Below are 57,671 nucleotides of genomic sequence, written 5' to 3'. Positions count from 1 at the left end.
CTTAAAAACACTTGATAGTGTTTTCTCACAAACTTATCCTGATTATGAAGTTATTGTAGTTGACAATTGCTCAACGGATACTACTGCTGAAATATTAAAACCCCTGCATGATTCAGGAAAAATAATATTTATTCAACATGATAAAAATTATGAACGCGCTGTTTCACGAAATACCGGAATCAAAAATGCAAAAGGCGCGTTTCTTACTTTTCTTGATTCGGATGATACCATGCATCCAGACCATTTAAGCACCTTGTTTTCTATTATAAAAACTAATCCTGAAATAAATTTTCTTGCCACAAAATATAACATTAAAAGAAATAATAAAATATTTTATCCCTCATCGCTTGCAGGAGTTAAAGAAGGATGGCATGGAATAGAACTGCTTTTAAAGGGGAATCCGCTTGCCATATCCTTTTGCATCAAAAAAAACAATTCAGAACTTCATCTTTTTAACGAGGATAGCAAATATACTGTGGTAGAAGATTGGATGTTTCTCATGCAAAATCTTATGAAAGAAAAGATTTATATTGCTGATAAAATAACCATCACACTCAATGATCACGATGAAAGAACCATGAGGGGAAATAACCAGGATATTATTTCAAAAAAACTTTTGGCTGTAGAATGGATCAAACAAAACCTGCCATTAAGCAACAAACAGATTAGGATAGTGGAGGGCTATTCATTCTACTTTTGCGCTATTCATAATTATATAGATGAAAATAGAATTTATGCAATTAAATACCTTATTAAAACAACTGCTAAAATTGGTATTAATATTAATTTGATTATTTTATTTTTCAAAATATTAATTGGAAACAACATTATCAGGAAGTTAAAATAAAAAAAATGTAGTGCAGTTCTATAAAATATGAGAAACATTATTTTTAAAATTTTATATTATACAGGATTGGGGTACTTATTAATGCATTATCATAGAATGAATTTAAGAATTCCAATTTTAATTTTTCACAGAATTAGTCCTTATCCCGATGGATTCTGGTCCCCACTTACACCAAAACAATTTGAATCTCACATAAAGTTCTTATCAAAAAAATATCGCTTTATTTCTCTTAATAATTTATTCGATAAAAAAAAAGAACAGTTGCGTGATTGCTGCGCTGTAGTATTTGACGATGCATTTAAAGATTTCCATGAACATGCTCTTCCCATAATAAAGAAACATCAGGTTCCGGTCACTATGTTTGTTCCGGTTGATTGCGTAAATAAAAATCAGATTATCTGGACATCTCAATTAGACAATTGCTTCAAATTCACAAACAAAACTGAATTATGTTTAAACATCAATAATGAACAAATATTTTTAAAACTTGAAAGCGAAAAGCAAAGAAGTAAAGCAGCATTTGCAGTCAGGAAACTTTTAATACGCTTACCGGATAAGCAGCGCAGAATATATGTCTCAACTATTATGCAAACTTTGGGATACAAGGATGACACGAATGCCAATAGTATGTCCTGGTCAGAAATAAAAGAAACATTGGCTGATGTAAAATATGAGTCTCACTCAATGACTCATCCGGCATTGTCAATGATAGAAGACGAGGCAACACTTGATTATGAACTGTATGAGTCTAAAAATCTACTCACTGCCAAACTAGAAAACAATGTTGATTACATTGCTTATCCGGCAGGAAATTATTCCGGCAGAGTTTTGCATCTTGTTCTAAAATACTATAAAGCAGGTTTTGCAGTAAATAATGAATTAGTGGATTTAAAAAAAGTGAACGATACTCCTTATAAATATGCAATCCCAAGATTTAATGTGCATGACAAAAATCCATATGAACTATTTTTCAGAATAAACGGATTTCACAAATTTATTCGCAAATAGAATACAATCGTTTTAAAATTCATGCTATCCTTTCATAAATTTTCGCAAGCAGATTTAAAAGAAATGCCAGCATTAACCTTATTATGTTTTGGCAGAGCCTCAACAATAGATTTTTATCATTGGAAATATTATGAAAACTCCGAAGGCAATGTGATTGGATATGTTGCAAAAAATGAAGAGGGCGAATTAGTCGGATATTGGGGTGCAATACCGGATGCATATTATATTAATGGAAAAAAAAATGTCATGTATCTTGCCTGCGATACAATGACACACCCAAACTATAGAAGAATGGGCATCTTTGAAAAATTAGCTGCACTGACATGTGACGAATTGAAAAGACAAGGCAAATCACTTGCTAAGGTGTTTCCCGGAGAAATTCCCTACTCGGGTTACATTAAAAAACTTCATTGGAAAGGATTGGGAAGAATCAAGCCTCATTTTAAAATATCTTTACAATTAAAAATTGAAATTCTATTAAGTAAAATAATTCCATCGAATCCACTATTTCATTTTACCGATACAGATATCATCAGCGAAGCAATAAATGATTTGGATAAAGTAATTTCTATGCAATTTCCTATTGCGAAAGCAAGGGACAAATCTTATTTAGAATGGCGTTTCAAAGATCCTTCTGCTTCGCATAGAATCATTTATTGTTACAAAAATGAAACGCTAGTGGGATATTGCATTTATTGTATTGAAAAAAATTTACTTCTATTAATTAAAGATATCTATTCATTAGAAAATGATGCTTATTCAATGTTGTTTAATAAAATATATCAAATAACTATTAATAATAAATTAAAAGGAATTTATTGCTGGTCAAATAAAAATTCATTTTTTTCTAAATTATTAAAACAACGGCTCTTTATGAAAAATCCTTTTAATAAAGGCATTATGACTTATCCCTTTTACTTTTCAGTTTTTGAGAATATCAATGTATCCCCTTCGAATTTCATTACCGATATAAAAAACTGGAACTTGCTCCCTATAGATTATGATGGCTAAATTCTAAATGCTTACTTTTAAAATAATATGAAGCTGATAGATTCATTAAAAAAATATTATCGTAGGCAGGTTTTTATTCCCGCATGGTATTCTATTGTAATTAATTCTAATTATATCATCTCAAGAGGCATATCATCAGGTATTAAAAAAAATGCACACTATATGGTAGGGACGATGCTTGACTTTGGATGCGGGACGAAACCATATCATTCACTGTTTAATGTAAAACATCATATAGGGGTTGAAATAAAGAACTCTGCACACAACAATGATATTTCTTTTGTTGATAAATTTTATGATGGAAAAAAGATTCCTTTCGATGATGAATATTTTGATTCACTATTTAGTTCCGAGGCGTTGACCCATATTTTTAATGTGGAAGAAATAATTCCTGAATTAAACCGGGTACTCAAAAAGAATGGCTGTTTTTTACTTACCGTTCCTTTTGTATGGAAGGAAAATGAAAAGCCCAATGACAGCGTACGCTATACTTCTTTTGGAATTAAATATTTATTGAAAAAAAATGGATTTGAAATTATTGTTCAGGAAAAAAAAGGCAACTACTTGCTGGTAGTAGCACAATTATTCAATGATTATTTATTTACAGCAATGCCCAATATAAAACTCATTAAATTCTTTTTTACTCTACTTATTATTTTCCCCTTAACCCTTGTTGAACTATTCTTCTCCTTTATTTTACCGGTTAATAAGGATATTTTCATCAATAATATCATTGTTGCCCGAAAGAAATGAGTAACCTTAATGCGAAGTACATAAAAATACCTACTATTGTTATTTATAAACTAATTATAATTAATGAAAACAATTTTAATAACCGGAGGCACCGGCTTTTTAGGAAGAAGATTAGGTTTGGCTCTTAAAAATAATTATAAAGTAATTCTTTCGGGCAGAAATAATAAGCAAAATCTATTTGCGCAAAAATTCTCCGGATGTCATGTAACTCCACTTGATGTAACAAACATAGAGGCAGTAAGGGATGTTGTAAACGAATATAAACCTCAAATAATCATTCATGCTGCCGCCACTAAATTTGTTGACTTGTCTGAAATATTTCCTATGGAATGTGTTGATGTTAATGTTATCGGAAGTCAAAATATTGCTAGAGTTGCTGTTGATAAAAATGTAGAAGTTGTTATTGGAATTTCCACAGACAAAGCATCTCCCCCGGTTCGCAATACTTACGGATTAACAAAAGCTTTAATGGAACGACTCTTTTGCTCCATGAATGAGAAATCTTCTACCAAATTTGCTTGTGTACGCTATGGGAATGTGGCATGGTCAACTGGTTCTGTTCTTCCAATATGGAAAAAGATGCATGAAGAAACCGGAGTAATTGGCACAACAGGTCCTGAAATGCGAAGATTCTTTTTTACTGTAGATGAAGCTGTAAATTTAGTTTTAACATCGCTTAACAAAATTCAAGATGTAAAAGGAAAAGTGCTGTCAAGAAAAATGAAAGCTGCGCAGATAGAAGATATTTTAAAACTATGGACTGAATTAAATGGCGGCAGATATGAAAAAATAGAAGGAAGACCGGGTGAGCGTGATGATGAATTTTTAATAGGTGAACTTGAATTGCCTTATACTGAAGAAGTAATGTATAATAACATAACTCATTATCTGATTTCTTTTAACCATAAGGTAAAAAAACCTATTGCTTTCGGACTTTCTTCAGCGAATACAGACAAATTAACAAAAGAGGAAATAACTAATATTATTAATTTCCCACCCTTAGAAGAAAACTAGCATGCAAAACATTAACCATGCAGTAATTATTGCTGCCGGCAGAGGACAGCGAATGATGCCCCTTACAAAAAAGCTTCCGAAAGCCATGGCAAACTATGATGGCTCAACTCTCATTGCAAATGGCATAGAAAAATTAAAACTCCACATTCCAAATGTTCATATCACCGTTGGATATCAAAAAGCTTTATTGGCAAAGCACGTAATCGAACATAATGTTTCAAGCATTTTTAATACTGAAGGGAAAGGTAATTGCTGGTGGATTTACAATACATTATTAAAATTTATTAATGAACCGGTAATTGTATTGACCTGTGATAATGTCGTAGAATTAGACATTGACTTATTAACTAAAAATTATTTTCATCATGGCGAACCTGCCTGCATGGTGATTCCCGTAAAACCTGTTGAAGGACTTGATGGCGATTATATTTTTCATAATAAAAATGTTGTGCATGAATTGAGTCGCTTAAAAACATCTGATATTTATTGTTCAGGCATTCAAATTATAAACCCTGCAAAAATTAATTCATCAATATCTCCTGTGGAAGATTTTAATTTATTATGGAAATACCTTATTGAACAAAAACAATTATACTGTTCTGATATTTACCCATCAAAATGGTTCACGGTAGATACTGTTGAACAATTAAATACGCTTCAAAGTAATTCCTCCTATTCAGCACCTATGTAAATGTCGAATATTTTAGTTCTTACTTACTGGAGTTATAACGATGCGCTGGTTCAGGCGTACACTCTTCCCTACTTAAAAATTATAAAAAACAATCTTCCGGTAAATAGTAAAATATACCTTCTAACATTAGAAAGGAATAACAATCAAATAAATGAAAAAGGAGATGAACAAATACAATGGGTGCCATTTCATTATTACTCATTCGGGATATTGGCCTCTTTTCAATGGATTAGAATAATTATTTCTCTATGGTGCCTGATTGTATTTAAAAAAGTAAGCGCCATTCATTGTATGGGCACTCCCGCAGGCATGATAGGATATATTTTATCAATATTCACAGGAAAGAAATTAATCATTGACAGCTATGAACCGCACGCTGAATCTATGGTAGAAAACGGAACATGGAAAAAAAATGGACTGCCATACAAAATACTTTTTCTGTTTGAAAAGCTTCAAACCAAACGGGCTTTTGCAGTTATTGCCGCAACTGCATCTATGAAATCTTATGCTTTAAAAAAATATAATGCAGCACTGAATAAATTTTATTCAAAACCGGCTTGTATAGACCTTGATTTGTTTGCATTTAAATACTCAAAAAATAAAGAACTATTAAATAAATATAATTTAAACAATGACAATATTATTTGTGTTTATGCCGGCAAAATAGGCGGGATCTATCTTCAGGAAGAAATTTTTGACTTCTTCTCTGTGTGTTGTAATTATTGGAAAGACAAATTCAGAATAATACTATTGCCTAATACTATTTCTAAAAGTGAAATAGAAATCTATTTGAAGCAAAAAAAAATTCCAAAAGATATTTGTATTATAGAATCGATAGAATATGAACAAATGCCGGTTTATCTCGGCTTGGCTGATTTTGCCTTAAATCCTGTAAAGCCGGTTCCAAGTAAACAATATTGCACCTCACTAAAGGATGGAGAATATTGGGCAATGGGATTGCCTGTTGTAATTACAAAAAACATTTCAGATGATTCCAGCATTATTGAAGAAAACGATATTGGAGCTGTGTTGTATAATTTCGATAAAGAAAATTATCTTGCTGCAGTAAAAAAAATAGATGCAATATTAAATTCACCTTCCTTGCAAAAAAAGAAAGAAGAAATCAGAAATATTGCAAAAAGATTCAGAGGGTTTGAGGTTGCGGAGAAAATTTATCAAGAGATTTATGCGTAGTTATATATGCTTTCCCGTAATTTACAATCATCAGCCCGCTCAATAAAAATGGAATCATCGGTATTCTCAGCCGCACCAATGCCCCGAAATTTGAAGTGGAGATAGCAACAGAAAAAGCAAAGAACACAGCAAATATTAAGCAGAAAAGAACAAGTGGAATAGTAACAAGATTGCTCAATGCTTTCACTGGTTTTCTGAGCAGAACAAAAAAAGTGAATCCCAAAATAATAAGATTCTCTATCCCTGATAAAACCATCACTATGTTTTTTGTTTCCCACAAAAATGGCCTGAATAATCCTGTAACTGTCGCAATAGGAAATTTTGAAAACACACCGGAGAGTGTGGGGTCGTAATCTCCAAGGTCAAAAGAATTTCCATGGTAATAATCCTGTTTTAAATCTAAAGAAGCGATTTGCGCTTTTTCTATCATACTGTCCATGGTACTGTATGTTCCAAGATTAGAACTCGTGACCATCCAGATTCCAACACCTATCGCAACTCCCACAGCAGCAATCACAGGGGCAGCAAAAATCCTGACTGCCAGATTTTTTATTTTGCTCAAACGGTTCCAAACCATCCACAGCATAGATCCTGGCAGCAAGCCCACAAAAATATAGGGTTTGATAGTAATCAAAATGAATATTGAAATAGCAAGTGCTGTCAGTGGGAATATAATTCTATCTCTTTTAATGAAAATTCTGTAAAACGCATAACAGTACCACCCTGCAGCAGCGAGCGTCCATGAGTCCTTCAGGATTCCTGAACCCCAGAACAAAACGGAAGGAACAAAAAGAAGAGTAACAGCAAAGTACTTGTACAGGAATGGATAAGAATCACAAAACACTTCATATAATTTCCACACACCCGTGAAACTAACCACTGCCATAAGTACGGATGAAACAAGGTAACTGTCAAAACTTAACAGTTTAATTGGTACAAGAAGTCGATCTACCATGAATGCGTTTGAATCATTCCAAAAAATGAGATACCCGGTTTCGTTTGTGAAATAAGAAGGGGTTTCCTTTGAGAATGGCAATAGCCATGCATTGAAAAAATCAACAGGTGAATAAAATAGTAATTTCAGTAATGCAGAACTATCATCATTATAATTCAATGTATCTCCACCACCTTCATAATAATAAGTATATATCAAACACAAACCAATAGCTCCGCCAATCTTGGCATAAAGCCCCCATAAAAAATATTTATAAATAGGATTCTTTTTTATTCCCCTTTTTTTAATAATGGAGGCAATAACATAAATAACGAGGATATAAAAAGGAGCAAGCAGCCAATCAAGATAGGTAATGATGGAGGAGTTCATTTAAACAAATTTACAAGTAAAATTTTACCGAGATGTATATGAAATGTATGGATGCCGGATACTCCGTATCAAATATTCAATTTATCGCTTATTCCTTTCTGAACACTATTCCATCTGCTCAGTAATTCATATAAAATCCAAAAGGGATTGTTCAATTCTTTCAGAAGAGGATATCTTTTATTCAATTTATTTATAGAAAAAATGAAGGGATTATACAATCAATTCTAAACTTCATATAAAACGTAAAAAACCTTGTTAACTAAATTCAACAGATAAAACACTATTCAGAAGATTTCTTTTAATATCATTAACGCATTAAACCATTTATTCAACACATTGAACAATATCCTCAATTTAATATATCTTGTTTTCAATACTTCTTTCAATAGGTTCTGAACTCCATGTAATATCCTTAATGGATCTATCGAAATCTTCTGAAACTTTTTAAGTTTTTTCACTGGCAGAATATGATTGTGCCGAAAAAAAAATCCATAGCTAAATTTTCAATTTTAACATTTGCAAAAACCCCATCGAAGAAATCCGCCCATCTGCATTTCATTTCTATTCATTCGCAGAACATTTATTATCACCGGTCGCATTTAACACTTTTCTCCTATGAAAATTACAAGTTTGGCAAGCGCTTTGTTGTATAGTATTCAGTTGCCTGATGCTGCAAACAGGCACTCCGGTGGACGGGAAAGTAAGCCCTCTCTACGTTCTTTCCGCACCGGCAACTGGAATACAGGGAGGGCACAACTAAACCTTTAAAAAGTCATGAGACGAATTAAAGTAAGTTTAGGACTGAGCGGGATGAGTGTGTCGGAATTGATTGCATTCGCCTTGCATGTTGTTACCAAAATGACAGGCAATGCTTTCTTCCCCACTCCTTCTCCTTCACTTGGAAGTTTGTACAATGCAGGCATTGCCCTGCAAAATGCATCTGACCAGGCGCAAGGCGGAGGCACCCAGCAGACAGCCGTAATGCACCAGAAGCGTGAGCTACTCGAAGGAGTACTCACTTCTGAAGGACATTACGTGGAGGATACAGCCAACGACCCTGCGAATGCAGCCACAGGAGCGGAAGCAATTATTCTCAGTGCCGGGATGATCGTGAAGCAGTTTAATCCGCCTCAAAAACGGGTGTTTACAGTAGAGAGGGGTGCATTGCCCGGAACTGCTGTACTCTTGGCTGAGCGCGCTGAACGTGGTTTTCACGAGTGGGAATATTCGCTTGATGCATCTAACCCCTCCTCTTGGATTTCAGTTGACTCGACCTTGAAAGCAACTGTTACCATTAGCGGGCTGGATAACCTGAAGCGTTATTTCTTCCGTCATCGCCTCGTCCTGAAAGAAGGTCCCGCAGTATGGGATGGTCCTATTGACCTGATGGTGCTGTAGAAACCTTCTTGGCTCAAATCAAAACATCATCGTCCGTAAACTGTGATTGTTCCGAACCCCGGTGAAGTATAGTACCCGGGGTTTGGTGTTTTTATATGGCAATTATATTTATCCGCTATCTTTACGAAAAAAAATTGCTGAAAGATTGATTATGCTTCCGTATATTGAAACTCCCGTAAAAATTATTTCTTTTCAGGGTAAAGAAATCGCATCTTTTGTAAAGGAAAAAGATGCACACACACATACAGAGACCATAAATTCTTTTGGTGAAGAATGGCAAAAGTTTAATTTATTTACTGATGAGGAAATACAACATATCGGCAATGAATATTTTGATGTTGTAAAACTATCCGACTTAACAAAAGAGATGGTCGCGCTCGATCTTGGCTGCGGTTCCGGAAGATGGTCACGTTTTCTTGCAGATAAGGTTGGATTTATTGAAGCACTTGACCCAAGCGAAGCGGTTTACAGTGCTGTGAAATTAACGCAGGATAAAAAAAATGTAAGAGTTACTCAAGCAGGAGTTGATAACATTCCTTTTGCTGACCAAAGTTTTGATTTTATCATTTGCTTAGGCGTATTGCATCACCTTCCTCATACAGAAATGGCGCTTGCAAAAGCAGTTAAGAAATTAAAAAAGAATGGGCTTTTTTTGCTTTACCTGTATTACAATTTAGAGAACAGGAATTTTCTATTCCGTCTTATTTTTACTACTGCCAACTTATTAAGAACTATTATTTCGAAAATGCCTTCTTCTCTAAAACATTTTTTGTGCGAAGTAATAGCCGTTCTTATTTACATTCCATTTATTATTGTTGCAAAATGCATGAAAGTTTTTTTTCCAAATAAAAATTATTACAAAAAAATCCCCTTGTCCTATTACTTAGGAAAGAGTTTTACCGTAATTCGCAACGATGCTTTAGATAGATTTGGAACTCCGTTGGAGCAGCGATTTAGCAAAGAAGAAATTAAAGTCATGATGGAAAATGTCGGACTAGGAGAGCTTACATTCTCGCCTAATGAACCATACTGGCATGTAATTGGCAAACGTATTAATTAAGAATGAGAAAAAAAATCCTTTTCATCGCATCGCACCGCAAAGACCGCGCTCCGGGTCAACGATTCAGGTTCGAACAATATTTTGATTATTTAAACCAACACGGTTTCACCTGCGAGTTAAGTTTTTTACTTGACGAAAAAAGTGACAAGGTATTTTATAAACCAGGACATTATTTTTCTAAGCTTGTCATCTTTATTCGAAGCTATTTTATTCGTTTTAAAAATTTACTTCAAAAAAATGATTACGATATTATTTTTATTTTCAGAGAAGCATTAATGACACGCTCGGTTTACTTTGAAAAACAATTCAGAAAAAGCAAAGCAAAATTGGTTTTTGATTTTGATGATGCCATTTGGCATTTTGATATTTCGGAAGCGAATAAAAATCTGGGCTGGCTGAAAAATCCCGAAAAAACTGAAAAAATAATTTCTATCTCTAATTTAGTGATTGCCGGTAATAATTACCTCGCTGATTATGCAAAAAGACATAATGCATGTGTACATATAATTCCTACTACTATTGATACGGATTATCATAAAAAGAAAACTATAAAAAAAGATAATCGAATCTGCATCGGCTGGACGGGAAGCCATACCACCATTCAGCATTTTGAATATGCAATTCCGATGCTGAAAAAGCTGAAAGATAAATACCGTGACAAAATTTATTTCAAAGTTATTGGCGATGAAAATTATTTCAATACAGACTTATCTATTCAGGGAATAAAATGGAGCTTAAAGGATGAAATTGAACAGCTTTCTGAAATAGATATAGGAATCATGCCCTTACCTGAAAATGAATGGACGAAAGGAAAATGTGGTTTCAAGGGACTTCAATACATGGCACTGGAAATTCCCTGCGTGATGTCGCCCATTGGTGTGAACTCAGAAATAATTTCTGACGGTGTAAATGGATTTCTTGCCGATAAAGAGGATGAATGGGTAGAAAAAATTTCAATGTTAATTGAAAATGCTGAACTAAGAAAAAAAATTGGAACAGAGGCAAGAAAAACTGTTATAGAAAAATACTCTGTCGAATCAAATAAAGAAAAATATCTGAATATATTTAACAGATTATTGAGTTAAGGTAAATCCAATTCAATTTCAGAATTACTCTTTGCTAAAAAACTTTAACTTCACGCTAATTTAACTGATGCATCCCTTTTATCTTCTATACATTGATCCGGGCATCGGCAGTTTAGCTGCGCAGGTAATTATTGCCGGCTTTGCCGCGTTTATGATATTTTTCAAAAACAGTTTTAGAAAACTCTTTTCTTTCTGGAAAAAGGATCGGAAAAAAGAAAATCAGAAAAAGATTTCTGAATAATGTCTGTGCTCAGCCAAGATATATCTTCTGTTGAGATTGAACCGGGTTCTTTCCGGGACCCATCCGGCTTTACATTTACATTTGAAAACGAGATTTACAGGGCAATAGCTCCTTCCTATTTTGAAAATTTTTCTCTTCTTATTAATTCAGGATTGTATCAATCTCTTTCATCAAAGAAGTTTGTTGTTAAACATTCTGAAATAGAAAATTTCTTGACAAAGGAATATACAGCATATAAAGTAATTAAGCCGGAACAAATTCCATTTATCTCTTATCCCTACGAATGGTGCTTTAGCCAGCTGCAAGACGCTGCATTACTCACTCTTAAAGTTCAGAAAGAAGCGCTGAAACATGGGATGACATTAAAAGATGCTTCTGCCTATAACGTACAATTCGTAGGAGGAAAACCGATTTTCATTGACACGCTCTCTTTTGAAAAATATGATGAAGGAAAACCGTGGAATGCATACAGGCAATTCTGCCAGCATTTTCTGGCGCCACTTGCTTTGATGAGCTATAAATCCGCAGAACTCTCAAAACTACTTCTTAACTATATTGACGGTATTCCTCTTGAACTTGCTTCGTCCCTCTTGCCTTCAACATCCTATCTGAACAGCGGAATTGCTGCTCACATCATCTTCCACTCAAAAATTCAAAAAAAATATTCCAGAATAAATACAATTAAAAATAAAAAAACTGTTCTCCCTAAATCCAAACTACTTCTAATGATTCAACACATGGAAGACAGTATCCGTACTCTTAAAATAAAAAAAGTAAATAGTAACTGGATAAAATACGAAGTAGAAAATACTTATTCGGAAGAAGTGCTGCATTTAAAAGAACAAATCGTTACGAGCTGGCTTGAAAAATTAAAACCTGAAACCTTATGGGATTTAGGATGCAACATAGGCAAATTTTCGTTGATTGCCTCCAAACACTGCAATTATATTTTATCAATGGATGCTGACCACTATTGCATAGAAAACTTTTATACTGCATTAAAAAACTCAGCCACAAATAATATTCTTCCACTTGTTATTGATTTATCAAACCCCTCCCCTTCCATCGGCTGGGCAAATGCTGAACGCAGAAACATTGCACAGCGGGGAAAAGCGGATACAGTTCTTGCCTTGGCATTGACTCATCACATTCGCATAGGAAATAATATTCCGTTTTCCATAATAGCAAGATATTTTTCAGAGCTTACAGAAGAATTAATAATAGAATTTATTCCAAAAGACGATGCAATGGTTCAGCAAATGATTTCAGGAAGGGAAAATATTTTTAATGATTACACCAACGGGAATTTTATAGCTGCATTTGGAAATTATTTTTCTATTAATGAGACTTTTGCTCTGAAAAATTCAGGCAGAATTCTTTATTCAATGACAAAGAAGTGAAGAGTATTATTAAAAATATTCCTTCTCATTCATTTCTGATAGTCCCTGCGCTGATATTTTTTCTATTTGTTCATAATTATCCAACTACTTCTTTCAAAAGCACTATCAGAAGTTATGAAATTGCCTTTATCTTTTCCATATTGATCTTCTATGTTTCTTATATTTTTAACAAACAAAAGCACAAAGCGGGAGTTGTTACAACTGCTCTTATGCTGGTACTGTTTTTTTATGGCTTCATTTATGAATTAGCCGAAAAATTATATTATAAAGGCTGGTGGCCGTTCTCTGAAATACATCGCTACATACTTATTCTCATATTTCTATTTGTCATTTTATTGTGTTATTTTTTATTCAGAACAAAAAGGACATTCCATTCACTGACTTATGCTTTCAACATTTTCGTCCTGCTATTATTTTTGATTAATATTATTCAGCTTTCCATTTCTACTTCTAAAGCAGGGGAAAAAAGCTTTGATACTGAGCCATCCACAAAAATAAATTCACTTACTACTGATTCGCTTCCTGATATTTACTACATCCTTCTTGACGGCTATGCAAATGATTCCGTCCTTTCTGAAATTTATCATTACAAAAAAAATAATCTTACTGATTATCTTTCAGGAAATAATTTTTTTATCGCGAAAAACAGCCGAACAAATTATATATCCACCTATCCCTCTCTTTCAAGTTCGCTGAATTATTCTTACTTAGAAAGCAATGAGAAAAAAAATATCATATATAACAACAAGGTGTCGGAATATTTAAAAAGTAAAGGGTATAGAATTGTTCATGTCAGGTCGGGATTTGCTGTAACACGCGAAAATTATGATGCGGATACAACCATTGTTCTCGAAAATTTGAGCGAGTTTGAAAGAACATTGCTTCGGTATTCGATTTTTCGTCTCGATGATTTATTGGGATACGCCCGCTACAAAACATTGAAAGAACAATTATCGGTTATGTATAATATTTTTTATGTGAAGGGACCTAAATATGTTTTCATTCATATTGTTTCTCCGCACCCGCCTTACGTATGTGATGAAAACGGAAATTTCAAATCAAGTCCGCGTGTTATCAATGCATGGTGGGAGCCAAAAGAAGATTATTTAGTCCAATTGAAATACATCAACAAAGAAGTAATAAATTTTATATCAGAAGTATTCAGGCACAGCAAAATAAAACCGATCATTATCGTTCAGTCAGACCATGGACCGTGGATACAATCGGCTTCTTTTAGAAACATCTACGACACCAGAAGCATGATATTAAATGCCTATCATGTTCCATATAAATGGAAAGACAAACTTTATTCAGACATTACGCCTGTCAATTCATTTCGATTTATCTTTAACGGATTATTTAATGATTCGCTTCCTGTTCTGAAGGATATTCCGCTGGATTCTGTTTCGATAAAAAACAATATGAATGCAAACTTAATACTTGAATAATGAAAATTCTTATCACAGGCGGAGCAGGTTATATTGGCTCACACACTATTATAGAAATGCTTGAAACTACTTCATGGGATATCCTTTCTGCGGATAATTTTTTCAATTCGTTTCCGACCATATTCGATAGAATAAAAACTATTACAGGAAATTCAATCAGTAATTATGAAATTGATCTATGCAATAAAAGCTTCACGAAAAAGATTTTTTCTGAAAATCCTGACATACAAGGAGTGATTCACTTTGCCGCCCTCAAATCAGTTCCCGAGTCAGTTGCCAATCCTGAATTGTATTATCATAATAATAATGAATCCTTAAAAAATGTTCTTTCATGTTTGAAAGAATTTGGAGTTGAAAATTTTATTTTTTCTTCTTCATGTTCCGTTTACGGAAATATAAATACACTTCCCGTCAACGAAGACACTCCGCTCCAGAAAGCTCAATCCCCCTATGGACACACCAAGCAAATGGGAGAAGAAATCATAGCTGAGTTTTCAAAAAGTAATCCTGACATTCATTCAATTGCCTTACGTTACTTTAATCCTGTTGGTGCGCATACTTCGGGGTTGATTGGTGAACATCCCAGAAGAAAATGCGATAACCTGGTTCCTGCAATAACTGAAACAGCAATTGGTATGGCTGAACATTTTATTGTCCATGGTGATAATTATAACACACGTGATGGTTCCTGCATTCGCGACTATGTTCACGTTTCTGACATTGCAAATGCGCATATACTTGCCTTGAAATATTTAATGAAAGAAAAAGTAAAAAACAATTTTGAAATTATTAATCTCGGGACAGGGAAAGGCATTTCAGTAATGGAAGCGATTAACGCATTTGAAAAAGTCAGTGGTAAAAAATTAAATTACATTATCGGTCCACGCAGAGAAGGTGATGTGGAATCCATTTTTTCTGATTCTTCTAAAGCACAACGGATTCTTGGCTGGGCGCCCAAATACAATATTGAACAGATGATGGAGAGCGCATGGAAATGGCAGTTGAATTTATCACGTGCTAATCAATGATGGTATTTTTCTCCTTTCAGAATCGTAAACGCACGGTATAATTGTTCAAGGAAAATTACTCTCACTAACTGATGCGGAAAAGTCATTTTCGATAATGAGATTTTCATGTTCGCCCGACTATAAACTTCTTCCGAAAATCCGTAAGCTCCTCCAATCACAAAGACAAGATTCTTAGTTGAAATATTCTGATGGTGAATTAATGTTTTCGCAAATTCAACAGAAGAAAGTTCTTTTCCTTTTTCATCAAGCAGAATCAATACATCCTTCTCGCCTGCTCTTTTCAGCATACCTTCTGATTCCTTTTTCCTGATTTGAGTTTCATCGCCCCTTCCTGCTTCAATCTCCACCAAACTGAATTTACAATAATGGTTAATCCTTTCTATATACTGTTTCATTCCTTCAGCAATGTGCTTTTCAGATGTTTTTCCCATACAAATAAGAGCGATATTCATGGTTGGTTTTCGGGGGCTAAAAAAGTATAAATTTGTTCCATGGCAAAAATAACATTCACTTTGGCTTGATAATTGTATTTAATCTGAAAACGAATATATGCACACACTTCTCTCCATACTGATGTTTTTCACACTGATTCAGCCACCAACTGAACCGGTTTTGGATATCTCCGATGATGTTGCTGCTGCCGTTAAAACAGGAAACGCTGCAAGTGTGGCTAAATTTTTCTCTGCCAATGTTGACCTCAAAATTCTTGATAAGGAAGATATTTACAGTAAAGCGCAGGCAGAACTGATTCTTAAGGACTTTTTTTCAAAGAACCCCATCAAATCATTTGCGGTAATGCATAAAGGCACTTCCAAAAGTGGTGACCAGTTTGCCATCGGAACTTATGAAACAACAGCAGGAAAAAAATTCCGTTCCTATTTTCTTTTCAAAAAAGAAGGCGCAGGTTTAACTATTCAGCAATTCCGATTCGAAGTTCAGGATGAATAATTTTCAATCCTTCTCTCTTCTCTCAAATAATTTTGACTTACATCAATTTGTTTTCTCATCACTGAAAGAAGATATCGGTAATGGTGACCATACTACTCTTTCTTGCATTCCGGAGAATGCTAAAGGAAAATCAAAACTCATTATTAAAGACGATGGAATCATTGCAGGAGTTTCTCTTGCTGAAAAAATCTTTCTTTCTTTCGATAAAAATCTGCGGATAAAATTTTTTCTGCCAGATGGAACAAAAGTCAAAAAGGGAGATATTGCTTTTATTGTAGAAGGCAGCGCACGTTCCATTCTCACTGCAGAACGACTTGTTCTCAATTGCATGCAACGCATGAGCGGAATTGCAACGCAGACAAATAAACTTATTACTCTTTGCAAACCATATAAAGTAAAACTTCTTGATACACGAAAAACAACACCTCTTCTCCGCGATCTGGAAAAATGGGCGGTAAGAATTGGCGGAGGATATAACCACCGCTTCGGATTGTATGATATGATTCTCATTAAGAACAACCATATTGATTTCGCGGGAGGAATTAAACAAGCAGTTGAATCTGCAAATGCTTATCTCAAAAAGAAAAAATTAAAACTTCAGATTGAAATTGAAGCGAGAAACCAGAAAGAAGTAAAAGAAATAATATCCATCGGAAGTGTTGACAGGATTCTTCTTGATAATTTTTCAATTTCTGAAATCAAAAAGGTTCTTCATCTCATCAATGGAAAGTTTGAAACCGAAATTTCAGGAGGAATAAATGAAAAAAATATTCGTAGGTACGCCTCCTGTGGCGCTGACTATATTTCCGTTGGTGCACTTACTCATAGCGTAAAGAGTCTCGATATGTCTTTAACAGCCATCTGAATCTTTTCCCTATTTTTATCTTTCATTTATTCCTCTGATTAGTGTCTGACATTCCCAAAACATATTCTCCAAAAGAAGTTGAATCCAAATGGTATTCTTATTGGCTGGAGAAAAAAAATTTTCATTCCAAACCGGATGAACGCGAGCCGTACACCATTGTAATTCCTCCGCCAAATGTTACGGGCGTTTTGCACATGGGGCACATGCTCAATAATACGATTCAGGATGTATTGATTCGCAGAGCCAGGTTGCTTGGCAAAAATGCATGCTGGGTTCCGGGAACTGATCATGCGAGTATTGCAACAGAAGCAAAAGTGGTTGCTATGCTGGCTGAAAAGAAAATAAAGAAGTCGGACATAACCCGCGAAGAATTTCTCAATTATGCATGGGAATGGAAAGAAAAATACGGAGGAATCATTCTCGATCAATTAAAAAAACTTGGTTGCTCCTGCGATTGGGACAGAACTCGCTTCACGATGGAAGATTCTCTGAGCGAAGCGGTGATTGATGTGTTCATTGATTTACATAAGAAAGGATATATCTACCGCGGAGTGCGCATGGTGAACTGGGATCCGAAAGGATTGACCGCGCTTTCAGATGAAGAAGTGAATTACAAAGAAGTAAATTCAAGATTGTTTTATGTAAAATATCAGATTGAAGGAACTTCTGATGAATGGATTACGATTGCAACCACTCGCCCCGAAACAATTCTTGGTGATACTGCTATTTGCGTTCATCCGGAAGACGAGCGTTACAAAAAATTAAAAGGAAAGAAAGCAATTGTTCCGCTCGTCAACAGAAGTGTTCCGATTATTTTTGATGAGTATGTGGATAAAGAATTCGGAACAGGTGCGCTCAAAGTCACTCCCGCGCACGATATCAACGACTATAATCTTGGAATTAAGCACAAACTCGAATCCATAGACATTCTGAATCCTGATGGAACGATGAGTAAGTCATCGCAATTATTTATTGGCGAAGACAGATTTATTGTCCGAAAAAAAATCGTGAAAGAACTGGAAGAAAAAGGGCAGCTTGTAAAAACAGATGATATAAAAAATAAAGTCGGCTACAGCGAACGGACAGACGCGGTGATTGAGCCGAAACTTTCCATGCAATGGTTTTTGAAGATGGATAAGATTTCAAAACCTGCACTGGAAAATATTCTGAACGGAGAAATAAAATTAATTCCTGATAAATTCATCAACACTTACAAGCACTGGATGGAGAACATGCACGACTGGTGCATTTCGCGTCAGCTTTGGTGGGGACAACGGATTCCGGCTTGGTATGATGACAAAGGAAATTTTGCTGTAGCAAAAACAAAAGAAGAAGCAATAGCGAAACTCAAAACAGAAAAAGTAAGACAAGATGAAGATGTATTAGATACATGGTTCTCTTCCTGGCTCTGGCCTATTTCTGTTTTTGACGGATTCAAAGACCCGAATAACAAAGACATTCAATATTATTATCCCACAAATGATTTAGTAACAGCGCCTGATATTTTATTTTTCTGGATTGCCAGAATGATTATTGCCGGTTACGAATACAAAAAAGAAAAACCATTCCAGAATGTTTACCTGACAGGAATTGTGCGCGACAAGATTGGAAGAAAGATGAGCAAACAACTCGGCAACTCTCCCGACCCGATTGAACTCATGGAAAAATTCGGAGCCGATGGCGTGCGGGTTGGAATGCTTCTCTGCGCTCCGGCAGGAAATGATTTGCTGTTTGACGAATCATATTGCGAGCAAGGAAGAAATTTTTCTAACAAGATTTGGAATGCGTTTCGTTTGATAAAAATGTGGGAAGTAAATTCTTCAGCGCAAAGCGAAGGAAACAAAATTGCAGTAGAATGGTTTAATGCAAAGTTCAATGCTGAACTGGAAAACATAAACGATTTATATTCAAAGTTCAGGTTATCTGAAGCGTTGATGGCGACATACAAACTTCTATGGGATGATTTCTGCGCCTGGTATCTGGAAATGATAAAGCCGGAATTTGTAGACGGAAAATCAAATCCTATTGACAAAACAACTTATGACGCTACAATAAATTTCTTTGAGAAGCTTTTGAAAGTTCTTCATCCCTTTATGCCGTTCATCACAGAAGAAATCTGGCATCTTATAAAAGACAGAAAAGAAAAAGAATGCATTATTGTTTCTGAATGGCCGCAAGTTATAGATTTCAACAAGCAACTTGTTCAAGATTTTGAGGGAATAAAAACACATATTACAACAATCAGGAACGTTCGTAAATCTCAAAACATTTCACCGAAAGAAAAGATAGAATTACATGCTGATTCTTCTCTACCTTCTGAATTAGTACTACGATTTGATTCGATTGTTATTAAAATGTGTAACCTAAGTTCATTCAAACATAATTCTAAAAAACCAAACAACTCGATTTCTTTTCTCTCTTTAGCTACAGAATTTTATATTCCTATCTCAACCTCAATAAATATAAATGAAGAAAAAGAAAAACTATCGAAAGAATTGGAATACAACAAAGGTTTCCTCCAATCCGTTCAGAAAAAATTATCAAACGAGCGTTTTGTTTCAAGAGCTAAGCCAGAAGTAATTGAAATGGAAAGGAAAAAACAAGCAGATGCAGAAACAAAAATCAAAGCCATTGAAGAACAACTTGCCTCTCTAAAGTAATGCCAGTGAAGAGCAAATATTACTTCTTACCTCTTGCCTCTTGCCTCTTATTTTTCTCTGACTGCTCTCTATTAGGCATTCACAAAAGCGTTCACATTCCCAAGCACGCAGGTAAATACCCAAAGTTTTCAGAAACCACAAAACTTTTAGGAACGGAAAACACTAAATACCGCAATTGCTTTGATGCTACCTACTATGAATTGAATGTAACTGTTGACGAAAAGAAAAAATACCTGAAAGGAAAAGTAATTATTAGTGCCATTGCTCTTGCTGATTTTGACACATTGCAAATTGATTTGTATGAGAACATGAAGGTGAATACTATCGGATTTGCCACATTAAATTCCATTCAGGAAAAGGATACAAAATTCATAAATACATCTTACATCCGCAAGCACGGTGCCATCTTCATCGCATTCAAACAAAAGACAGGAGAAATATTCAAACTCAATATTGATTACGAAGGTTCACCGCTTGTTGCAAAAAAACCACCCTGGAAGGGAGGATTCGTCTGGAAAAAAGATAAAGAAAAAAATCCCTGGATAGGCGTTGCCTGCGAAACCGAAGGCGCGTCTCTTTGGTGGACCTGCAAGGATGTGAACAACGATGAGCCCGACAGCGCTGCAGTAAATATCACCGTTGCAAAAGATTTAACAGCCGTGAGCAACGGGCATTTTATCAGAAAGGAAGAAAATGGAAATCTTGTTACTTACCAATGGCGAATTTCTTATCCCATCAATTTATATGATGTGAGTATTTATATCGGAAAGTTTTCCCTTCTCGCAGATACTTACACAATGCCTTCCGGAAAAATTCTGCCCATCAATCATTATGTGCTGACTTACAATTATGAAAAAGCAAAAAAACATTTGCCTCAGGCAAAGGAGCAGATTGCTTTCTACGAAAAAGCTTTTGGAGAATACCCATGGTATATGGATGGTTACAAACTGATTGAATCTCCCTATGAAGGAATGGAGCACCAAACCGCTATTGCTTACGGGCACGGATATAAAAACAGTTTCGGTGGAAATTTTGACTACATCATTCTTCACGAAAGCGCTCATGAATGGTGGGGAAATGCCATCACCGCATCTGATTTTTCCGATGTGTGGCTGCAGGAAGGTTTTGCAACATACAGCGAAGCATTGTATGTAGAAAGCACGCAGGGAAAAAATGCTTATTTAAACTACCTGGTTTTCTACCGCCTCTTCATAAAAAACAAATGGCCAGTTGTCGGGCCTGTTGACAGAAGATATTTTGATTACCGAAACAGCGATTGCTACCAGAAAGGCGCTTGGGTGCTTCACACGCTCCGCTCAACCATCAATGATGATGCAGTATTTTTTGACATACTGAAAACTTTTTTCGACAGATACAAACTTAAAACAACCAGCTCTAAGGATTTTATTTCTGTGGTGAACGAAAAAACAAATGAAAATTACAACTGGTTCTTTAATCAATATCTCTATAAGCGGGAAGCTCCCGTGTTTGAATATTACTGGGAAGGCGAGAATTTCTATTATCGGTGGAAAAATGTTGGAGCAGATTTCAAAATGCCTGTTGAACTCATGCTGGACGAAATCGTTAAGAAAAGTTTAACGCCCTCCAATACAATTCAGAAAGCATTCATCTCCAAGCAGACCTACAAACAGATTTCCTTTAACGACTTCATGCTTCTTTACGGTGTGGAAGAAAATAAAAAAATGAAAAAGAGAGTCATTGGTCATTAGTCATTAGTCATTTCCATCTGCCTTCTCCCCTATTACATGTTCTATGCGTAACCTTTCATCTTGTAAACAATCATTCCAATCCATTCATGGATGAGAGCATCCCATTTGAGAAGCGTTTCAACATCAGGAATAAACAGATGATCAAATGAGTAGCGCCTTACAGGACTTGCATTGCGGTCAACGCTATAGGGAGAAACATTAATTCTAACTTTATTAAAACAGCCGAATGCCCTGCGCATATGGCTGGCAGAAGTGATAAGCAAAAATTTTCCGCTCTGATATTGGTGCTCTTCTAAAAACCCTTTTGCGTTAATGGCATTCTCATGCGTGTTGCGCGATTCATTTTCAATCCAGATGTCTTTGTCAGGAATTCCTATCGTAAGCAAATACCTGCGCACAAACATTCCTTCTTTAATATGGGCAAACTCAATGCTTCCGCTTCCGCCAACAAAAAATATTTTTTTGATGACGCCTGTTTTATATAATTCCACTGCCTGAAACAATCTGTCAGCTCCTCTGAAAAACTGCAACCGGTCAAAATCTATATCATATTCCAGCATTCCTCCAAGCACAATTCCCGCATCATAGGTTTTCAAATCTTTGTAATGCGTGGCGGGAACTTCCCATACCCGGTTCACTTCTTCGAGAATAAATGAGTTGGAGAAAAAGTAAAACAAACAAAGCGCCCAGATTAAACTTCGTTTTTTCCTTTTAGGATTTTTTGAAAGAAGTGAAAACAAAAGCAGCACAAAAACCCAGATGACCGGAGTAATAAGAAAGGATAATATTTTAGAAATGAAGAAAAACATTTTTACATAATACAAATCAGAAGCGAATTTACGAATCATTTAACTTACCGTACTTTTATAGCCACTGGAGTTATAACTTTTACAATTAAAAATGGCGTCAGAACATTTCTATCCTGTTCTTCTCTTTGACGGTATCTGCAATTACTGCAACCGCTGGGTTAACTTTATCATTCGTCACGATAAGAAAAAGAAATTCCGTTTCACCACTTTGCAGTCGGAGGTGGGAAAAAAAATACTGAAAGAGCATGCTGTTTCTGTAAAAGAAGAAAGCGCAGTGCTGATCTATAATAACAAGGTATATCTCCAATCATCCGCAGGGCTTCATATATTATATCATCTGGGAGGAATTTATTCTCTTGCTTTTGTTTTCATTATTGTGCCCGCTTTCATCCGCAATTTTTGTTACAACCTGATTGCACGCAACCGCTATAAATGGTGGGGAAAAAGAAGCGAGTGCATGATTCCATCTGATGGTGTGAAAGATCGGTTTTTATAATTTCCTCCATGAAACAGGCGGATGTATCCCTTTGGGCAAATCTTTATCCTACAGGGTTTATCCACAAACCAATGTGGCTATCTTTTTATTAATAGATCAGCTAAACGAACAAATTCATTTATGTTTGCATAAACAAAATTGTTTTCCCCCATGAAACATTTTTCTTTATTCAGATGGATTTTCCCTGCTCTCCTTGCAGGATTTTTTATTTGTAAAACTTCCTTCGCTCAGCAAAAAGATTCCGTCAGTACAAAAAAAGATTCTGCTAAAATTATTATCAGCGGATATGTTGACGCTTATTACGCTTATTATACCGACAGCGTTGGCGATGGCAGTTTCCAGAAGTTCCCTTCCGTTTGTCCGCGAAGCGGATTTGGATTAAACACGGCAATGCTCACGGCACAATATGACGCGGAAAAGATCCGGGGAATTGTTGCGCTTCAGTTTGGCGATATTCCGCTAAGCTCCTGGTCGGGCACATACAATAATATAATGGAAGCGCATGTTGGCGTCCGGCTATGCAAAAAGCTCTGGTTCGATGCAGGATTTTTCAGAACGCATTTCGGAACAGAAGGGCTTCTTCCCAAAGAAAACATTGCGAGTTCTATTTCTGTCAATACTTTTTATGAACCGTATTACGAAAGCGGCTTCCGTTTGAATTATAATCCTACTGCTGAACTTTCCATTAATGCGTATGTGCTGAACGGATATAATATCTATGAGGATAACAACAGCATGAAATCATTCGGGTTGCTTGCCACGTATGCGCTTGGAGATAAAGGAAACATCGGCTACAGCAATTACATTGGCGATGACACACCAACAGCTGCCGACAGCATTTCGCACCTGCGCTTTCACAATAATTTATTTTTCAATTACCAGTTCGGAAAACTTAAAATGCAACTGGGAGGAGATTACTGCATGCAGGAAAACGGAGACACATTAAATAAGAACAACGCAACCATGTTTAGCGGAGTGCTTGGATTGAAATATCAACTGAAGAAAAAGTTTGCAGTTTACACAAGAGAAGAAATCTTTAATGACCCGCAGGGATTCATGGGAGGAATTATTATTGACAAACAAAATAAACAAACCGGATTGAAATTGTGGGGAGTCACCGCAGGCGTTGAATACAAACCCACAGACAATTCATATGTTCGCCTGGAGGCAAGACAAATAGAGATGGATGCCAACCAGGAAATTTTCCGCTGGAAAGAAAACGAAGACAGCCGTTTGGAAATCTTATTTCATTTCGGAGTTTCATTTTGAAAAAAAGCCCCTCCCTGCCTCCCCAAAGGGAAGGAGAAAAACAATATGCCCTCAAGCTCCTACCTGCGGTCGCAACCTATGGTTGTCTTCGGGAAGGGTTGGGGATGGGCTACTAAATCTCAATCACCATGTTTGACACAGGAACCACCGGCTTTATGCTTCTTGCAACAAGTCTCGTCATGCTCATGACACCCGGACTTGCTTTCTTCTACGGAGGATTGGCAGGCAAACGAAACATTCTCGGAATCATGATTCAGAGTTTTGTTTCGATGGGAATCACCACCATCATGTGGTATATCTGCGGCTACTCGCTCTGCTTCAGCGGTGATGCTATGGGCGGCTTAATCGGAAATTTTGACAAAGCGTTCATGCGCGGAGTAAATCTGAATTCAGCATTTTCCGGAAACAAAAATATTCCTGAGTTTGTTTTCATGGCGTATCAGATGATGTTCGCCATTATCACGCCTGCGCTTATCACAGGAGCTTTTGTAAATCGTGTAACCTTCAAATCGTATTTGGTATTTCTTGTGCTCTGGCAATTGCTCGTTTATTATCCGTTCGCGCACATGGTGTGGGGAGGCGGATTGCTCGCGCAATGGGGCGTGCTTGATTTCGCAGGAGGTATTGTGGTTCACGCCACCGCAGGATTTGCTGCACTGGCTTCAGTTATATATGTTGGAAAACGAAGAGACAAAGAATCTGTTCCGAACAGTATTCCGCTCATCGCCATCGGAACCGGTTTGCTTTGGTTCGGCTGGTATGGATTCAATGCAGGCAGCGCGCTGGATGTAAATGCAGTTACGGGTCTTGCTTTTCTAAATACAGATGTTGCCGCCTCATTCGCTGCCATCACATGGCTCGTCATTGAATGGTCATTAGTGAAGAAGCCAAAGTTTGTCGGACTGCTCACAGGCGCAGTGGCGGGACTTGCCACCATCACTCCCGCGGCAGGATTTGTTTCGCTCAACGCGGCTGTAGCCATCGGCATTGCATCAGGAAGTATCTGCTACCTGGCAGTGCATCTTAAAAATAAAATGGGATGGGATGACGCGCTCGATGTGTGGGGCGTTCACGGAATTGGCGGATGCCTCGGCACCATTCTTCTCGGAGTGTTCGCATCAAAGTTTGTAAATGCCGCTGGCGCTGACGGTTTGCTTCACGGTGGTTCAACTTTCTTCATGCATCAGGTGATTGCCGTGCTGGGCGCCTGCCTCTATGCGTTTGTGTTTACGTACGCAATGCTCTTTTTGATAAATAGGGTTGCCAAAGTGCGGGTGAACGAAACAGGCGAGGATAAAGGGCTGGATGAATCAGAACACGGTGAGAAAGCGTATGATGAGGGGGTTTTGTAAGAGAGATTCGTTATCTGTACCATTGGTAGTGATTTCGGAAAGCCGAGTTGTTTTAGTATAACTTAACCTTAACCTCAACCTTAATTAATATTTCAGATTTTTGTAATGACTAATTTCTTCTTCCCGTAATCAATCACGGCTTTGTATTTTTTGAGGAGGTCGGAACCCAGCACGCCATCAATGGGTTTTTGTTTCATCTGTTTGTACGCTGCATTCACATGGCTCAAATCTATCACAACGGTTTTATAGTTTTTGATTTCAATCTTTCCCAGAGAAATCTTCTCCATCACCACTAAATGGCTTTTCATATCATTCGTGCCCAGCCCGGTGGAGAGTTTGTCGTGCTTCTCCAGCTTTTCTGACTTAAGGAAATGTTTAATACGCGTGTTATCAAAAACCGTTTGCGATGCGCCTGTGTCAATCAGCGCTCTGGCAGCTTTTCCGTTTACACGGATGGAAATCAGAAGATGAAAGCCATCATCGAGTTTTAAGATTTGAATTGGAATGGAAGTAGTCATTTGTTGTCTTGCCCTAAATCCCTAAAGGAAATAAAGTCCCAAATTCCAAATTCCAAGTCCAAAATTCCAAGGGAAAGCCGATGTCGGCTGCTTCTTTGGACTTGGTACTTGGGGCTTGATGCTTGGGACTTTCATTTTCTCCCTTTAGGGATGGGGCACTGCTGTCAGGCAGTTACTTTCATATTATCCAGCACGCCCATCACTTCCTTCACGGCTTTTGCTGAATCATCCAACAATTTTTTCTCTTCGGCATTCAGTTTGAGTTCGATGATCTGCTCAATACCGTTCTTACCGAGTTTAACAGGAACGCCCAGATAAATGTCTTTCATTCCGTATTCTCCGTTGAGCAGCGCGCACACCGGGAAAATCCGTTTCTGGTCAAGCGCAATGGCTTCTGCCATTTGAGCGGCAGCAGCGCCCGGTGCATACCAGGCAGAAGTGCCAAGAAGGTTTACAATTTCTCCACCGCCTTTTTTAGTGCGGTCAATGATGGCATCTAATTTATCTTTCGCGATAAGTTCGGTGACCGGAATTCCGCTAACGGTAGTGTAGCGCGGCAGCGGAACCATGGTATCGCCATGCCCGCCCATGAGCACCGCCTGAATATCTTTGGGTGAGCAATCTAATTCCGTAGCAAGGAAAGCGCGGAAGCGGGCTGTATCTAAAATTCCTGCCATTCCGAAAACTTTTGAAGAAGGTTTTTTCGCGGTGAGATAAGCGCAATACGTCATTACATCCAGCGGATTGCTCACAATGATGAGAATGGTGTTGGGAGAATACTTCAGAATATTTTCGGTAACCGATTTCACAATGCCCGCGTTGGTAGAAATCAAATCATCGCGGCTCATGCCCGGTTTGCGCGGAAGACCTGATGTGATGATAACAATATCCGAGTTCGCTGTCTTGGAATAATCATTTGTGCTTCCCTTCACACGCGAATCATACAGATGAATGGGAGCCGCCTGCCAGATGTCGAGGGCTTTTCCTTCGGCAAAATTTGGTTTGATGTCCAATAGCCAAACTTCGTTGGCATAATCTCTTTGAGCGATAACGTCAGCGCAGGTTGCTCCTACGTTTCCGGCTCCAACCACAGTTATTTTCATTGTAAAAAAGTTTAAGAATTAATAGTATGTTTTAAGTTCGGGGCGTAAATATAGAAAAATGTTGAAACGAAAAAGGTGAGCAGCGTGCGTATGATAAAATGCGTTTCCGCAAGTGCCGGACTAATCGCAATTTTGAGAAAAGAAATAAATAAAGTACATTTGTTTCCTCTAATAAACACAAATGCAAAAAACCGGTTTATACATATTACTGTTCTCCTTGAATTCGGTTCTTTCAAATGCCCAGCCAACCACCGCTATGGATTTCTCCATGACGGATTGCAACGGGCAGGTTCATACTCTTTACAGCGAACTTGATTCAGGCAATGCCATCATCATGGAATTCTGGATGAACAACTGCCAGTCCTGTGTGGATGCGGGTAGTGTGCTGGAAGTAATGTATCAGAATCTGAAACCCACTTGCGGAAACAATGTGCGCTACTTTCAAACAGCTTTTAATAACGCTGAACTCTGTCATGATATTAATACATGGGTGGCAACGAACGGGTTTTCTTCTGTTCCGTTTGATTCGGGTGCGGCACAGGTGGCGTATTACGGTTCTTTCGGAATGCCTACTGTGGCGGTGGCTGCCGGCAACACACACCAGCTTTTATATCTCAGCACACAGGGATTGCCCGTAAATGATACTTCAATAATAGCTACTGCCATCCGGAATTATTGTACAACAGGCGCAGGTGTTTCAGAAAATGATTTTCAGAATTCAGTTATTGTTTCTCCGAATCCAACGAGCGGAGTGTTCAATGTGCAGACCCGCCTGCCGGACGGGCAGGTGAGTAAATTTCAAAACCCGCCTGCGGCATGGGCAGGTGTGCAGATGAACAGCATAGAAGTTTATAATGTATTTGGAGAATGTATTCATCAGCATATCAGCACATCTTCACATCAGCAAATTGATTTGCGCGAAGCGTCCGATGGAATATATTTTCTGAAAATTAATACAGAGCAAGGATTTATCCGAAAAAAGATTGTCGTTGCAAAATAATTTATTATTAAAATATTAAAGGTTTCTTTGTTTTATGCTTTCAAAACAATCAAAAAACAGGTTTTAACATTTTTTATTGATGTTCTGAAATATCTTTCTGATTAATTGGTATCTTTGTTGTAGAAATCATTGAAGTGAAAAAAGTTTTCTCCATATTTCTCACCGTAATTTTCCTCATCAGCGCAATGGGAATGACCATCAATTCTCATTTCTGCGGAAAGAAACTAAGTTCTGTAGGCATTCTTGCCCAGGATTGCAGCTGTAAGAAAAAGTCAGGAATGAAAAAGGGTTGCTGCAAGAATGAAATAAAGTATGTAAAAATTACTGATGATTATTCTCCTTCTTCCCAGTTTCATGTCGAAAAAATTAATATTGCTCCGATAGTTTTGGATTTTTCTTTTCCATCTGCCATCGGCCATCTTACCTCTTCCATTCTTGTCAATAGCCACTCTCCGCCTCCCAAATTTGCGGACAGGGTTATTGCTTTCCATTCCATTCTGGTTTGATTTCTTTTCTCTCGATTTTGCTTTCTTAATTCAGGAAGGTACAAATCTTTTTTTGCTTTTATTCTAAAAAGGCAACTTCATTAACCATTTAAATTTTATTTATTATGAAACAGCACATCCTCTTGATCTCAGCAGTTCTAACGGCAACGGCAATGTCATTCAGTTCATGCAATAATGCCGAAAAACAAGAAAACAAAACCGAACAGGCAGTCAGCAATGATACCGCAAAAGCTGAGTACGCCTGCCCCATGCATCCGGAAATAAAAAGTGACAAACTGGGAACTTGTTCGCAATGCGGAATGGATCTGGAAAAAGTGAAATAAAAAATAACAACAATAAAATAAATTTTAAAACTATGAAAACGAAACACTCTTTAGTATGGCTGATACTCATATCAGTATTTGCTGTTTCCACCGGAAAAATACAAACAAAATCAACTGCTGCCGACACCACTGTTCAAAAAGAAAAAATCACGTATCAATGCCCGATGAAATGCGAAGGTGAAAAAACCTATGACAAATCCGGTAAGTGCCCCAAATGCGGAATGGATTTGGCAAATAAAACTTCCGCTGGCAATTCAAACTGCAAAATGCAAATGAAAGGCAAAGGAATGTGTTGTTCAAAGGCAAATCCGAATGAAAAGAAAACAACATCTCAAACAAACAGTCAGGACACGTTAAAAGCAGTTTATACTTGTCCGATGCACCCTGAAATAAAATCAGATAAGCCCGGCAAGTGTCCGCAATGCAAAATGGATCTCGTAAAACAGAAAAACAATAATGCAAAAGAAATCACAACTGCTTTTCAATGCCCGATGAAATGCGAAGGAGAAAAGACCTACGATAAAAAGGGCAATTGCCCTAAATGCGGAATGTATCTGAAAGAGAAATAGAATAAGAACTGAATGATAAATTTTATTTTATGTTAAACAAAATCATCCGGTATTTTTTAGAAAACAGGTTAGTCGCCTTTCTTCTGCTTTTGGGATTTATCGGATGGGGAATTGCAAATGCTCCGTTCGATTGGAAAATGAATTGGTTCCCGCGTGATCCTGTTGCAGTGGATGCCATTCCCGATATAGGCGAAAACCAGCAAATCATCGCCACAGAATGGATGGGGCGAAACCCTGAAGACATAGAAAATCAAATCACTTATCCGCTCACTACTGCTTTGCTTGGAATTCCCGGTGTGAAAGATATCCGAAGCACCTCCATGTTCGGAATGTCTTTCATCTATATCATCTTTGAAGAAAAGATTGATTTTTACTGGAGCCGTTCCCGCATCCTCGAAAAATTAAATTCGCTTCCGCCCGGCACGTTGCCTTCGGGAGTTCAGCCAACAATGGGTCCGGATGCCACTGCGCTCGGACAGGTTTTCTGGTACACGCTTGAAGGACGCGATCCGAAAACCGGAAAACCAACGGGCGGCTGGGATCCGCAGGAGTTGCGCACCATTCAGGATTTTTATCTGAAGTATGCGCTCAATTCCGTATCCGGTGTTGCTGAAGTTGCATCGGTAGGTGGTTTCGTAAAAGAATATCAGGTGGACATTGATCCCGATGCGCTGAAAGCCCATCGCATTGATGTGGAGCAAGTGATGAATGCCGTAATGAAAAGCAATATTGATGTGGGCGCTGCCACCATTGAAATCAACCGGGCGCAATACTATGTGCGCGGACTTGGGTACATCAAAAAAATTCAGGATCTGGAAAACGCGGTGGTGGATGTGCGCGAAAACATTCCCATCCGCGTAAAAGATGTGGCGAAAGTGAACTTCGGTCCCGCCATCCGCATTGGCGGATTGGATAAAGAAGGCGCGGAAGCAGTTGGCGCTGTGGTGGTGGCGCGTTACAAATCAAATCCATTAGAAGTAATAGATAAAATCAAAAAGAAAATTGCAGAGATTGCCCCTGGTCTTCCTTCAAAAACTCTTGCCGATGGTACGGTTTCGAAAGTTTCTGTAGTTCCGTTTTATGACAGAACCGGATTGATAAAAGAAACAATCGGCACCTTGGAATCGGTGTTATCACACGAAGTGCTCATCTCCATTATTGTAATTATTGTTTTGTTGATGAACCTGAGAGCATCCATCATCGTTTCATTTTTTCTTCCCGTAGGTGTGCTGATGGCTTTCAGCGCCATGAAATTGTTTGGCGTTGACGCCAATATTGTTGCCCTTTCAGGAATCGCAATTGCCATCGGTGTGATGGTTGACCTTGGCATTGTGGATGTGGAGAATATTATCAGGCATCTGGAGATGCCCGAAAATCACAACGCAAAAGGAAAAAAATTGTTAGAAGTAATTTACACGGGCGCTTCTGAAGTAAGAACCGCTGTTACTGTGGCGCTTGCAACCACCATTGTAGGTTTTCTTCCTGTTTTCACTATGGAAGCAGCGGAAGGAAAACTCTTCACCCCATTGGCATACACAAAAACTTTTGCATTAGTTGCTTCCTATATATCCGGCATGATTGCATTGCCGGCATTGACCTATTATATTTTTTCTCTTCGTTCAGATAAAAAGAAACTGCGCACAATATTTAATAGTGTAATAATAATTGCCGGACTGCTATTCACAATTTTCTTTGGAACCTATGCGGCATTAGCGCTTACCGCTCTCGGAATTAATAATTTACTTGACCATCGCTGGGTGGAGAATCGTAAAAATATTCCAAACCTCATTAATAATTTTATCATACTTCTGGCAGCGGGGTATTACCTTGCAGTAGAATGGCTTCCGCTGGGAGCGCACAACAGCACATTTGTAAATTTTCTTTTTGTAGCCGGAATAATTGCCGTAGTGCTTGGAGCCATATCATTAATGGTTCGTAGCTATGAACGGGTATTGCGCTGGTGTTTGGTCAACAAGTGGAAATTTATGATGATTCCGCTTTTTACTCTTCTGCTGGGATTTACAATCTGGACAGGGAGCGAAAAAATGTTCGGATGGGCGGTGGATGGAATAGAAAAAACCGGATTGAATATGCGGCAATCATCTGCATGGGAATATATGACGCACAAATTTCCCGGAACAGGAAAAGAATTTATGCCCTCTTTGAACGAAGGTTCTTTTCTATTGATGCCTACCACCATGCCGCATTCGGGAGTAGAAGAAAATATGGATGTAATTGCCATGCTCGACCAGCGTGTGCGCGCAATTCCTGAAGTGGAAAATGTGGTGGGAAAATGGGGACGCGTAAATTCTGCTTTGGATCCTTCCCCTGTTTCCATGTATGAAAATCTTATCAACTACAAACCGGAATATATTCTGGATGAAGACGGACACCGTGTGAGATTTAAAGTGGATAAAGAAGAAAATTTTTTATTGAAGGACAGCACTACTTACAACATCAACAGAGATGGCTACAAAAATATTTCTGATGAGCAACTTATTTCCGATGATGATGGAGAATATTTTCGCCAATGGAGGCCAGAAATAAAAAAAGCCGATGACATCTGGAAAGAAATTATTAAAGCCGCTTCTATTCCCGGTATGACTTCCGCTCCGAAAATTCAGCCCATCGAAACCCGTCTTATCATGCTTCAAACCGGAATGCGCGCACCAATGGGAATGAAAGTATTTGGTCCCGACCTTGCCACCATCGAAAAAGTAGGAATTGAATTAGAAAATATTCTCAAACAGGTTCCTTCGGTTTCTGCGCCTTCTGTTTTTGCCGATCGCATCGTTGGAACACCTTATCTGGAAATTGAAATTGACCGCGAAGCTATTGCGCGATACGGATTAACGGTGGAAGATATGCAAACCACCATCAGTGCCGCCATAGGCGGCATGAAAATATCCACTACGGTGGAAGGGCGTGAACGATTTCCTATCCGCATACGTTATGCGCGTGAGTTCCGAGATAACCCTGAAGACCTGAAAAAAATTCTTATCCCAACACCTAAAATGGTTCAGGTTCCATTGGGTGAACTGGCAGAAATCACTTACAAGCGCGGTCCGCAAATGATTCGCGGGGAAAATACTTTTCTCACCGGCTTCGTGATTTTTGATAAGAAGTCCGGCTATGCCGAAGTGGATGTGGTGGAAGAAGCGCAGCGGTTCATTGATGCAAAAATTAAATCCGGTGATTTTGTTGTTCCCCCCGGTGTGAGTTATAAATTTTCAGGCAACTTTGAAAATCAGGTGAGAGCTGCCAAACGGCTCATGCTTGTTATCCCGCTGTCGTTACTCATAATATTTCTGATTCTCTATTTCCAGTTCAAAACTGTTACTGCATCCTGCATCCATTTTTCAGGTGTGTTCGTGGCATTTGCCGGAGGGTTTATTATGATCTGGCTTTATGGACAGGATTGGTTCATGAATTTTTCAGTGGCGGGAATGAATATGCGCGATTTATTTCAGATGCACACTATTAACCTGAGTGTAGCGGTATGGGTTGGATTTATTTCCTTGTTCGGAATTGCCACCAACGATGGTGTGATCATGGGAACATACATTCACCAGACATTTGAAAAATTAAAACCGACTACAATAGAAGAAGTACGCAATGCAGTGGTGATTGCAGGAAAAAAACGCGTGCGTCCTGCGGTAATGACAGCGGCATGCGCCATCATCGCATTGCTACCGGTATTAACCTCCACAGGAAAAGGAGCGGATGTGATGATTCCTATTGCCATTCCCACTTTTGGCGGAATGATTATTCAAATGATGACCATGTACATTGTGCCGATACTGCAATGCGTGTGGAGAGAAAGCGTTGTTAAAAGAGAATTGAAATCAAAATTATAAAATACAGATATGAAAAACTTAATCGTCTGCTTGTTTTTTTTCTGGTCTGTAAATAATTTATTTTCACAGCAGGAATTAAACGCGTATTTAAAAACAGCATCCGAAAACAATCCTGCGCTCAAATCCGCTTTCAGCGAATACAGAGCCGCTTTGGAAAAACTTCCTCAGGCAAAAGCGCTGCCCGATCCGAACCTGATGTTCCAGTATTTTACCACTCCTCTTTATCTTGAAATGGGAAAGGAAAGGTTCACGTTATCCGCATCGCAGACATTTCCATGGTTCGGACAACTGAAAGCGCAGGAACAAGCAGCAGCCGAAATGGCAAAATCAAAATATGAATCGTTTATCAATGAAAGAAATAAACTTTTCAAAGAGGTGAAAGAAGTATATTTTAAATTATATGTTCAGCACAAATCTGTTCAGCTCAGCAATGAGAATCTGGAGTTGCTGCGTTCCATGCGCGAACTTGCTAAAATAAAATTTGAAACAGGGAAGGGTTCTTTTGTAAATGTGCTTCGCTCCGATATGGAAATTGCCGAATTGGAAAATAAACTCGCTTACCTTAAAGACAGCGAATTGCCATTGAGGGCGGAACTGGAAAAATTTCTTAATACTAAAATTTCAACTTCATTGGTGTTTCCTGATACGTTATGGAAAGATTCTCTTCCGGATGCAAAAACGGTTCTGATGGATTCCATCGCGGCACATAATCCTTCGCTCAAACAAATTGATTATGATATTGCTTCGTGGGAAAAACAAATGGAAGCTGCAAAAAAAACCGGATATCCTTCTTTTACCATCGGTGCAACGTATATGAATATGTCAAAACGAATTGAAACAAATGGTCATATACATAACAACGGAAAAGACATGTATATGTTTCCGGAAATAGGCGTGATGATTCCCTTGAACAGAAAAAAATATAACGCCATGGTGAACGAGGCAAAATACAATAGCGAATCATCAACTTATGAAAAAGTAAATAGGTCCAATGAACTCAACAGCGAACTGGAAACGGGCTACCGCGATTATCTGGATGCACAACGAAGAATGATTTTGTATACACGGTTGTATAACCTTGCAAAGAACGCCCGTGAATTATTGCTTTCCACTTTCTCTGCGGCAGGAACCGATTTTGAAGAAGTGCTGCGAATGCAGCAAGAGGAACTGATGTATGCACTGGAACTTGAAGATGCCCGCGCGATGCTGAATGCAAGTGTAGCAACTATTAATTATTTAACAGGAAAACAATAAATCAACGAAAAACGAAACGGTACGAACAGTACGAAAATAACAGCCAAACCAGAAGTAAGAAAAGAAGGGAAAGATTAACCGAAATTCCTTTCGTATGTTTCGTACAAATTCGTTTTTCGAGGATTTAAATCTTTAAAATATGAAAAACAAAAAACAGCTTTTCATCTATGCAGCGATACTTATAGCAGGGATAAGTATCGGATGGATGATTTTTGGAGGAGGGAAGGAAAATCCTTCTCAGTCAATCTCATCAGATAAAAGCACCGAACGGCAAAAAGAAATATGGACATGCTCTATGCATCCGCAGATACGAAAAGACAGGCCGGGCAAATGCCCCATCTGCGGAATGGACCTGATACCCGTCAATAACGGCTCGGATAACCAAGATACCGTATGGAATAAAATACAAATGAGCGAAAGCGCTATGAAAATTGCCGAAGTACAAACCACCATTATTCAGAAATCATCCCCCGGAAAAGAAATCCGGTTGCCCGGCAAAGTGAAATCCGATGAGCGGAAAATTGCCGTTATCACTTCACGTTTTGCAGGAAGAATAGAAAAACTCTTTGTAAACTTTACAGGACAGAATGTGCAGCAGGGCGAAAAACTCGCCACCGTTTATTCTCCTGATTTAATCACGGCACAGAAAGAATTGTTTGAAGCGATTAAGTTCAAGCAAAGCAATCCGGAATATTATAAAGCCGCAAGGAACAAACTCAAACTCTGGTCGCTTTCAGAAAATCAAATAGACAACATTGAAAAGAACGGGGAATCACAGAATTATTTTGATGTGCTTTCTCCGCTCGGTGGCACAGTAACAAAACGGGACGTTGCTCTTGGCGATTATGTAAACGAAGGAGCGTTACTTTTTGAAATTTCGGATTTATCATCCGTTTGGATTTTGTTTGACGCCTACGAAAGCGATTTGCCCTGGATACGAACAGGCGATAATGTGAGCTTTGAAGTTCAATCAATGCCCGGAAAAATGTTCAACGGTAAAGTAACATTTATTGACCCGCTGATGGATTCCGAAACCCGCGTGGCGTATGTGCGGACAGAAATAGTCAATCCCGGTAATTTACTTAAACCCGAAATGTTTGTTCGCGGTATCATTAAAACAAAATTGTCTTCTTCAGAAAATGCATTGCTCATTCCTAAATCATCTGTATTATGGACAGGAAAAAAAGCAATTGTATATGTGAAAGTGAAAGAACAAACCAAACCCACTTTTGAATACCGCGAAATCACACTGGGAGAAGATGCCGGCAGTTTTTATGTGGTGAAAGACGGTTTGAAGGAAGGTGAAGAAATCGTAACCAACGGAGTGTTTAAAGTGGATGCTGCTGCGCAACTGGCAGGCAAGCAAAGCATGATGAATCCGAAATCTGATGGAGGAAAAAAATCCATGGAACCTAATCACGAAGAAATGAAAATGGATGCCAGAGATAAAAAAAGCAACAGCAAAACATCAATGACAAATGAAAACTCAACTACTTTTTCATTTAAAGTATTTGGCAACTGTGAAATGTGTCAGGCACGCATTGAAAAGGCAGCGCTGTCTTTGAAAGGTATTCTGTCGGCTGACTGGAACAAGGAAACGAAAATCATTAATGTTGTTTCAGAAAACAAACTATTAAAGCCGGTGGAGGTAAGCGATGCAATTACCGCAATCGGGCACGATACGGAATATAAAACCGCCACGGAGGAATCGTATAATAATTTACCAGATTGTTGCAGGTATGAGAGGAAGACGGATGAAATGTAAAAACTAATCATGCACATTCAAACCATTCATATAAAAAACATGTGCTGCGAGCGCTGCATGAAAGTGGTGGAAGATGAATTGAAAAAACTCGGGCTGAATGTTTCTTCGGTAGAATTAGGTCAAGCCAGCTTCAGGCAAAGCCCTAAAGTATGTTTATCGGCAATAAAAAACATGTTGCATAAAAATGGTTTTGAATTAATCCTGTCGGAAGAAGAACAACTGGTTGAAAAAATAAAACACTGCGTGTATGATTTGATACATGTTCATCAGCGGGAATTTGAAAGAATAAAGTACACCGACTATTTATCCGAAAAAATAAAAAAGCCCTATCGCCATTTAAGTAAAATATTTTCAGAACAAACCAAAATCACCATTGAGCGTTTCATCATTCTTGAAAAAATTGAACGGGCGAAAGAATTATTGGAAGAAGGTGAAATGACTTTCGGTGAAATTGCACGGGCGCTCGGCTACAAAAGTTTGCAGCACTTTTCCGCCCAATTCAAATCTGTTACAATGCTCACAAAAACTCAATACCTGCATCTGAAAAGAAAGAAACGGCAGGGGATAGATGAAATATAGTATAACTCTTTTGCGTTATTGTGTAACAAGAAATCGATATTTATTCATGACCTTCGGAAAATAATTTATACTCCGGTTCTCATCCGTAAAACAAACCACCTCGCAATTGAAAATACCAACTTCAGAAAGGAACAAAGACCTCACAAACAAAAAACAACAAATCAATCCCGAAGGGATGCCTTCGGCATAAACCAAACACAATGAAAACAGTAAAAACAATTTTTCCGGCAGCTTTAGCTGCCATTTTTTTTATGGCAGGATATTCCTGCAATAAAGAAAACAACACGATGATGAATAAAAATAAAACATCATCGCTCTCATCCCTCACTTTAACCGCAGAGCAAACAACATTGTCATCAAACGGAACAACCAAAATTACAGCAAGCGGTGTTAATGTCAAATCCTGCTGCTCTCTTAGCTACACTTGGTCAGCAAGCGCAGGCAATATCACCGGAAACAGCGCTGAGATTACATACAAAGTTCCAGCCAATTCAGGGCAGCAAACAATTACTTGTTTGGCAAAAGATGGCTGCGGAAAATCGCAATCAAAATCAATTGCAATAACAGTTCAATAATAAAAACTAAATTAAATACCATTTAATAAAATTATGAAAACTAAAATCATTTTTTCAGCAGCAGCAATCATCACCCTATTTTGCACACACACTTTTTCTTTTGCACAAGGATGCCATGGAGGTGGCGGTGGAAACATGAGCAGTATGAATAATACTACTACCGTTTCCGATAATCCAAACAAGAATGCTATGTATGGAGGCACCGTGAAGAAGGTGGGCAAATACACTATTGAAATGGTGTACCAGCCGCTTCTTGCAAATGACCCACTCACTTTTCTTCTGATGAACAAAAAAGGAAAGCCCATCAGCAATAAGGGCATTACGGGCAAAGCTGAAATCACTTATCCGGATAAAAGCACCGGAACAATAACATTAGAACCGTTAGGAGAAAACGGGTTTGCAGGACAGATGCAAAATAAAACAGGTTCGTTTATTTGTTTCTTAACACTGCAAATTAATGGCGAAAACATAACCGCACGGTTTGATGGCGATGCAGTAGGAAAAGAAAATGCAACAGCAGCAGCAGGTTACACCTGCCCCATGCACCCCGAAGTGCAGTCAGACAACCCGGGCAACTGCCCCAAATGCGGAATGGCGCTGGTGAAAAAATCAAATACATCAGGAAAACAAGAAATGAAAATGATGTGCCCGATGATGGGAGGTATGAGCGATATGAATAAAATGGAAAGTAAGGAGAAGGACAACGCAACAAACCAAAATAAAACAGACAGCAACACAGGCGCTCAGGATACAATTATTTATACCTGCCCTATGCATGCTGAAGTGAAAGCCGCTCAACCCGGTAACTGCCCAAAATGCGGAATGACGTTGGAGAAAAAGACCGTAAAAAAATCAGATGTAAAAACTGAGAAGAAAGAAACAGCAAAGACATACACCTGCCCGATGCATGCCGAAGTAAAATCAGACAAACCCGGCAGTTGTCCCAAATGCGGAATGAATTTAGTAGAAAAGAAAAATAAATAAAAATTTGCAGGAGCGCAGAAAGGAGCATAAAGATTTTCACTATATGTGTAGTGATTTTTTCACTTTATGCCACCTGCACGGAGTGATGTCCGTGTTTGTACTCCTGCATTTATGCCGCGATAGCAGGTGGCAAGGAAACCAGTTGGAATTACACGATCATGATGATTAATAAATTTCAAATAATGAAAACAACAATTTTATCTTCATTCGCCTTACTTCTCACTTTGCCCTTGTCCTCACAAATTATTCTTAATACAAATGATTTGCCTTCTGTGGGCGATGTGCAGATTTCTGTTAAGGTTGACAGCACGCAAGCGTTGACTCTCTCACCGGGAAATGTCGGAGCTAATGTACTATGGGATTTCAGCAATCTTCAATCCTGCTGCGGCAGTTTGCAAAACTCTTACGATACGCTTACTTGGATTCTGCCATCAAGCACTGCTTATGCCAATGATTTTCCTCTTTCCAATCTTGCTTACAAAAAAGATTGTTACATTGTACATTCACACATCACACATCTTGACGAGGAATACTGCAACTACACCTATTGTATAAAAAATAATAACGGAGTATTGTTATATGGATATTATAAAACGGATGCTAAAACTTATGACAAGATGCGATTTGTTTTTCCCCTGATGCAATACGGAGACACGCTGCAGGAAGATGCCCGGCTGATTTATTATTCTTCCGTTGATACCGTCAAAGTAAGATACATCCAAAATAGATGCATTGCCGATGGATGGGGAACTGTAATTACTCCGTTGGATACTTCTGCCGCATTGCGTGTGCAAACCACTGAAATAATTTATGACAGTATTTATGTTAACAGTGTTGGAAACCTGCAAAGCACAACTGACAGCAATTATTACTATCACTGGTTCACTAAAACTTTGGGATTCCCTGTTATGCAGATTTTCAAAAGCTCGCTTCATCAGGAAAACACCTATTATCAGGATGCGCGTTACTCAGCTTTCAAAACAGCTGTTCTTGGCACGCCAGAACTTTCTCAAAACAATACGGTACAGGTTATTAATACTTTGTCTGGCAAAGAGATGATTTTTATTTTCCCAGACGATATTTCAGTGCGGGATTATTCCATAGAACTATTTGATTTAACCGGAAGAAAAATTAATCCGCTGCTTTCTTTGTTTGAGAATAAGATTATCGTATCGTTTGATAACTATTCAGATGGAATTTATTTATACAGGATTGGAAATTCATCACAAATTTTAAAAACAGGTATTGTTGCAGTTAAATAAAAAATCATTCATCAAAATAAGAAATGAAAATCATATTGCAGTTATTTTTCTGGATGGTTTGTGTATCACTTAATCTATTTTCACAGAAAACGAGAAACACTTCTTCTTCAATTCCTGTTTCAGCTGATGGTATCACTTGGAATGAGCCATTGATTCAGCAAACAGATGAAGCTCCAAAACAAGAATTGCTTTCTTTTGAAGGAGCGCACTATCACCTTTCGTCTCATCTTTTTCCTGTTGTGGGGAAAAATTTCAATCTGCCTTCCGGTGCTTCTTCAGCAGAGGCAAAGCTGAACAATCTCTCGTTTGCCCCCCTGACTGATGCCGAAAAAAACATCCTTAACAAATACGATGCGCTCAATAAGCAGTTATTGGAAAACGACATTGCTCCTTTGGTAACTATTTCCTATTTCAGAAAAAAACCTGTTGCTTACGTTTCTTTTATTCCCATCCGGAAAAATAAAAGTACCGGCAATTATGAAAAATTAATTTCATTCTCCCTTGAAGTTTTTCCGGTTTTTAGTTCCGAAAACAAATCTTCTTTTTTGAAAAAAACGTATGCTCTTAATTCTGTTCTCGCAAACGGAAAGTGGTATAAAGTTTCAGTGGTTGCTGATGGAATTTACAAAATGGATTATGCTTTTCTTAAAAAATCAGGATTGGATGTTGATTCCATTATGCCTCAAAACATCCGCATGTATGGAAACGGTGGAGGACAATTGCCTTATGCTAATTCAGGTTTTCGCTATGACGATTTGCAGGAAAACGCCATTGTGGTGGTAGGCGAATCGGATGGCAAGTTTGACCCTTCGGATTATGTTTTATTTTACGGGCAGTCACAGCACCGATGGAAATACAACAGCACCGATAAAAGATTTCATCACAACCTGAATGTTTATTCAGACACTACTTATTATTTCATCACAACCGATTTGGGTGCAGGAAAAAGAATTATGACACAAAGTTCTTCTTCTCTTCCTCCAACAAACACAATTACCTCATTTGATGATTACACTTTTCATGAATCAGAGGCAGTCAATCTTATTAAATCAGGCAGGCAATTTATGGGAGAAACATTTGACATACTTACTTCTTACAGTTTTGCATTTAACTTTCCGAACATAGAAACCACTTCAAAAGTTTATGCAAAAGTGGATGTGGGTGCAAGAAGAGATTCTCCGGGCACAGATTTTTCATGGAGCGCTGGCAGCGCGTCCTCTTCATTTAATGTGGGCAGTGTTTCCACCACAAGTATTTATGGAACTTATTACAGAACAAACTGGGATACTCTCAGTTTTTATTCTTCTCCAGGAACAATCCCTCTTACCATTTCTAAAACAACTCCATCGCCTGCCATCGGCTGGCTCAATTATGTTGAAGTAAATGCAAGGAGACAGTTACGCATGTCAGGCAGCCAAGCAATTGTTTTTCGCGATATGAATTCCGCAGGCACAGCAACTATTTCTCAGTTCATTATTTCAGATGCAACTTCTGCTTTGCAGGTTTGGGAAGTGACAGATCCTATTAATATAAAATTACAGCAGACAAATTTTTCCGGAAGCACTCTTGATTTCACTTTGCCTACAGATTCATTAAGAGAATTTGCAGCGTTCAACGGACAATCATTTCTCACTCCAAAGATTACAGGCGAAATACCTAACCAGAATTTGCACAGTTTGGCACAGAGTGATTTTATTATCGTAACCAATCCATTGTTTTTAAAAGAGGCAAACGCAATTGCCGATTTGCACCGCACTCAAGATAACATGACAGTTTCTGTCGCCACTACTGAACAGGTGTACAACGAATTTTCATCAGGCGCTCAGGATGTGTCCGCCATTCGTGATTTTGTAAAAATGTTTTACGACCGTGCCGCTGATTCCACCCAACTCCCCAACTATCTTCTCCTCTTCGGAAGGGGTTCGTACAACCTGAAAGCAATTATCAACAATACCAATTATGTTCCCGCTTATGAATCGCTTAACTCAACAGACATAACCGCATCTTATGTTGGGGATGATTTTTACGGAATGTTAGATGATAACGAAGGCGCATGGGATTTTACAGCAGATGTTCTCGACCTTGGTATTGGACGTTTGCCGGTAAAATCTGTCAGCGAAGCGGAAACTGCCGTGAACAAAATCACAAAATACACCAGCGTGCCGGGAACGATTGAAACCGGTAATTCATGTTCAACAGATGTATGTTATGGACTGGGAGATTGGATTAACACGGTAACATTTGCTGCCGATGATGAAGACGGCTCTTCCCATCTTGACCAAGCCGACCTGCTCGCCACAAAAGTTGACAATGTTTACAACAATTACAATCTGGATAAAATTTATTTCGATGCCTACCAACAGGTTGCCACACCGGGCGGTGAGCGCTATCCCGATGCAAATGCTGCGCTCACGCGGAGAATGGACAGGGGAAGTTTGATTGTAAACTGGACCGGTCATGGAGGACCATTGGGATGGGCGCACGAACGGTTTCTTGGAGTATATGATATCAACTCATGGACAAACCAATGCAAACTCACCTTTTTCTTCACTGCTACCTGCGACTTTAGTTTGTGGGATGACCCAGCGCTTACTTCAGCGGGAGAATTAACTTTTTTGAATCCAAACGGTGGAAGCATCGGGCTGATGTCCACCACGCGTGTAGTTTATTCAGCGCCCAACTTCACGCTTAATAATTATTTTTATGACTACGCATTTGCTCCGCTGCCTGATGGAAAAATGCCCCGACTTGGAGATGTATACATGCTGACAAAAAACAGCATGGGCTCAAGTGCAATAAACCACAGAAATTTCACCTTGCTTGCCGACCCTGCTCTTTCTCTCAACTATCCTGAATACACAGTTGCAACAACTGATATAAACGGAGCGCCAGTAAATCCTTTGCTGCCGGATACCGCACGAGCATTGAGCCAGCTAACTGTGAAAGGAGAAGTGCGCGACAAAAGCGGAAATCTATTGACCAATTTCAATGGAATAATTTATCCCACTGTGTACGACAAGAAAGCAAAAATCACCACATTATCCAATGATGCCGGAAGCCCCCCACGCACTTTTCTTCTTCAGAAAAACATTCTCTTTAAAGGAAAGGCAAGCGTAACCAACGGAAAATTTTCTTTCTCCTTCATCATTCCGAAAGATATTGCCTACAACTATGGTAAAGGAAGAATAAGTTATTACGCGCACAACGGCTATCAGGATGCAAGCGGATATTTTGAGGACTTTATCATTGGCGGAACGGATACAACTGCCCGACCGGATGTAATTGGTCCGGACATAAAACTTTTTCTGAACGATGATAAATTTGTATTTGGAGGAATCACAAATGATGATCCTAAAATTTTTGCCGTACTCAGTGATGAAAACGGCATTAACACTGCCGGAATAAGTATCGGCCACGATATCACTGCTGTGCTGGATGGAAGAAATGAGCAGCCCTTCGTGCTTAACGATTATTATGAATCCGATATGGATAATTACAAAAAAGGTTCGGTGCGCTATCCGCTCATCGATCTTGCCGAAGGAAATCACTCGCTCAATGTAAAAGTGTGGGATGTGTATGGTAATTCCTCCTCCTCGTACACAGAATTTTTGGTGGCGGCTTCTGCCACACTCGCACTCAAACACGTGCTCAACTATCCCAATCCGTTCACTACAAAAACTTCTTTTTACTTTGAGCATAACAAATGCTGCACAAATCTGGATGTGCAGGTGCAGGTATTTACCGTATCCGGAAAACTTGTAAAAACCATCCAGCAGTTTGTAAACCTGGAGGGTTTTCGTTCAGACCCTATTGACTGGGATGGCACAGATGATTATGGCGACAAAATCGGACGGGGAGTTTACATTTACCGCCTGCGCATTAAATCTGCGGGCGAAACAGCCGAGCAGTTTGAAAAGTTGGTCATATTAAAATAAAATGGTTCTACTCGGTTTCCTGCGGGTAACTATCTTTTGATGTATTAACCCCGTTGGATTCACCCCGTTGGAAATTCTTCCTACGGGGTAAAAAATCCCGCAGGGTATCCTACGGGGTTAAACCTTAGTAGCAAAAATAAACCATACAAACCCGAAACCTTATTACATTTAGGACTTACGCAAGAATATTGAACAATGTTTTTTCTTTGCGTTTTCTTTGCGTTTTTCTTTCTTTGCGAACTTTGCGAGAAAGATTTCACGCAAAGAACGCTAAGATTTTCGCAAAGAGCGCAGAGTTTGCGTAAGTCCTTACATTATATTGACGGATAAGATAATAAGGTTGAAAAAATTAAGCGCACATTCTTTCTACTAAGGTTTAAAAAAGGCAAACCCTGAATAAATATTTCTTCTTTTATATTAACTTTGATGCATTATGATACCATTCAACAACATGCCGCCTCACTCCCGCGCTTGGATTTATCAATCCGACAAAGAGTTTACTGAAAAAGATAAAAACATTTTCAAAGAGCTTTCAAAAACTTTTCTCGAAAACTGGATGTCGCATGACAAACCCGTGAAAGGAGCTATTGAACTTTTTCACAACCGGTTTATTGTCATACTCATTGATGACAAAGACGACAAAGCATGCGGAAGCAGCATTGACGCATCGCTGCGCCTGATGAAAGAACTGGAACAGGAACTTGGCGTTACACTGCTTAACCGGATGCTCACGGCTTATCGCCATGGCGGTAAAATAATCTCCTGCACGCTCAGCGAGTTCAGAACATTGGTTGAAAACGGAACTTTGAACGAAAACACAACTGTGTTCAACAATCTGGTGAGCACCAAAGAGGAGTTTGAAAAAAACTGGGAAGTGCCTCTTGAGAGAAGTTGGCACAGGCAGTTTGTATAAGATTTGTTACAGTTCTTTAGAGTTGAAGCGTAATTCTCTTGAGTTGAAGCATAGTTCCGTTCAATAATTACCTGAACACAATATCCAGAATCACTTCTTCTCCGGCTTCTTCATTCAGTATTTTAATAAGTTTTTCGCGGGAGTAAAAAAGTTCCTGCTTGAGCGGTGCGGAGTCAAGATGGAGATAAAGTTTTTTATTGCGTATGGAGATTTCTTTGGTGTGTTTGGCAATCATTTTGCCCATGTGCTTTTCCCAGCCGTCAATTATTTTCTGCTCGGCAAGCTTGCCTGAGAGCCGCGAGGATTTCAGGAACGAGCCAATGGCGTCTTTCAGGGGTTGTTCGTTGCTGCTCATGATGCTAATATACGAATGTCATTCCGAACGCATGTGAGGAATCTCCTCATACTATTCTACATCATAAGGAGATTTCTCTGGCACCAAAGCGTGCCATCGAAATGACACCTGTTATTCGAAAATACTTCCATCCTTCACTTTGAAAAGTTTTGTTTCTGAATTAACTCCTTTAAAAAGTTTTTGAATCCTTTCTTTGCTTGTATCGGTGATAAATACCTGCCCGAAATCATTGGTGTTTACCAGTTCAATTAATCGTTTGGTTCTATGTTCGTCCAGCTTGTCATGAATATCATCGAGCATGAGGATGGGAATTATCTGCTTGTGCTGTTTCACAAATTCAAACTGCGCGAGCTTCACGGCAAGCAAATAAGATTTCTGCTGCCCTTGTGATGCGAATTTTTTTGCAGGATAGTTTCTGGAGAAAGAATTCGCTGACTCGGATTCTCCCATCCTGAATTCCCAATCATCTTTGTGAACTCCAACGGTGGAATATTCCATCACCCGGTCTTTATCCTGCGATTCGTTGAGCAATGCTTCAAAATCTCCTTTGCTTAACTGCGATTGATACGCAATCTCCACTTTTTCTTTTCCTCCTGAAATCAGTTCATAGTATTTCTGAAATATCGGTTCAAACTCGGCAGAAAATTCTTTTCTCTTATTGAAAATCCTTTTTCCGAATTCTACTAACTGCGCATCCCAAATCTTCAGAGCATCCGCATCAAAACTTCCCTTCCTTGAAAACTGTTTCAACTGGGCATTCCTCTGCAGAAGAACTTTTGTGTAAGCAATAATATCTTCAAGATACGCGCGGTCGTATTGAGAAATGATGCTGTCGGCAAACTTCCTGCGTATCTCACTTCCTTCCAGAATCAATTCAATATCAGAAGGCGAAGTCATCACTACGGGAAACATTCCGATATGGTCGGCAAAACGCGTGACTTCTTTTTTATTCAGCTTGACTTGTTTTCGCTCGCTTTTTTTCTGAGCGCAGTAAACCTCGCAGGACTGCGGCTCCTGTCCAACGGGGTAAACTTCTTCTTCCTTCTCCCCCACTTTGAATTCTCCTTGTATCACAAACAAAGGAGCATCGTGAAAAATATTCTGAGAATCAATCGGATTGAAATAACTTTTTGTGAAAGAGAGATAATGAATGGCATCCAGCAGATTGGTTTTGCCTTCTCCGTTATTTCCGACTATGCAATTGAAACGTTCGGAAAAAATCACATCTGCGTGAGCATAGTTTTTGAAACTCACGAGAGATAGTTTATGAAGGGTCAATCTTTTCATTTTCCGAATATACAAATGTAATTCCTGCTATAATTGTATTATCAAAATAATTTTACCTTTGCCCTCCTTATGAAAAGGATTACACAGATAGAAAATCGGTGTAATCACTAACTAAAAAAACATGGCAGAAAAAGATGAACCCATTGTTGATGTTCAGGAATCCATCAGCAAAGCGGAGCGGTACATAGAAGAAAACAAAAAGAGTTTATCTATTATCGTTGGCGCAGTAGTAGTGCTGGTAGGCGGCTATTTTGCCTGGACAAAACTTTATCTCGCACCGCTGGAAGAAGAAGCGCAGGGTCAGATGTATACGGCAGAGCATTATTTTGAAAAAGATTCTCTCAACAAAGCCATCAACGGTGACGGGCAGTTTCTCGGTTTTAAAGATATTGCTGACCAATACGGATTAACATCTTCAGGAAATCTCGCGCACATGTATCTCGGGCTTTGCTATCTGCACACCGGCAAGTTTGAAGATGCCATCAGCGAGTTGAAAGAATACGATGGCGATGACCTGATGCTTGCTCCTATTTCTGTTGGGGCGATTGGTGATGCGTATTCAGAACTCGGAAAACAAGACGATGCCATTGACCAATACATGAAAGCCGCTGAAACCAATAAAAATAATTTCACCACTCCCATTTACCTGATGAAAGCCGCAACGCTTTATGAATCTCAGGGCAAATATGCTGATGCGGTAAAAATATACGAGCAGTTGAAAACTGATTTCCCTGAAGCGCGTGAAGGGCGTGATGTGGAGAAATATATTTCCCGCGCCAAAATGAAAGGCGGTTTGAATTAATTTTCAGTCATTCATTGTTCATGTCTTCTTCCGTAAAAAATCCATCTTCGAATTACAAGGTCGAACTTTTATTTCCTGACTCCATACGAATTGGCGTGGTGGTGGCGGAGTGGCATCCTGAAATTACTGAGGCATTATATCAGGGAGCAGAAAAAGTTCTTCTTGAAAATGGAATCAAAAAAGAAAACATCCTTCGAAAAAATGTTCCCGGCAGTTTTGAATTGCCTCTCGGTGCTCAACAATTGATTGATAAAACAAAAGCCATTGTTTGCCTGGGTTGTGTAATCAAAGGGGAAACCGATCATTACCAATTCATTTGTGATGCTGTTGCTAACGGCATCATGCATGTCGGATTAAAGTTAAACATTCCGGTGTCTTTCGGAGTATTAACAACGGATACGGTCGAACAGGCGAAGGAGCGCGCAGGAGGAAACCATGGGAACAAAGGAGAAGAAGCGGCTTTTACCTCACTGAAAATGATAGAGAAAAGAAATTCTTGATTTTATTAGTAGTCCTTCCCCTCAATTTATCGAACCTTTGGGAAGACTATGATAGCTTAGTTGTGTTTCGTCAAAGATATGGCAATTTTGAATCTAAACGATGAAAGACTTAACCTACGATCTTGCGTCCTATGGAATTTCTCGCTGCGTAAGCAAAATGATAAAAATATTTTTCCAACTCAGCAAAAGAAGAATTGTATTCCTTGCCTCCCACAAAGGCATCGCAAACAGTTTCTTTTGCACGAGCAATTTCCTTTAAACGATTTTTCCATCTGGTATCACTAAGCGTCAGGTCAAGTAACTCGATAGCGCGGAAAACTGCCTCTTTGAATAATTTCTCATCTTTTTCTTTCCACTTGGCTGCGCGTCCCACCTCGCTGCCGATGTTGCCCATTTGCTGGCAGAGCGTATACGTAAACCACTTGCCCGATGCCATTGATGAATGTTGAAATGCCATTTTATTATTCTTTAATAAGTTTTGAAACTATTTCAATTATTTTTTTCTGAGTGTCTATATTTTCAACACTCCGAGAGCGATTTCCCAAGTAGGGACGAATGTTAATCATTGAATCAAATTCTATTCTTGCTGGCATTACTTGTGCAGGATGAATATTTATTCCCCAAAGATTTTCCTGATTGCTTCCTTCATCTATCAAGTGCGCTTCTTCATCTGCGTGCATTTCACCGCCAATAGCCATGATTTTTTTTTCAATATCTACCACTGCTTTCACCAATGAGCCAAACTGGTTTTCAGCCATTGATTTTATTTCTGACAAGTTTATAGGAAGAGAAATTGTTATGATCTGAAACATTTAAAAGTTTAATTTAACGAATGTACTATTTTAAAAAATATTTCTTCTCAACAGTAGTCCCGACTGGATTCGAACCAGTGACCGCAGGTTTAGAAAACCTGTGCTCTATCCAGCTGAGCTACGGGACCTTTTCAAAAAAGAAATGACGAATGTAGAATTACAAATTTATCATTCGTTATTCATAATTCGCCATTTCAAATTGTCGGGGTGGCAGGGATTCGAATCTCAGTCATAATTCGTTCTTTTATTAACAATTTCGCCTTTTCTTTACTATCTATAAACTTTGGTAACCGAATAGGTAACCGAGTATGTCAATTATTATGCAAGTATAATTAATTTGGTAATAGATGATTGTGTTTGTTACCGATTAATCTATTACCAGTACGTGCTAATAAACTGATGGTGTTTTATTTTTTGTATTGGAATTTATTTGCTACCATTTTAATTTCTCAAGAATTTCCTGCTTTTTTCTGCGAGAAATTTCAAAACCAAAATTACGAGCAATAGTCAAAACACATGGCTCTCCCTTGCTGTAGCCGCTCACATGATTAATATTGGCAAGACAGCTTTTGCTGATACGCATAAACTGAGAATATGCTTGCAGCATTTCTTCAAACTCACCCAAATTTTTAGAGGAAGAATATTTTTCTCCGTTTGCATTATATAGTAATGTATAGTTGCGCTCCCCCTCCATGTGTGTGATTGCGCTTAGAGGAATGAACTTGACCTTATCATTGACATGAACAGCAATTTTTTTCTCTATCTCTTTGCTTTCGATATGAGCAAGGAGATTAGTTAGTTTTTCATTCTGATTTTTTATGTCTTGCCTGGTTTCTAATCTTTTGACGGCACGTTTCAATTCTTCTACCTCCACGGGTTTGAGTAAATAATCAAGTGCGCTGAAGCGGATTGCCTCCAATGCGTATTTATCATAGCTGGTTATGAATATAACTTCAAAAGGAACATAAATATATTTCTGCAAGAGATCAAACCCATTTGCTTTTGGCATTTGTATGTCAAGAAAAACCGCCTGAGGTTTTGTCGCTGCAATTATTTGCCTTGCTTTCTGAACATTATCCGCTTCACCGCAAACAATAATGTTCGGGCAGAATTTCTGAAGTAGTTTCTTCAGCACATTGCGGCTGTCTGCTTCATCATCAACTATTACAATTTTTATTTCCATTTTAATTATACGTTGGCAAATCAATTTCCACACGGGTGCCTACAGAAAACTTATTGTCATTGTACAAATCGATAATTCTGATATCTGCCTTAACATTAATAGCCTTAAGAATATCTACTCTTTTTTCTGAAAGCATCATTCCAAAAGACTCATGCGTGCTTTCTTTTTTTAAGAGTGTAGAACGCTCTCTGCCAATCCCATTATCTTCTATTATAATTTTAAGAACACTTACATTTAAGAAAAGATGCACTTTTAGTTTTCCTTTTTTACTTTCATTTAAATGCATAATACCGTGCCATATTGCATTTTCAAGATACGGTTGTATAAGCAAAGTGGGTACTTTAATTTCTTCAATTGGTAAATTATCATCTACTAAAATTTCAAAATCAAATCTTTCTTTGAACCTTGTTTGCTCCAGCTCTATATAAAGTTTTAATGCCTCTAATTCTTTTTCTAAACTAATTGAGCTATGCTGAGAATTAGAAAGCACTTGCCTAATGAGTTTGCTAAACTTTGCAAGATAATCATACGCAAACTGACTATCGTTATTCAAAATGTAGCTCTGTATGCTATTGATTGCGTTGAATACAAAATGCGGGTTCATTTGTGCCCGAAGAGCTACCATTTGATATTCTGCCAGCTGCTTATTAATGCTTGTTTTTTCTACTTCTTGTTTTTTTATTTTTTTCATTCTGTAATAGATATATAAATATCCGCAACCTATCAGAATAATAATTTCCAATGAAATAAACCACCACGTTTGCCAAAAAGGATTTAATACTACAAAGCTGAATGATACGGGAATAGTGCTGGCGATGCCATCATTGTTATACGCTTTAGCTTGTAGCGTATATTGCCCGGAAGCCAGATTGCTAAAATTTATTTCGTTACTGAGAGTTGTATGCCAGGTTGAATCTGCTCCAAGCAAGCGATAAGAATATGTTTTGTCGGCAGATTTATAAGTAAGTGCTTCAAGAATGAAACGCAGATTATTTTCGTCATGCATAAAAGTTGTTATGTGATTTTGTAAAATACTATCGTGTAAAAAAATATGACTGATATAAACCGGAGGGGGAACTTTGTTTGGTTGTAATGTTGAAAATGGCATATGACATAAACCATTTGCAGTGGCCAGCCATAATTTTTCACCGTCAAACTCCAAATTCATTATTTCATTGGAGATCAATCCATGTGATGTGTTGTAATTTTCTATCTGGACGGAAGAATAATCGGCATCAGAAGGAATAATTTTACTCAACCCTTTATTGGTTCCTACCCAAAGAATGTTTTCCAATACAACAACCGCATTGCATTTATCAGAAGGCAGTCCGTTTTTAGAAGAAATAATTTTTGCCATGCCATTATTAAGGTGAATAAAAATTCCCTTTTCGTCAGTTGCAACAATCAAGTTGTTTGAAGCATCTTCTATTATTTTATTGATTTTACCTTGAGGCAAACTCGTCTGATTTGAAGGAGAAATAATTTTTTCATTTTTGTATTGATAAATTCCTTCCGTAGTACCGATAAGAACATCTCCATTATGCCGGGTAAAAATACATCTGCCTCTTGCAGGCAGAAATTCTATTACCTCTTCCATGTTTCCAACCCGTACTAACTCTCCGGAATTGATTCCTACTATTTCGCCCTGTGATGTTTGTGTTATATCGTACAAGAAATCTGAAGTACTTTTTCCCTTATACTTTATTAATTCAAAATGGAGTAAACCAGTATCGGCACTAAGAACTATGCCGCCAAGAAAAAAAATAGTGTTACCTATTTTTTTTGTGCTATAGTAATATACCTTCTTATCTAACAATATTTCATTCAATTCAATGGAACTTGTATCGTCCACGAAAAAGAAACGGGAAGAAGCGTTGCTACATAGAACATGTTTATTCAATTTGCAAAGTGAGATAATATTATTTTCAAGTCCATCTATATTATTAAAGGCAATCACTTTTTTTGAAGCACAGTAGTAAACTCCTTTCACAAAAGAAGTTGCCCATATTCCGCCTTCCTGGTCAACCATCATAGAAGAAATCGACTCATTGCTGAGAGAAATAATTGGCGGGCTGTCGAGATTTCCTTTTCTGTAAAAAAACACACCCTTCTCGTAAACAGTTATCCAAACATCTCCGTCAGCGTCCTGGTATAAATGCAGAATGCGTCCGGGAAATTTTTTTTCAGTGTACGAACCATCTGCATGAATTTCCAAAAGCACATTTTCAATACTTAATAATACACAATTAGAGTTCAGCATTAAAGAAGTAAAATAACCCGGTGCTCCATACATTATCTTATAATCGTATTGAAGTGTTTTATGAAAGGCGTCCACTTCTATTGTCTCCTGGCTGATTGTGGATTTTTTTAATATTATACTGATAGTGTGGTATGCCATAGATATTTTTCCATCAAGGATTTTTATGTAAAGATTACAGAGATTGTTTTTCTGTGGAAGCGAATCAACGGTAGAAAAATTATTTTTTACATTCAGACGATAGATTCCTTTATTCGTAGCAATCAACAAATTCCCATCCGTATCATTTTCCAATGAAAACACCTGATACAATCCCGTTTTTAAATATTTCTGAAGTTGTTTACTGCCTTCAACCTTATGTACACTATCCCTATAGATATAACCTACTGAGGAAGAAATGGTATTGAACCATATATATCCGTTTTTATCTTCATGAATCCTGAAAACCGTATTATCCTGTAACCCGTTGCTGACTGAAAAACATTTCAAATCACGACCATTATAGCGGCACAAACCGGCATTGGTGCTGAACCAAATATACCCTTTGCTATCCTGAATTATATTATAACACTCAGAAGAAGGTAACTCATCCTCAATACCTACATGCTTAAAATTAAATTGCTGGGCAACTAAGCACAAAGGAAGAATGAAGAACAATAAAAATATGTACCTCCTTATTTTCACCATATCCGTGCAAAGTTAGGGTTTGTATGTATCTGTTTATCTCTATTCTTTGTATGTGTAAAAAACTTATCTAACTGCGTATAACGCTAATGATTATAAATTAACTTTATAGTCAAGAATCCATTCTTCCAAATATTTAATTAAAATTCTTCACATGAAAAAACTATTACTCTTCTTCGCCACAATTATTTGCCTTGCTTCATCAATCAAGGTAAACGCCCAACATAAGCAGTTATGGGGAACTACCTCTGGAGAAGGAAGTTCCTACCCCTCCAACGGAACTTTATTTCATTATAACACAGATACGCAGAACATACGAATGGATTACAACTTTCCTATTTTCAATGAAGGAAGGATGCCTCATCATGTAAAGCTTGCTGATGGCGGAAATGGAAAATTATATGGGATGACGCTGCAAGGAGGATTGAACAATAGCGGGGTGATTTTTGAATGGGATACAACTACAAATGTTTACACAGTCAAGATTAATCTCTCAACTTATGGTGCGGCAAGCGGAGTGGGATCCCTTATTTTATACAATGGCATTTTTTACGGAACTACTGCAGGAGGAGGAACAAGCGGGTGGGGAATTTTTTTTTCGTGGGATCCTGCAACAAATATTTTTACTAAAAAGGTTGACTTTACCGGAGCTAACGGAAAATATCCTGATGCTTGCTTGGCACTTTATAACAGTAAAATATACGGAATAACATCGCAGGGAGGAACGAATAGCAATGGAGTAATCTTCGTATTTGATCCTTCTCTTGACAATTTTACAGTTTTAAAAAGTTTTGTTGGCCAGGGCAACAACACCATTGGCTCTTTTGCTATAGTTAATAATAAATTTTGGGGTGCGAGCAAAGGAAGCGGAAGCAGCGGGACAATTTATATGTATGACCCTGCATTAAATACTTTAACCTTAAGGGCAACTTTTACTGCGCCTGTAGGTTTAGACCCCTTCAGTGACTTGACTTTTTATAATAATACGCTTTATGGCACAACCGTTACTGGGGGGTTCAAAAATCAGGGAACGATTTACAAATTTGATACTACCACGAATGTTATTACAAATTTGTTTGACTTTGATTCTCTTTCCGGATTTAGTAATTACGGTTCCCTTACTATTGCTAATGGAAAATTATACGGAATGGCTCAATACGGTGGAACTAATAATAAAGGTACTTTATATGAATTCAATCCTGTTGGAAACATCTTTACTAAAAAATTTGATTTTGGCAATGCCACAACGCCAGGAGAACATTCCACATCCACGTGCACATTTCTGAATGGGAAGTTTTACGGAATGACATACTATGAATATAGTATCGGAGGAAGAATTTTCGAATGGGATCCGGCCACAAATATTTATACTTCTAAAATAAGTTTGAATGAATATTCTAATGGAAAAAATCCAAATGGATCTATATCCTATTATAATGGGAAATACTATGGCACAACTCCTATAGGCGGAAGTTATGCCAGTGGAGTTATTTTTGAATTTAATCCTTTAACAAAAATATTTACAAAAAAAATTGACTTTAACGGAACTAACGGAGCTGGTTCAAAAGGCGGCTTTACAATGCATAACGGAAAATTTTATGGCTTAACATATGGCGGTGGAACTTATAATAAGGGGGTTCTTTTTGAATGGGACCCCAACACAAATATTTATACTAAGAAAATAGATTTGGATGATTCAACGGGTTTCAATCCCTATGGAAATCTCAAAGAATTCAATAATAAATTATATGGAATCACATCAGGTGGAGGGAGCGCGTACAGTTCCGGGTCAATATTTGAATATGACCCTTCTATTAATACCTGCACAAGAAAAATTGCTTTTGATCCTGCAACAGGAGGATGGATATCAGGTTCTTTGCTTTTATACAACAATAAATTTTATGGAATGACGGGCTATGATGGCGCCAATGGAGGCGGAACCATTTTTGAATGGAATCCCACTACCAACTCCTTTACTGTTTTGTATGATTTTAATTTTGGTGCTTCAGGTAAATCCCCCTATGGAGATTTAAGTTTGTATAACAGTAAATTTTATGGAATGACTTACGATGATGATGTAAATGGAGTAGGAGTTATTTTTGAATTTAATCCTACCGGAAATGTTTATACGAAAAAGATTTCTTTTGATGGCGGAACAAAGGGGGCAAGTCCAAAAGGCTCTCTCACTCTTCTTGGTAGCAAGTTTTATGGACTTGCTATGAATGCCGGAGCAAATCAACGAGGTGTGTTATTTCAATGGGACCCCACCACAAATGTTTTCATTACAAAAATTGATTTTGACGGAATCAATGGAGCCTATCCCGCATATTGCCAGTTGCTTTCCAGCAATGCAAATCCTGTTTTAAGTAATCTGCCCGGGCCACTTCGTCTTTGTTCTGGATCTAGCGGATTTGCATCATTTAATATTACAGATGGAGATGGAGATGCATTATCATTTTCAAAAGCAAGCAGTAATACTACCCTCCTTCCTTCAGCTAATATTTCCGTTGCGTATATCAGCGATTCCACTTATCATGTAAATGTAAATCCTGTGGCAGGCATAACAGATAGTTCGCTTGTAACAATTATTGCCAATGATGGCTATGGAGGCGAAGTGAGTTTCAGTTTTATGGTAAAAGTTTTTGCCCCTCCTGTTATTCCCATTTGTTTGGTAACGGTTGATACATCTACTTCTACAAAGAATGTTGTTGTTTGGGAGAAACCTGTTACCACTGCCATTGACAGTTTCAGAATTTATAGAGAGATTGGTTTGAATAATTATGTGTACATAGGAAGCACTTCTTATTCTGCACTTTCAGAATACACAGATACCACCAACGGAGTGAATCCGAAAATACAATCGTACCGTTACAAAATTGCCTGCGTTGACACCTGCGGCAACATAGGTGTGAAAAGTTCTCATCACCGCACCATTCACCTTTCCACACCCAACTATACTCCGCCCAGCACTTTCGATTTAATCTGGACAAATGATTATGAAGGTTTTTCTTTCTCTCAATATTATATTCTGCGCGATGGAAACAATTCAGGCAGTTGGGTCAAGATTGATTCTGTTACGTATGGCAGTTTTTCGTATACCGACATTGCTGCTCCCACTGACAGCGCACGATATATTGTTGAAGCTGCACCTGCACAACCCTGCAATGTGACCATTAAAAATCCAACATGGCTGGCTTCATCCATTAAATCATCCAAGTCAAACACATCAGACAGAATTGGCGGTTCAACTCCTATGACCCTAGCCATATCTTCTACAAATATAAGTTGCAACGGGCAGAATAACGGAACAGCAACTGCTACTCCTGCAGATGGAACTGCACCGTATACTTATTTATGGTCTCCTGGCGGACAAACCACACAAACAGCCACCGGACTCTCTGCCCTAACGTATACTGTAAGCGTTACTGATTCACAAACAATCACCGCTACTGAAACAATAACTATTACACAGCCCGCTGTGGTGTCTGTTTCAGCAACTAACTCCGCCAGTATTTGTGTTGGAGATTGCGCTACACTCACTGCCAATGCTTCAGGTGGAAATGGAGGATTCACTTATCTGTGGCAGCCGGGTGGATTAGCCGGAGCAACAGTGTCAGTTTGCCCTACAACAGCCACTGTGTATACAGTGACTGCAACAGATATTAACAGTTGCACCGGAGCAAAAACTTCCTCGGTAACAATTTCTACATTACCGCCTGCAACCCCGGGAAGTATTGCAGGTTCAACAACCTTGTGTCAAGGCAGCGCGCAGACATACAGCGTTGCTGTTGTAAGCGGTGCCACTTCATATTCATGGACGCTTCCTTCAGGATGGACGGGGGCATCATCAACAAACAGCATCAATGCCACTGCAAGTGCTACGAGCGGAACTATTACCGTAACTGCAAATAGTTCCTGCGGCATATCATCCCCGCAAACTTTATCTGTTACGGTCTTTGTTCCTGTCATACCAACGGTAACTCCGGGCGGTGCAACCACTTTCTGTCAGGGAGGCAGCGTGATATTAATTTCAAGCAGCGGAACAGGGAATTTATGGTCGAACAGCGCCACTACGCAATTTATTAACGTAACAACATCAGGAAATTATTTTGTAACCGTTACCGATGCAAACGGATGCGCTGCCTCTTCATCTCCTGTTAATGTCACTGTTCATCCAACACCCAATGCTACTATTACACCCAGCGGACCTACCACTTTTTGCCAGGGAGGAAACGTGATGCTGATATCCGGAAGCAGTTCAGGAAATGTTTGGTCAACCAGCGCGACAACACAATTCATTACTGTGACCACATCCGGTAATTACTCTTTAACGGTTACCGATGCAAATGGATGCACGGCTAACTCATCTCTGGTAACTGTAACGGTAGATGCAATACCAACCGCATCAATAACTGTAACCGGCACAACAACTTTCTGTCAGGGAGGTTCGGTTACCCTAACCGGACAAGGTGGCAGCAGCTATTCATGGTCAACTACTGCAACAACACAAAGTATTTCTGTAAATCAATCCGGAACTTACACGGTGATTGCCACCAATACATGCGGAAGTTCCAACACATCAGCATCTGTTACAGTGAATTCTTTGCCAACAGTAACATTTTCTCCTCTCAATCCTGATACTGTTTGTTTAACAGGAGGTTCTTTTGCTCTCACGGGAGGTTCTCCAATCGGAGGAACTTATTCCGGTGCAGGAGTAAGTGCAGGAAACTTTGATCCCGCAACAGCGGGAAGCGGACTGCATACGCTTATATATACATATACTGATGCTAATCTCTGCACAAATTCTGATTCAGCACAGGTGTATGTTGACTTGTGTACCGGAATAGCAAATACAGACATCAATTCAGGAATCATTGTTTATCCGAATCCCAATCACGGAAGTTTCACCGTCATTGCGAGCGAAGCGAAGCAATCTCAAATCAAAATCTATAACACGCTGGGTGAATTAGTTTATCAAACATCCGTTAACGAAAAGAAAACAGAAATAAAAATTCCT

General features: G+C 38.3%; 48 protein-coding genes and 1 tRNA gene (1 of these 49 running past the window's edge). 37 read left to right on the top strand and 12 right to left on the bottom strand.

Features of this window, described 5'->3' with window-relative positions:
- From HY841_00690 to HY841_00660, 7 genes are all read left to right on the top strand, one after another.
- Positions 1-847, top strand: partial view of a glycosyltransferase family 2 protein gene (locus HY841_00690; protein MBI4929250.1) — the 3' portion only. Its footprint begins 56 nt before the window's first position; only the last 847 of its 903 coding nucleotides appear in the window; its start codon lies beyond the left edge, outside the window; its stop codon occupies positions 845-847.
- A gap of 96 nt (positions 848-943) precedes the next feature.
- Positions 944-1,855 (top strand): polysaccharide deacetylase family protein, encoded by a 912-nt coding sequence (locus HY841_00685; protein ID MBI4929249.1) that lies wholly within the window; start codon positions 944-946, stop codon positions 1,853-1,855.
- Positions 1,856-1,876: 21 nt separating this feature from the next.
- On the top strand, positions 1,877-2,866 hold the full coding sequence (locus tag HY841_00680; GenBank protein ID MBI4929248.1) for a GNAT family N-acetyltransferase: 990 nt from the start codon (positions 1,877-1,879) through the stop codon (positions 2,864-2,866).
- A gap of 27 nt (positions 2,867-2,893) precedes the next feature.
- Positions 2,894-3,619: a class I SAM-dependent methyltransferase gene (locus HY841_00675; GenBank protein ID MBI4929247.1), complete on the top strand. Its 726-nt coding sequence runs from the start codon at positions 2,894-2,896 to the stop codon at positions 3,617-3,619.
- Positions 3,620-3,682: 63 nt separating this feature from the next.
- Positions 3,683-4,633, top strand: coding sequence for a polysaccharide biosynthesis protein (locus tag HY841_00670; GenBank protein ID MBI4929246.1), 951 nt, complete (start codon positions 3,683-3,685; stop codon positions 4,631-4,633).
- A gap of 1 nt (position 4,634) precedes the next feature.
- The gene (locus tag HY841_00665) at positions 4,635-5,324 is read left to right on the top strand and encodes an NTP transferase domain-containing protein (protein MBI4929245.1); all 690 of its coding nucleotides are present in this window, start codon (positions 4,635-4,637) and stop codon (positions 5,322-5,324) included.
- Entirely contained in the window at positions 5,325-6,518 is a 1,194-nt protein-coding gene (locus HY841_00660) for a hypothetical protein (protein ID MBI4929244.1), read from the top strand.
- Here the strand turns inward: HY841_00660 and HY841_00655 are convergent.
- Complete coding sequence (locus HY841_00655; GenBank protein ID MBI4929243.1) at positions 6,469-7,842, bottom strand: hypothetical protein; 1,374 nt, start codon at positions 7,840-7,842, stop codon at positions 6,469-6,471. The genes HY841_00660 and HY841_00655 overlap by 50 nt on opposite strands.
- 774 nt (positions 7,843-8,616) lie before the next feature.
- On the opposite strand from HY841_00655, the gene HY841_00650 reads away from it, so the two are divergent.
- The 7 genes from HY841_00650 to galE all read left to right on the top strand — a co-directional run bounded on the left by HY841_00650 (position 8,617) and on the right by galE (position 15,502).
- Positions 8,617-9,240: a hypothetical protein gene (locus HY841_00650; GenBank protein MBI4929242.1), complete on the top strand. Its 624-nt coding sequence runs from the start codon at positions 8,617-8,619 to the stop codon at positions 9,238-9,240.
- 151 nt (positions 9,241-9,391) lie between these two features.
- On the top strand, positions 9,392-10,300 hold the full coding sequence (locus HY841_00645; GenBank protein ID MBI4929241.1) for a class I SAM-dependent methyltransferase: 909 nt from the start codon (positions 9,392-9,394) through the stop codon (positions 10,298-10,300).
- A gap of 2 nt (positions 10,301-10,302) precedes the next feature.
- Complete coding sequence (locus HY841_00640; GenBank protein MBI4929240.1) at positions 10,303-11,385, top strand: glycosyltransferase family 4 protein; 1,083 nt, start codon at positions 10,303-10,305, stop codon at positions 11,383-11,385.
- Positions 11,386-11,452: 67 nt separating this feature from the next.
- Complete coding sequence (locus HY841_00635) at positions 11,453-11,626, top strand: hypothetical protein (protein ID MBI4929239.1); 174 nt, start codon at positions 11,453-11,455, stop codon at positions 11,624-11,626.
- Entirely contained in the window at positions 11,626-13,026 is a 1,401-nt protein-coding gene (locus HY841_00630) for an SAM-dependent methyltransferase (protein ID MBI4929238.1), read from the top strand. The genes HY841_00635 and HY841_00630 overlap by 1 nt, the downstream gene beginning before the upstream one ends.
- Positions 13,023-14,474, top strand: a complete 1,452-nt coding sequence (locus HY841_00625; protein MBI4929237.1) for a hypothetical protein — start codon at positions 13,023-13,025, stop codon at positions 14,472-14,474. Before HY841_00630 ends, HY841_00625 begins: the two co-directional genes overlap by 4 nt.
- Positions 14,474-15,502 carry a UDP-glucose 4-epimerase GalE gene (gene galE / locus HY841_00620; GenBank protein ID MBI4929236.1) on the top strand — a complete coding sequence of 343 codons (1,029 nt, stop codon included), beginning with the start codon at positions 14,474-14,476 and terminating at the stop codon, positions 15,500-15,502. Before HY841_00625 ends, galE begins: the two co-directional genes overlap by 1 nt.
- Here galE and HY841_00615 read toward each other — a convergent pair.
- Positions 15,496-15,954, bottom strand: a complete 459-nt coding sequence (locus tag HY841_00615; protein MBI4929235.1) for a 23S rRNA (pseudouridine(1915)-N(3))-methyltransferase RlmH — start codon at positions 15,952-15,954, stop codon at positions 15,496-15,498. The two genes, galE and HY841_00615, sit on opposite strands and share 7 nt — an antisense overlap.
- Positions 15,955-16,051: 97 nt before the next feature.
- Here HY841_00615 and HY841_00610 point away from each other — a divergent pair, with 97 nt between their 5' ends.
- From HY841_00610 to HY841_00595, 4 genes are read left to right on the top strand one after another with little or no spacing between them, the layout of a single operon-like run.
- The gene (locus tag HY841_00610) at positions 16,052-16,450 is read left to right on the top strand and encodes a DUF4783 domain-containing protein (GenBank protein ID MBI4929234.1); all 399 of its coding nucleotides are present in this window, start codon (positions 16,052-16,054) and stop codon (positions 16,448-16,450) included.
- Entirely contained in the window at positions 16,443-17,315 is an 873-nt protein-coding gene (nadC, locus tag HY841_00605; protein ID MBI4929233.1) for a carboxylating nicotinate-nucleotide diphosphorylase, read from the top strand. Before HY841_00610 ends, nadC begins: the two co-directional genes overlap by 8 nt.
- A 50-nt stretch (positions 17,316-17,365) precedes the next feature.
- Positions 17,366-19,975, top strand: a complete 2,610-nt coding sequence (locus HY841_00600) for a valine--tRNA ligase (GenBank protein ID MBI4929232.1) — start codon at positions 17,366-17,368, stop codon at positions 19,973-19,975.
- 5 nt (positions 19,976-19,980) lie between these two features.
- Positions 19,981-21,705, top strand: a complete 1,725-nt coding sequence (locus HY841_00595; GenBank protein ID MBI4929231.1) for a M1 family metallopeptidase — start codon at positions 19,981-19,983, stop codon at positions 21,703-21,705.
- 41 nt (positions 21,706-21,746) lie between these two features.
- On the opposite strand, the gene HY841_00590 is transcribed toward HY841_00595, so the two are convergent.
- Complete coding sequence (locus tag HY841_00590) at positions 21,747-22,553, bottom strand: YdcF family protein (GenBank protein MBI4929230.1); 807 nt, start codon at positions 22,551-22,553, stop codon at positions 21,747-21,749.
- A gap of 52 nt (positions 22,554-22,605) precedes the next feature.
- Between HY841_00590 and HY841_00585 the strand changes: the two genes are divergently transcribed.
- The 3 genes from HY841_00585 to HY841_00575 all read left to right on the top strand — a co-directional run bounded on the left by HY841_00585 (position 22,606) and on the right by HY841_00575 (position 25,631).
- Complete coding sequence (locus HY841_00585) at positions 22,606-23,010, top strand: DUF393 domain-containing protein (GenBank protein ID MBI4929229.1); 405 nt, start codon at positions 22,606-22,608, stop codon at positions 23,008-23,010.
- 150 nt (positions 23,011-23,160) lie between these two features.
- Complete coding sequence (locus HY841_00580; GenBank protein MBI4929228.1) at positions 23,161-24,279, top strand: porin; 1,119 nt, start codon at positions 23,161-23,163, stop codon at positions 24,277-24,279.
- Positions 24,280-24,407: 128 nt separating this feature from the next.
- Positions 24,408-25,631, top strand: coding sequence for an ammonium transporter (locus tag HY841_00575; protein ID MBI4929227.1), 1,224 nt, complete (start codon positions 24,408-24,410; stop codon positions 25,629-25,631).
- Between the two features lie 92 nt (positions 25,632-25,723).
- Here HY841_00575 and HY841_00570 read toward each other — a convergent pair whose 3' ends face one another.
- Both HY841_00570 and mdh read right to left on the bottom strand, forming a co-directional pair.
- Complete coding sequence (locus HY841_00570; GenBank protein MBI4929226.1) at positions 25,724-26,149, bottom strand: clan AA aspartic protease; 426 nt, start codon at positions 26,147-26,149, stop codon at positions 25,724-25,726.
- 164 nt (positions 26,150-26,313) lie between these two features.
- Entirely contained in the window at positions 26,314-27,252 is a 939-nt protein-coding gene (gene mdh / locus HY841_00565; GenBank protein MBI4929225.1) for a malate dehydrogenase, read from the bottom strand.
- Positions 27,253-27,469: 217 nt separating this feature from the next.
- Between mdh and HY841_00560 the strand changes: the two genes are divergently transcribed.
- From HY841_00560 to HY841_00500, 13 genes are all read left to right on the top strand, one after another.
- Positions 27,470-28,252 (top strand): T9SS type A sorting domain-containing protein, encoded by a 783-nt coding sequence (locus HY841_00560; GenBank protein ID MBI4929224.1) that lies wholly within the window; start codon positions 27,470-27,472, stop codon positions 28,250-28,252.
- A 134-nt stretch (positions 28,253-28,386) separates the two neighbouring features.
- Positions 28,387-28,758 carry a hypothetical protein gene (locus HY841_00555; GenBank protein ID MBI4929223.1) on the top strand — a complete coding sequence of 124 codons (372 nt, stop codon included), beginning with the start codon at positions 28,387-28,389 and terminating at the stop codon, positions 28,756-28,758.
- 104 nt (positions 28,759-28,862) lie between these two features.
- A complete protein-coding gene (locus tag HY841_00550; GenBank protein ID MBI4929222.1) occupies positions 28,863-29,081 on the top strand; it encodes a hypothetical protein in 219 nt (72 codons plus the stop codon).
- 32 nt (positions 29,082-29,113) lie between these two features.
- Positions 29,114-29,650 (top strand): hypothetical protein, encoded by a 537-nt coding sequence (locus tag HY841_00545; protein MBI4929221.1) that lies wholly within the window; start codon positions 29,114-29,116, stop codon positions 29,648-29,650.
- A gap of 29 nt (positions 29,651-29,679) precedes the next feature.
- Positions 29,680-33,507 carry an efflux RND transporter permease subunit gene (locus HY841_00540; GenBank protein MBI4929220.1) on the top strand — a complete coding sequence of 1,276 codons (3,828 nt, stop codon included), beginning with the start codon at positions 29,680-29,682 and terminating at the stop codon, positions 33,505-33,507.
- A gap of 9 nt (positions 33,508-33,516) precedes the next feature.
- Positions 33,517-34,761: a TolC family protein gene (locus tag HY841_00535; protein ID MBI4929219.1), complete on the top strand. Its 1,245-nt coding sequence runs from the start codon at positions 33,517-33,519 to the stop codon at positions 34,759-34,761.
- 139 nt (positions 34,762-34,900) lie between these two features.
- Positions 34,901-36,526 carry an efflux RND transporter periplasmic adaptor subunit gene (locus HY841_00530; GenBank protein MBI4929218.1) on the top strand — a complete coding sequence of 542 codons (1,626 nt, stop codon included), beginning with the start codon at positions 34,901-34,903 and terminating at the stop codon, positions 36,524-36,526.
- A 9-nt stretch (positions 36,527-36,535) separates the two neighbouring features.
- A complete protein-coding gene (locus HY841_00525; GenBank protein ID MBI4929217.1) occupies positions 36,536-37,105 on the top strand; it encodes a helix-turn-helix transcriptional regulator in 570 nt (189 codons plus the stop codon).
- Between the two features lie 200 nt (positions 37,106-37,305).
- On the top strand, positions 37,306-37,680 hold the full coding sequence (locus tag HY841_00520) for a hypothetical protein (GenBank protein MBI4929216.1): 375 nt from the start codon (positions 37,306-37,308) through the stop codon (positions 37,678-37,680).
- 33 nt (positions 37,681-37,713) lie between these two features.
- Complete coding sequence (locus HY841_00515) at positions 37,714-38,664, top strand: hypothetical protein (GenBank protein MBI4929215.1); 951 nt, start codon at positions 37,714-37,716, stop codon at positions 38,662-38,664.
- A gap of 182 nt (positions 38,665-38,846) precedes the next feature.
- Positions 38,847-39,926, top strand: coding sequence for a hypothetical protein (locus HY841_00510; GenBank protein ID MBI4929214.1), 1,080 nt, complete (start codon positions 38,847-38,849; stop codon positions 39,924-39,926).
- Positions 39,927-39,949: 23 nt separating this feature from the next.
- Positions 39,950-43,861: a type IX secretion system sortase PorU gene (gene porU, locus HY841_00505; protein MBI4929213.1), complete on the top strand. Its 3,912-nt coding sequence runs from the start codon at positions 39,950-39,952 to the stop codon at positions 43,859-43,861.
- A gap of 433 nt (positions 43,862-44,294) precedes the next feature.
- Complete coding sequence (locus tag HY841_00500) at positions 44,295-44,774, top strand: ABC transporter ATPase (protein ID MBI4929212.1); 480 nt, start codon at positions 44,295-44,297, stop codon at positions 44,772-44,774.
- Between the two features lie 67 nt (positions 44,775-44,841).
- Here the strand turns inward: HY841_00500 and HY841_00495 are convergent, their stop codons facing one another.
- Positions 44,842-45,129, bottom strand: a complete 288-nt coding sequence (locus HY841_00495; protein MBI4929211.1) for a DUF721 domain-containing protein — start codon at positions 45,127-45,129, stop codon at positions 44,842-44,844.
- 111 nt (positions 45,130-45,240) lie between these two features.
- Positions 45,241-46,407: a DNA replication/repair protein RecF gene (locus tag HY841_00490; GenBank protein MBI4929210.1), complete on the bottom strand. Its 1,167-nt coding sequence runs from the start codon at positions 46,405-46,407 to the stop codon at positions 45,241-45,243.
- Positions 46,408-46,537: 130 nt separating this feature from the next.
- Between HY841_00490 and HY841_00485 the strand changes: the two genes are divergently transcribed.
- Both HY841_00485 and HY841_00480 read left to right on the top strand, forming a co-directional pair.
- A complete protein-coding gene (locus HY841_00485; protein ID MBI4929209.1) occupies positions 46,538-47,218 on the top strand; it encodes a tetratricopeptide repeat protein in 681 nt (226 codons plus the stop codon).
- A 20-nt stretch (positions 47,219-47,238) separates the two neighbouring features.
- Positions 47,239-47,718 (top strand): 6,7-dimethyl-8-ribityllumazine synthase, encoded by a 480-nt coding sequence (locus HY841_00480; GenBank protein ID MBI4929208.1) that lies wholly within the window; start codon positions 47,239-47,241, stop codon positions 47,716-47,718.
- A 109-nt stretch (positions 47,719-47,827) separates the two neighbouring features.
- On the opposite strand, the gene HY841_00475 is transcribed toward HY841_00480, so the two are convergent.
- The 5 genes from HY841_00475 to HY841_00455 all read right to left on the bottom strand — a co-directional run bounded on the left by HY841_00475 (position 47,828) and on the right by HY841_00455 (position 52,657).
- On the bottom strand, positions 47,828-48,175 hold the full coding sequence (locus HY841_00475; GenBank protein MBI4929207.1) for a hypothetical protein: 348 nt from the start codon (positions 48,173-48,175) through the stop codon (positions 47,828-47,830).
- A 4-nt stretch (positions 48,176-48,179) separates the two neighbouring features.
- Positions 48,180-48,476, bottom strand: coding sequence for a hypothetical protein (locus HY841_00470; GenBank protein MBI4929206.1), 297 nt, complete (start codon positions 48,474-48,476; stop codon positions 48,180-48,182).
- Positions 48,477-48,584: 108 nt separating this feature from the next.
- A tRNA-Arg gene (locus HY841_00465) sits at positions 48,585-48,658 on the bottom strand.
- Between the two features lie 305 nt (positions 48,659-48,963).
- Positions 48,964-49,713 carry a response regulator transcription factor gene (locus HY841_00460; protein ID MBI4929205.1) on the bottom strand — a complete coding sequence of 250 codons (750 nt, stop codon included), beginning with the start codon at positions 49,711-49,713 and terminating at the stop codon, positions 48,964-48,966.
- Between the two features lies 1 nt (position 49,714).
- A complete protein-coding gene (locus tag HY841_00455; protein ID MBI4929204.1) occupies positions 49,715-52,657 on the bottom strand; it encodes a histidine kinase in 2,943 nt (980 codons plus the stop codon).
- 151 nt (positions 52,658-52,808) lie between these two features.
- Here HY841_00455 and HY841_00450 point away from each other — a divergent pair.
- Positions 52,809-57,671 (top strand): T9SS type A sorting domain-containing protein (locus tag HY841_00450; protein MBI4929203.1); only part of this gene is annotated, 4,863 nt, incomplete at its 3' end.

Source organism: Bacteroidota bacterium, from assembly GCA_016213405.1.
In the GTDB taxonomy this organism is placed as follows: domain Bacteria; phylum Bacteroidota; class Bacteroidia; order Palsa-948; family Palsa-948; genus Palsa-948.
The sequence above is the reverse complement of the archived record's forward strand: the minus strand, read 5'-3'. Positions and strand labels throughout refer to the sequence as shown.

What these genes read in the sequence shown, in the direction of transcription:
- HY841_00460 (MBI4929205.1), bottom strand. Translation starts at nt 49,713, where the DNA reads ATGGAAATAAAAATTGTAATAGTTGATGATGAAGCAGACAGCCGCAAT.
- HY841_00535 (MBI4929219.1), top strand. Translation starts at nt 33,517, where the DNA reads ATGAAAAACTTAATCGTCTGCTTGTTTTTTTTCTGGTCTGTAAATAAT.
- HY841_00615 (MBI4929235.1), bottom strand. Translation starts at nt 15,954, where the DNA reads ATGAATATCGCTCTTATTTGTATGGGAAAAACATCTGAAAAGCACATT.
- HY841_00585 (MBI4929229.1), top strand. Translation starts at nt 22,606, where the DNA reads ATGGCGTCAGAACATTTCTATCCTGTTCTTCTCTTTGACGGTATCTGC.
- HY841_00635 (MBI4929239.1), top strand. Translation starts at nt 11,453, where the DNA reads ATGCATCCCTTTTATCTTCTATACATTGATCCGGGCATCGGCAGTTTA.
- porU (MBI4929213.1), top strand. Translation starts at nt 39,950, where the DNA reads ATGAAAATCATATTGCAGTTATTTTTCTGGATGGTTTGTGTATCACTT.
- HY841_00550 (MBI4929222.1), top strand. Translation starts at nt 28,863, where the DNA reads ATGAAACAGCACATCCTCTTGATCTCAGCAGTTCTAACGGCAACGGCA.
- galE (MBI4929236.1), top strand. Translation starts at nt 14,474, where the DNA reads ATGAAAATTCTTATCACAGGCGGAGCAGGTTATATTGGCTCACACACT.
- HY841_00540 (MBI4929220.1), top strand. Translation starts at nt 29,680, where the DNA reads ATGTTAAACAAAATCATCCGGTATTTTTTAGAAAACAGGTTAGTCGCC.
- HY841_00655 (MBI4929243.1), bottom strand. Translation starts at nt 7,842, where the DNA reads ATGAACTCCTCCATCATTACCTATCTTGATTGGCTGCTTGCTCCTTTT.
- HY841_00525 (MBI4929217.1), top strand. Translation starts at nt 36,536, where the DNA reads ATGCACATTCAAACCATTCATATAAAAAACATGTGCTGCGAGCGCTGC.
- mdh (MBI4929225.1), bottom strand. Translation starts at nt 27,252, where the DNA reads ATGAAAATAACTGTGGTTGGAGCCGGAAACGTAGGAGCAACCTGCGCT.
- HY841_00500 (MBI4929212.1), top strand. Translation starts at nt 44,295, where the DNA reads ATGATACCATTCAACAACATGCCGCCTCACTCCCGCGCTTGGATTTAT.
- HY841_00640 (MBI4929240.1), top strand. Translation starts at nt 10,303, where the DNA reads ATGAGAAAAAAAATCCTTTTCATCGCATCGCACCGCAAAGACCGCGCT.
- HY841_00645 (MBI4929241.1), top strand. Translation starts at nt 9,392, where the DNA reads ATGCTTCCGTATATTGAAACTCCCGTAAAAATTATTTCTTTTCAGGGT.
- HY841_00520 (MBI4929216.1), top strand. Translation starts at nt 37,306, where the DNA reads ATGAAAACAGTAAAAACAATTTTTCCGGCAGCTTTAGCTGCCATTTTT.
- HY841_00580 (MBI4929228.1), top strand. Translation starts at nt 23,161, where the DNA reads ATGAAACATTTTTCTTTATTCAGATGGATTTTCCCTGCTCTCCTTGCA.
- HY841_00610 (MBI4929234.1), top strand. Translation starts at nt 16,052, where the DNA reads ATGCACACACTTCTCTCCATACTGATGTTTTTCACACTGATTCAGCCA.
- HY841_00545 (MBI4929221.1), top strand. Translation starts at nt 29,114, where the DNA reads ATGAAAACGAAACACTCTTTAGTATGGCTGATACTCATATCAGTATTT.
- HY841_00470 (MBI4929206.1), bottom strand. Translation starts at nt 48,476, where the DNA reads ATGGCTGAAAACCAGTTTGGCTCATTGGTGAAAGCAGTGGTAGATATT.
- HY841_00630 (MBI4929238.1), top strand. Translation starts at nt 11,626, where the DNA reads ATGTCTGTGCTCAGCCAAGATATATCTTCTGTTGAGATTGAACCGGGT.
- HY841_00570 (MBI4929226.1), bottom strand. Translation starts at nt 26,149, where the DNA reads ATGACTACTTCCATTCCAATTCAAATCTTAAAACTCGATGATGGCTTT.
- HY841_00675 (MBI4929247.1), top strand. Translation starts at nt 2,894, where the DNA reads ATGAAGCTGATAGATTCATTAAAAAAATATTATCGTAGGCAGGTTTTT.
- HY841_00530 (MBI4929218.1), top strand. Translation starts at nt 34,901, where the DNA reads ATGAAAAACAAAAAACAGCTTTTCATCTATGCAGCGATACTTATAGCA.
- HY841_00670 (MBI4929246.1), top strand. Translation starts at nt 3,683, where the DNA reads ATGAAAACAATTTTAATAACCGGAGGCACCGGCTTTTTAGGAAGAAGA.
- HY841_00680 (MBI4929248.1), top strand. Translation starts at nt 1,877, where the DNA reads ATGCTATCCTTTCATAAATTTTCGCAAGCAGATTTAAAAGAAATGCCA.
- HY841_00515 (MBI4929215.1), top strand. Translation starts at nt 37,714, where the DNA reads ATGAAAACTAAAATCATTTTTTCAGCAGCAGCAATCATCACCCTATTT.
- HY841_00590 (MBI4929230.1), bottom strand. Translation starts at nt 22,553, where the DNA reads ATGATTCGTAAATTCGCTTCTGATTTGTATTATGTAAAAATGTTTTTC.
- HY841_00495 (MBI4929211.1), bottom strand. Translation starts at nt 45,129, where the DNA reads ATGAGCAGCAACGAACAACCCCTGAAAGACGCCATTGGCTCGTTCCTG.
- nadC (MBI4929233.1), top strand. Translation starts at nt 16,443, where the DNA reads ATGAATAATTTTCAATCCTTCTCTCTTCTCTCAAATAATTTTGACTTA.
- HY841_00485 (MBI4929209.1), top strand. Translation starts at nt 46,538, where the DNA reads ATGGCAGAAAAAGATGAACCCATTGTTGATGTTCAGGAATCCATCAGC.
- HY841_00455 (MBI4929204.1), bottom strand. Translation starts at nt 52,657, where the DNA reads ATGGTGAAAATAAGGAGGTACATATTTTTATTGTTCTTCATTCTTCCT.
- HY841_00575 (MBI4929227.1), top strand. Translation starts at nt 24,408, where the DNA reads ATGTTTGACACAGGAACCACCGGCTTTATGCTTCTTGCAACAAGTCTC.
- HY841_00510 (MBI4929214.1), top strand. Translation starts at nt 38,847, where the DNA reads ATGAAAACAACAATTTTATCTTCATTCGCCTTACTTCTCACTTTGCCC.
- HY841_00665 (MBI4929245.1), top strand. Translation starts at nt 4,635, where the DNA reads ATGCAAAACATTAACCATGCAGTAATTATTGCTGCCGGCAGAGGACAG.
- HY841_00475 (MBI4929207.1), bottom strand. Translation starts at nt 48,175, where the DNA reads ATGGCATTTCAACATTCATCAATGGCATCGGGCAAGTGGTTTACGTAT.
- HY841_00480 (MBI4929208.1), top strand. Translation starts at nt 47,239, where the DNA reads ATGTCTTCTTCCGTAAAAAATCCATCTTCGAATTACAAGGTCGAACTT.
- HY841_00685 (MBI4929249.1), top strand. Translation starts at nt 944, where the DNA reads ATGAATTTAAGAATTCCAATTTTAATTTTTCACAGAATTAGTCCTTAT.
- HY841_00660 (MBI4929244.1), top strand. Translation starts at nt 5,325, where the DNA reads ATGTCGAATATTTTAGTTCTTACTTACTGGAGTTATAACGATGCGCTG.
- HY841_00650 (MBI4929242.1), top strand. Translation starts at nt 8,617, where the DNA reads ATGAGACGAATTAAAGTAAGTTTAGGACTGAGCGGGATGAGTGTGTCG.